The sequence below is a fragment of the Mycolicibacterium sp. XJ1819 genome, assembly GCF_053483675.1.
The window spans coordinates 1-57,671 of sequence record NZ_JBEFST010000019.1; the positions used below are offsets into that span (position 1 = coordinate 1).

51 protein-coding genes and 2 tRNA genes (1 of these 53 running past the window's edge) are annotated in these 57,671 nt (G+C 67.3%); 36 read left to right on the plus strand and 17 right to left on the minus strand.

All coding sequences use genetic code 11. The features are described from left to right. The 11 genes from ABQE89_RS20190 to ABQE89_RS20240 form a co-directional block, all read left to right on the plus strand. A partial coding sequence (locus ABQE89_RS20190) for a CaiB/BaiF CoA transferase family protein (RefSeq protein ID WP_448419881.1) occupies positions 1–1,203 on the plus strand: 1,203 nt, incomplete at its 5' end. Positions 1,204–1,219: 16 nt separating this feature from the next. Continuing rightward, positions 1,220–2,404 (plus strand): Zn-ribbon domain-containing OB-fold protein, encoded by a 1,185-nt coding sequence (locus ABQE89_RS20195; RefSeq protein ID WP_448419883.1) that lies wholly within the window; start codon positions 1,220–1,222, stop codon positions 2,402–2,404. Then, complete coding sequence (locus ABQE89_RS20200) at positions 2,401–3,570, plus strand: thiolase C-terminal domain-containing protein (RefSeq protein WP_448419885.1); 1,170 nt, start codon at positions 2,401–2,403, stop codon at positions 3,568–3,570. The genes ABQE89_RS20195 and ABQE89_RS20200 overlap by 4 nt, the downstream gene beginning before the upstream one ends. Continuing rightward, on the plus strand, positions 3,557–4,369 hold the full coding sequence (locus ABQE89_RS20205) for an MlaE family ABC transporter permease (protein WP_448419887.1): 813 nt from the start codon (positions 3,557–3,559) through the stop codon (positions 4,367–4,369). The genes ABQE89_RS20200 and ABQE89_RS20205 overlap by 14 nt, the downstream gene beginning before the upstream one ends. An 11-nt stretch (positions 4,370–4,380) precedes the next feature. After that, the gene (locus ABQE89_RS20210; RefSeq protein ID WP_448419889.1) at positions 4,381–5,238 is read left to right on the plus strand and encodes an MlaE family ABC transporter permease; all 858 of its coding nucleotides are present in this window, start codon (positions 4,381–4,383) and stop codon (positions 5,236–5,238) included. A 12-nt stretch (positions 5,239–5,250) separates the two neighbouring features. After that, positions 5,251–6,447: an MCE family protein gene (locus tag ABQE89_RS20215; RefSeq protein WP_448419891.1), complete on the plus strand. Its 1,197-nt coding sequence runs from the start codon at positions 5,251–5,253 to the stop codon at positions 6,445–6,447. Next, positions 6,444–7,469: an MCE family protein gene (locus ABQE89_RS20220; RefSeq protein WP_448419893.1), complete on the plus strand. Its 1,026-nt coding sequence runs from the start codon at positions 6,444–6,446 to the stop codon at positions 7,467–7,469. The genes ABQE89_RS20215 and ABQE89_RS20220 overlap by 4 nt, the downstream gene beginning before the upstream one ends. Beyond that, complete coding sequence (locus tag ABQE89_RS20225; RefSeq protein WP_448419895.1) at positions 7,469–8,572, plus strand: MCE family protein; 1,104 nt, start codon at positions 7,469–7,471, stop codon at positions 8,570–8,572. Before ABQE89_RS20220 ends, ABQE89_RS20225 begins: the two co-directional genes overlap by 1 nt. Continuing rightward, positions 8,556–10,046: an MCE family protein gene (locus tag ABQE89_RS20230; RefSeq protein ID WP_448419897.1), complete on the plus strand. Its 1,491-nt coding sequence runs from the start codon at positions 8,556–8,558 to the stop codon at positions 10,044–10,046. The genes ABQE89_RS20225 and ABQE89_RS20230 overlap by 17 nt, the downstream gene beginning before the upstream one ends. Before the next feature lie 56 nt (positions 10,047–10,102). Further along, positions 10,103–11,380: an MCE family protein gene (locus tag ABQE89_RS20235; protein ID WP_448420063.1), complete on the plus strand. Its 1,278-nt coding sequence runs from the start codon at positions 10,103–10,105 to the stop codon at positions 11,378–11,380. Further along, positions 11,380–12,945: an MCE family protein gene (locus tag ABQE89_RS20240; RefSeq protein ID WP_448419899.1), complete on the plus strand. Its 1,566-nt coding sequence runs from the start codon at positions 11,380–11,382 to the stop codon at positions 12,943–12,945. The genes ABQE89_RS20235 and ABQE89_RS20240 overlap by 1 nt, the downstream gene beginning before the upstream one ends. A gap of 18 nt (positions 12,946–12,963) precedes the next feature. Here the strand turns inward: ABQE89_RS20240 and ABQE89_RS20245 are convergent, their stop codons facing one another. Beyond that, positions 12,964–13,482, minus strand: coding sequence for an Rv2253/PknI dimerization domain-containing protein (locus tag ABQE89_RS20245; protein WP_448419901.1), 519 nt, complete (start codon positions 13,480–13,482; stop codon positions 12,964–12,966). 80 nt (positions 13,483–13,562) lie between these two features. Here ABQE89_RS20245 and ABQE89_RS20250 point away from each other — a divergent pair, with 80 nt between their 5' ends. Beyond that, the gene (locus ABQE89_RS20250; protein ID WP_448419903.1) at positions 13,563–13,976 is read left to right on the plus strand and encodes a hypothetical protein; all 414 of its coding nucleotides are present in this window, start codon (positions 13,563–13,565) and stop codon (positions 13,974–13,976) included. Positions 13,977–14,099: 123 nt separating this feature from the next. Here ABQE89_RS20250 and ABQE89_RS20255 read toward each other — a convergent pair whose 3' ends face one another. Next, a complete protein-coding gene (locus tag ABQE89_RS20255) occupies positions 14,100–15,380 on the minus strand; it encodes a cytochrome P450 (protein WP_448419905.1) in 1,281 nt (426 codons plus the stop codon). 158 nt (positions 15,381–15,538) lie between these two features. Between ABQE89_RS20255 and ABQE89_RS20260 the strand changes: the two genes are divergently transcribed. Beyond that, positions 15,539–16,195, plus strand: coding sequence for a TetR/AcrR family transcriptional regulator (locus tag ABQE89_RS20260; RefSeq protein WP_448419907.1), 657 nt, complete (start codon positions 15,539–15,541; stop codon positions 16,193–16,195). Here the strand turns inward: ABQE89_RS20260 and ABQE89_RS20265 are convergent. Genes ABQE89_RS20265 through ABQE89_RS20275 form a run of 3 tightly spaced genes read right to left on the minus strand, consistent with a single transcriptional unit; the run spans position 16,153 to position 18,237 of the window. Next, the gene (locus tag ABQE89_RS20265) at positions 16,153–16,608 is read right to left on the minus strand and encodes an Rv2576c family protein (protein WP_448419909.1); all 456 of its coding nucleotides are present in this window, start codon (positions 16,606–16,608) and stop codon (positions 16,153–16,155) included. The two genes, ABQE89_RS20260 and ABQE89_RS20265, sit on opposite strands and share 43 nt — an antisense overlap. A gap of 53 nt (positions 16,609–16,661) precedes the next feature. Beyond that, entirely contained in the window at positions 16,662–17,807 is a 1,146-nt protein-coding gene (locus tag ABQE89_RS20270; protein ID WP_448419911.1) for a thiolase family protein, read from the minus strand. Between the two features lie 10 nt (positions 17,808–17,817). Beyond that, positions 17,818–18,237, minus strand: coding sequence for a Zn-ribbon domain-containing OB-fold protein (locus ABQE89_RS20275; protein WP_448419913.1), 420 nt, complete (start codon positions 18,235–18,237; stop codon positions 17,818–17,820). A 94-nt stretch (positions 18,238–18,331) separates the two neighbouring features. On the opposite strand from ABQE89_RS20275, the gene ABQE89_RS20280 reads away from it, so the two are divergent. Beyond that, a complete protein-coding gene (locus ABQE89_RS20280) occupies positions 18,332–18,757 on the plus strand; it encodes a nuclear transport factor 2 family protein (RefSeq protein ID WP_448420065.1) in 426 nt (141 codons plus the stop codon). A 155-nt stretch (positions 18,758–18,912) separates the two neighbouring features. On the opposite strand, the gene ABQE89_RS20285 is transcribed toward ABQE89_RS20280, so the two are convergent. Next, on the minus strand, positions 18,913–19,629 hold the full coding sequence (locus ABQE89_RS20285; protein ID WP_448420067.1) for an enoyl-CoA hydratase/isomerase family protein: 717 nt from the start codon (positions 19,627–19,629) through the stop codon (positions 18,913–18,915). Positions 19,630–19,690: 61 nt separating this feature from the next. On the opposite strand from ABQE89_RS20285, the gene ABQE89_RS20290 reads away from it, so the two are divergent. From ABQE89_RS20290 to ABQE89_RS20315, 6 genes are all read left to right on the plus strand, one after another. Next, positions 19,691–21,259, plus strand: coding sequence for an AMP-binding protein (locus tag ABQE89_RS20290; RefSeq protein WP_448419914.1), 1,569 nt, complete (start codon positions 19,691–19,693; stop codon positions 21,257–21,259). 38 nt (positions 21,260–21,297) lie between these two features. Further along, positions 21,298–22,488, plus strand: coding sequence for an amidohydrolase family protein (locus tag ABQE89_RS20295; protein WP_448419916.1), 1,191 nt, complete (start codon positions 21,298–21,300; stop codon positions 22,486–22,488). Further along, positions 22,485–23,930, plus strand: a complete 1,446-nt coding sequence (locus tag ABQE89_RS20300) for a FadD3 family acyl-CoA ligase (protein WP_448419918.1) — start codon at positions 22,485–22,487, stop codon at positions 23,928–23,930. The genes ABQE89_RS20295 and ABQE89_RS20300 overlap by 4 nt, the downstream gene beginning before the upstream one ends. Positions 23,931–24,035: 105 nt before the next feature. Further along, complete coding sequence (locus ABQE89_RS20305; RefSeq protein WP_448419920.1) at positions 24,036–24,869, plus strand: Rv1363c family protein; 834 nt, start codon at positions 24,036–24,038, stop codon at positions 24,867–24,869. A 17-nt stretch (positions 24,870–24,886) separates the two neighbouring features. After that, on the plus strand, positions 24,887–25,546 hold the full coding sequence (locus tag ABQE89_RS20310; protein WP_448420069.1) for a hypothetical protein: 660 nt from the start codon (positions 24,887–24,889) through the stop codon (positions 25,544–25,546). A 15-nt stretch (positions 25,547–25,561) separates the two neighbouring features. Beyond that, positions 25,562–26,251: an IspD/TarI family cytidylyltransferase gene (locus tag ABQE89_RS20315; RefSeq protein WP_448419922.1), complete on the plus strand. Its 690-nt coding sequence runs from the start codon at positions 25,562–25,564 to the stop codon at positions 26,249–26,251. Here the strand turns inward: ABQE89_RS20315 and ABQE89_RS20320 are convergent. After that, positions 26,226–26,957, minus strand: a complete 732-nt coding sequence (locus ABQE89_RS20320) for an IspD/TarI family cytidylyltransferase (RefSeq protein ID WP_448419924.1) — start codon at positions 26,955–26,957, stop codon at positions 26,226–26,228. The two genes, ABQE89_RS20315 and ABQE89_RS20320, sit on opposite strands and share 26 nt — an antisense overlap. Positions 26,958–27,092: 135 nt before the next feature. Between ABQE89_RS20320 and ABQE89_RS20325 the strand changes: the two genes are divergently transcribed. Continuing rightward, positions 27,093–27,512: a ChaB family protein gene (locus tag ABQE89_RS20325; RefSeq protein WP_448419926.1), complete on the plus strand. Its 420-nt coding sequence runs from the start codon at positions 27,093–27,095 to the stop codon at positions 27,510–27,512. Here ABQE89_RS20325 and ABQE89_RS20330 read toward each other — a convergent pair. Further along, positions 27,509–28,843 (minus strand): MFS transporter, encoded by a 1,335-nt coding sequence (locus tag ABQE89_RS20330; RefSeq protein ID WP_448420071.1) that lies wholly within the window; start codon positions 28,841–28,843, stop codon positions 27,509–27,511. The two genes, ABQE89_RS20325 and ABQE89_RS20330, sit on opposite strands and share 4 nt — an antisense overlap. A 275-nt stretch (positions 28,844–29,118) precedes the next feature. Here ABQE89_RS20330 and ABQE89_RS20335 point away from each other — a divergent pair, with 275 nt between their 5' ends. The 5 genes from ABQE89_RS20335 to ABQE89_RS20355 all read left to right on the plus strand — a co-directional run bounded on the left by ABQE89_RS20335 (position 29,119) and on the right by ABQE89_RS20355 (position 42,321). After that, positions 29,119–29,886, plus strand: coding sequence for a MerR family transcriptional regulator (locus ABQE89_RS20335; RefSeq protein ID WP_448419928.1), 768 nt, complete (start codon positions 29,119–29,121; stop codon positions 29,884–29,886). A gap of 122 nt (positions 29,887–30,008) precedes the next feature. Continuing rightward, the gene (locus ABQE89_RS20340) at positions 30,009–30,743 is read left to right on the plus strand and encodes a DUF1906 domain-containing protein (RefSeq protein WP_448419930.1); all 735 of its coding nucleotides are present in this window, start codon (positions 30,009–30,011) and stop codon (positions 30,741–30,743) included. Between the two features lie 515 nt (positions 30,744–31,258). After that, positions 31,259–40,489: a fatty acid synthase subunit beta domain-containing protein gene (locus ABQE89_RS20345; RefSeq protein WP_448419932.1), complete on the plus strand. Its 9,231-nt coding sequence runs from the start codon at positions 31,259–31,261 to the stop codon at positions 40,487–40,489. Then, a complete protein-coding gene (gene acpS, locus ABQE89_RS20350; RefSeq protein WP_448419934.1) occupies positions 40,480–40,872 on the plus strand; it encodes a holo-ACP synthase AcpS in 393 nt (130 codons plus the stop codon). Before ABQE89_RS20345 ends, acpS begins: the two co-directional genes overlap by 10 nt. A gap of 93 nt (positions 40,873–40,965) precedes the next feature. After that, a complete protein-coding gene (locus tag ABQE89_RS20355; RefSeq protein ID WP_448419936.1) occupies positions 40,966–42,321 on the plus strand; it encodes a dipeptidase in 1,356 nt (451 codons plus the stop codon). Here ABQE89_RS20355 and bcp read toward each other — a convergent pair. Continuing rightward, complete coding sequence (gene bcp / locus ABQE89_RS20360; RefSeq protein ID WP_448419938.1) at positions 42,298–42,771, minus strand: thioredoxin-dependent thiol peroxidase; 474 nt, start codon at positions 42,769–42,771, stop codon at positions 42,298–42,300. The two genes, ABQE89_RS20355 and bcp, sit on opposite strands and share 24 nt — an antisense overlap. A gap of 141 nt (positions 42,772–42,912) precedes the next feature. On the opposite strand from bcp, the gene ABQE89_RS20365 reads away from it, so the two are divergent. Beyond that, entirely contained in the window at positions 42,913–43,137 is a 225-nt protein-coding gene (locus ABQE89_RS20365) for a DUF3618 domain-containing protein (RefSeq protein ID WP_448419940.1), read from the plus strand. A gap of 12 nt (positions 43,138–43,149) precedes the next feature. Here ABQE89_RS20365 and ABQE89_RS20370 read toward each other — a convergent pair whose 3' ends face one another. From ABQE89_RS20370 to ABQE89_RS20380, 3 genes are all read right to left on the minus strand, one after another. Then, positions 43,150–43,320 (minus strand): hypothetical protein, encoded by a 171-nt coding sequence (locus tag ABQE89_RS20370; RefSeq protein WP_448419942.1) that lies wholly within the window; start codon positions 43,318–43,320, stop codon positions 43,150–43,152. A gap of 339 nt (positions 43,321–43,659) precedes the next feature. Beyond that, positions 43,660–44,742: a PE-PPE domain-containing protein gene (locus ABQE89_RS20375; protein ID WP_448419944.1), complete on the minus strand. Its 1,083-nt coding sequence runs from the start codon at positions 44,740–44,742 to the stop codon at positions 43,660–43,662. A 311-nt stretch (positions 44,743–45,053) separates the two neighbouring features. Next, positions 45,054–45,129 (minus strand) — tRNA-Lys (locus ABQE89_RS20380). Between the two features lie 160 nt (positions 45,130–45,289). Here ABQE89_RS20380 and ABQE89_RS20385 point away from each other — a divergent pair. Beyond that, positions 45,290–46,510, plus strand: a complete 1,221-nt coding sequence (locus ABQE89_RS20385) for a L,D-transpeptidase (RefSeq protein WP_448419946.1) — start codon at positions 45,290–45,292, stop codon at positions 46,508–46,510. A gap of 20 nt (positions 46,511–46,530) precedes the next feature. On the opposite strand, the gene ABQE89_RS20390 is transcribed toward ABQE89_RS20385, so the two are convergent. Then, positions 46,531–46,603: transfer RNA gene (locus ABQE89_RS20390), tRNA-His, on the minus strand. A gap of 37 nt (positions 46,604–46,640) precedes the next feature. Then, complete coding sequence (orn, locus tag ABQE89_RS20395) at positions 46,641–47,300, minus strand: oligoribonuclease (RefSeq protein ID WP_448419948.1); 660 nt, start codon at positions 47,298–47,300, stop codon at positions 46,641–46,643. Positions 47,301–47,325: 25 nt separating this feature from the next. Here orn and ABQE89_RS20400 point away from each other — a divergent pair, with 25 nt between their 5' ends. After that, on the plus strand, positions 47,326–48,930 hold the full coding sequence (locus tag ABQE89_RS20400) for a helicase HerA-like domain-containing protein (protein ID WP_448419950.1): 1,605 nt from the start codon (positions 47,326–47,328) through the stop codon (positions 48,928–48,930). A 1-nt stretch (position 48,931) separates the two neighbouring features. On the opposite strand, the gene cmrA is transcribed toward ABQE89_RS20400, so the two are convergent. Next, positions 48,932–49,738, minus strand: a complete 807-nt coding sequence (gene cmrA / locus ABQE89_RS20405; protein WP_448419952.1) for a mycolate reductase — start codon at positions 49,736–49,738, stop codon at positions 48,932–48,934. 26 nt (positions 49,739–49,764) lie between these two features. Here cmrA and ABQE89_RS20410 point away from each other — a divergent pair, with 26 nt between their 5' ends. Then, on the plus strand, positions 49,765–51,087 hold the full coding sequence (locus ABQE89_RS20410; RefSeq protein WP_448419954.1) for an MFS transporter: 1,323 nt from the start codon (positions 49,765–49,767) through the stop codon (positions 51,085–51,087). Here the strand turns inward: ABQE89_RS20410 and ABQE89_RS20415 are convergent. After that, positions 51,084–51,866 (minus strand): MmpS family transport accessory protein, encoded by a 783-nt coding sequence (locus tag ABQE89_RS20415; RefSeq protein ID WP_448419956.1) that lies wholly within the window; start codon positions 51,864–51,866, stop codon positions 51,084–51,086. The two genes, ABQE89_RS20410 and ABQE89_RS20415, sit on opposite strands and share 4 nt — an antisense overlap. A 172-nt stretch (positions 51,867–52,038) precedes the next feature. Between ABQE89_RS20415 and ABQE89_RS20420 the strand changes: the two genes are divergently transcribed. The 4 genes from ABQE89_RS20420 (at position 52,039) to ABQE89_RS20435 (ending at position 54,996) form a co-directional block, all read left to right on the plus strand. Next, complete coding sequence (locus ABQE89_RS20420) at positions 52,039–53,880, plus strand: alpha/beta hydrolase family protein (protein ID WP_448420073.1); 1,842 nt, start codon at positions 52,039–52,041, stop codon at positions 53,878–53,880. Between the two features lie 96 nt (positions 53,881–53,976). After that, positions 53,977–54,204: a hypothetical protein gene (locus ABQE89_RS20425; protein WP_448419958.1), complete on the plus strand. Its 228-nt coding sequence runs from the start codon at positions 53,977–53,979 to the stop codon at positions 54,202–54,204. Positions 54,205–54,235: 31 nt separating this feature from the next. After that, the gene (locus ABQE89_RS20430) at positions 54,236–54,388 is read left to right on the plus strand and encodes a DUF6131 family protein (RefSeq protein WP_448419959.1); all 153 of its coding nucleotides are present in this window, start codon (positions 54,236–54,238) and stop codon (positions 54,386–54,388) included. A 113-nt stretch (positions 54,389–54,501) separates the two neighbouring features. Then, positions 54,502–54,996, plus strand: coding sequence for a DUF4190 domain-containing protein (locus tag ABQE89_RS20435; protein ID WP_448419961.1), 495 nt, complete (start codon positions 54,502–54,504; stop codon positions 54,994–54,996). Here ABQE89_RS20435 and ABQE89_RS20440 read toward each other — a convergent pair. Beyond that, complete coding sequence (locus tag ABQE89_RS20440) at positions 54,986–55,615, minus strand: SACE_7040 family transcriptional regulator (protein WP_448419963.1); 630 nt, start codon at positions 55,613–55,615, stop codon at positions 54,986–54,988. The genes ABQE89_RS20435 and ABQE89_RS20440 overlap by 11 nt on opposite strands. Positions 55,616–55,709: 94 nt before the next feature. Between ABQE89_RS20440 and ABQE89_RS20445 the strand changes: the two genes are divergently transcribed. Next, positions 55,710–57,260 (plus strand): carboxyl transferase domain-containing protein, encoded by a 1,551-nt coding sequence (locus ABQE89_RS20445; protein WP_448419965.1) that lies wholly within the window; start codon positions 55,710–55,712, stop codon positions 57,258–57,260. A 2-nt stretch (positions 57,261–57,262) separates the two neighbouring features. Beyond that, positions 57,263–57,671 carry the 5' portion of an acetyl/propionyl/methylcrotonyl-CoA carboxylase subunit alpha gene (locus ABQE89_RS20450; protein ID WP_448419967.1) on the plus strand. 1,577 nt of this gene lie beyond the right edge of the window, so the window shows 409 of its 1,986 coding nt (coding positions 1–409); it begins with the start codon at positions 57,263–57,265; the stop codon falls past the right edge of the window.

Genomic DNA, 57,671 nt, shown 5'->3' on the forward strand with positions numbered 1-57,671 from the left:
AGGCCACTGGACGGGTTCCGCGTCCTCGAGGTCGCGATGTACGGATTCGTGCCCTCGGCGGGCGCCGTGCTGCGCGAATGGGGCGCCGACGTGGTCAAGGTCGAGCACGCGGTGACCGGGGATCCGCAGCGCGGGTTGCGCCAGACCGGCCTGCTGCGGGTCGAGGGCGATCCCAACCCCAACATCGAGCACGCCAACCGCGGCAAGCGCAGCATCGGGCTGGACATGTCGGTGCCGGAGGGCAAAGAAGTCCTGCTCGAGTTGGCCCGGCGCTCCGATGTCTTCCTCACCAGCTTCCTGCCCGGACACCGGCAGAAGTTCGGCATCGACGTCGACGACATCCGGGCGGTCAACCCGAACATCATCTACGCCAGGGGCAGCGCGCTCGGACCCCGCGGCGCGGAATCGGTCAAGGGCGGTTACGACATGACCGCCTTCTGGTGTCGGGCGGGCACCGCGGCGACGATCACGCCACCGGGAACGCCGGGCATGGTCGGTCCGCCGGGGCCCGCCTACGGCGACACCATCTCGGGCACCAACCTCGCGGGTGGGATCACCGCGGCGCTGCTCAAACGGGAGCGCACCGGAGAGCCCTCGGTGGTCGACGTCTCGCTGCTGGGCAGCGGCCTGTGGTCACTGGGGCACACCGTCGCGCTGACCAAACACCTCGGCGAACGGATGGAGGCGTTCCCACCGGGCGTGCACGGCTCACCGATCAACCCGCTGGTCGGTCTGTACCCGACGGCCGATGACCGCTACATCTCGTTCGTCATGATGCAGCCGACCAAGTTCTGGGCCGACGTGTGCAGGCACATGGATCTCGAGGACCTCATCGACGATCCGCGCTTCGCCACCGTCGAGTCCATCGCCGAGAACACCGAAGCTGCCGCCGAGATCCTCAAGGAGGCGATGTCCAAACGGCCACTCGCCGAGTGGAGCGAAAGGTTCGCCACCCTGCTCGGGCCGTGGGCGCCGGTGCAGGACACCCTGCAGGCCGTCGAGGACGCGCAGATCCGCGCCAACGACTACCTGGTGCAAGCGGGCGAACTCGAGTTGGTCGCGAACCCGGTGCAGTTTGATGTCAGCGCCCCCGAAACCGGACCGGCACCGGCTTTTGCTGAGCAAACTGACGAAATATTGCTGGAACTCGGCTTGGATTGGGACCGCATCATCGAGCTCAAGACGGCCGGCGCGGTCACCTAGGTACGGAAGGTCATCTATGCCCTACGTCGCGTCCATCGGCACCTACCTGCCGTGTTGGGGCGCGCCCGGGGCGCGGGTGGTCGGCGACGACGAGGACGCCATCACCCTGGCCGTCGAGGCCGGCCGGGCGGCACTGCTGGCCAGTGGCGCGGTCGAACGGGTGGTGCTGGTCAGCAGGCACCTGCCGTTGCTGGAGAGCAGCAACGCGGCGGTGTTGCTGGCCGGTTTGGGGCTCGATCCCGAATTGGAGGTCGACGAGCGGCTCGGCGGGGCGCCGGCCACGCTCGACGCGCTGACGTCGGCGCGGCCCCGGACGTTGATCATCGGCAGCGACCTGGAACCCGCCGGGGCGGCGGCGGTGTTGACGTCCGAGCGTGGGCTCAAGGTCCGCACGGCCGCCCGGATCGCGCGCAGCCTTCCGGTGCGCACCCGCAATGCCGCCACCGGCGATGTGCACGACTACGGCGATCCGCGGCTGCTGCACGAACGGGGCCTGATCGCCTCGCTGGAGGCCGCCTGGCTGGATGTTCCCGCAGCCATCGCGGGGGTGGAGCACTCTCGCGCCGTGGAGTTGACCACGGGTGACCAGCCCGCGTTGCCCACGCTCGGTGCGAGTGCGAGCCTGTTCGCGCTGGCCGGAATGGCCGAGCGGGACCGGACCGGTCCGCTGGTGGCCGTCGAACAGGCCAGCCTGTCCGGTGTCACGGTGATCGGGGGGGTTGCGGAGTTGCACCGCCGCGAGCCCGCCGCGCGCCCGCTTCCCGACCGCGACTGCGTTGCCCGCGCCGACCTGCCGATTTCGCTGGCCGCCTATGAACGGGCCTTCGAAGCCAAGACCCGCTGGGAGGCCGGCAGGTTCCCCGGCAGCGCCGCACTGGACTTTCCGCCTCGCTACCGGCTGGCCGACGACTGCACGCTGTCCACCGGCTACGAGCTGATCCCGTTGCCGCGCACGGGCCGGGTGTACACCGAGACGACGGTGCAGATGCCGGTTCCCGGCCTGCGCACGCCGTACTCGCTGGTGATCGTCGAACTCGACGGCGTCGACGTGCGGGCGCTGGTGAAGGTGACCGGGGCCGAGCCGGGCACCGTCGACATCGGCGCCAGGGGACGGCTCGCGCTGCGCCGGGTGGCGGTGCGCTCGGGCGTACCCGACTACGGCTACATGTTCGAACCGGACCCGGCGGGAGTTCCCGCATGAGGAAGGTGGCGATCGTCGGCGCCGGAATGACCGCGTTCGGTGAGCATTTCGCACTCGGCATGAAGGACCTGCTGCCGATGGCGTTCGCCGAATGCGCGGCCAATGTGGACAAGGGCCTGACGAAGGCCGACATCGACGGCGCCTGGTTCGGTGCGATGGGCACCGCCGACGGGTTTCCCTCTGGGATCCTCGCCGACACCCTCGGGCTGCCGGACCTACCCGTCACGCGGGTGGAAAACTCCTGTGCCACAGGCAACGACGCGGTCCGCAACGCGTTGTTCGGTGTCGCATCGGGCGCGTTCGACGTGGCATTGGTCATGGGTGCGGACAAACTGCGCGACACCACGTCGAAAGACATGCTCTGGGCGTGGGAGTCGATGAACCGCGACATGGCCTGGGACTATCCGCTCGGGCTGGTCTCGCCGGGCGGGTTCGCGCTGCATGTCCGCCGCTATCTGCACGAGTCGCCGGCGACACGCGAGCACATGGCGATGGTCGCGGTGAAGAACCACCGCCACGGCGTGCACAACCCCAAGGCGCGGCTGCGCTTCGAGATCACCATCGCCCAAGCGCTCGAAGCGCCCACGGTCGTCACCCCGTTCGGGCTCTACGACTGCGCACCGCAGAGCGACGGCGCCGCGGCGCTGATCCTCGCCGCCGAAGACGTGGTGGACCGGTTCACCGACCGGCCGGTGTGGATCCGCGGCGTAGGTCTGGGCCTCGATTCGGTAATGCACCAACACAAGCCGGATATGACGACGCTGCCGGCCACGGTGCGCGCCGCGAAAAAGGCCTTCACCATGGCCGGAATGACACCGGCTGACATCGACGTCGCCGAAGTTCACGATTTCTTCACGGGCATCGAGCTGATCAGCTATGAAGATCTCGGCTTCGCCGAGCGGTTCGGGGCATACAAGCTCGTCGAGACCGAGGTGACCAGTGTCGGGGGCGCACTGCCGGTCAATCCCAGCGGGGGATTGAAGGCCAAGGGGCACCCTCCCGGGGCCACCGGCGTCGCGCAGTGCGTGGAGTTGTTCGCCCAACTCCGCGGGGAGGCGGCCAACCAGGTGGACGGAGCGCGAATAGCCTTGGCACACAATATTGGTGGTCCCACAGCAGTGGCAGCGGTGACAATCCTGGAAGGAGCCCCACATGGCGCGCGGTAGTGGGCCTGAGCGGTGGTCTGCGGGGTTGCCGCCGATTCGGAATTTGTCGGGTCCGATGCAGGCGGTGGGTGGGTTTTTTGCGATGTCGGCTGATGCGGTGCGGTTTGTGTTTGCGCGGCCGTTTCAGTGGCGGGAGTTGTTGGAGCAGTGTTGGTTTATCGCGCGAGTGGCGTTGGCGCCGACGTTGTTGGTGGCGATTCCGTTCACGGTGTTGATCAGTTTCACGCTCAATATCTTGTTGCGGGAGTTGGGTGCGGCGGATCTCTCGGGGGCGGGGGCGGCGTTCGGCGCGGTGACCCAGGTGGGCCCGATTGTGACGGTGTTGATCGTGGCCGGGGCCGGGGCGACGGCGATTTGTGCGGATTTGGGGTCGCGCACGATCCGGGAGGAGATCGACGCGATGGAGGTGTTGGGGATCAATCCGGTGCAGCGGTTGGTGACACCCCGGATGCTGGCCTCGGCGTTGGTGGCGTTGTTGCTCAACAGTTTGGTGGTGATCATCGGCATCTTGGGAGGTTATTCGTTCTCGGTGTTCATCCAGGACGTCAACCCGGGCGCATTCGCGGCGGGGATCACGTTGTTGACCGGGGTGCCCGAGGTGATCATCTCGTGTGTGAAGGCCACGTTGTTCGGGTTGATCGCCGGGCTGGTGGCCTGTTATCGCGGGTTGATCATCACCGGGGGCGGGGCCAAGGCGGTGGGTAACGCGGTCAACGAGACCGTGGTGTATGCGTTTATGGCGTTGTTCGTGATCAATGTGGTGGTCACGGCCATCGGTATCCGGATGACGACGGGTTAGGGCGTGCGCTGATGGGCACGATGACGATTCTGCGGTCGACCTATCCGCGGTTGACGCGTTCGGCGCGCCGGCCGGTGGAGGTGTTGGGTCGCATCGGCGATCACATGTTGTTCTATCTGCGCGCCCTGGGCGGGGTACCGCATGCGGGATTGCATTTCCGTAAGGAGATCGTTCGGTTGATCGCCGAGATCTCGATGGGTGCAGGCACGTTGGCGATGATCGGCGGCACGGTGGTCATCGTGGGATTTTTGACCCTGGCCGCCGGTGGCACGTTGGCGGTGCAGGGGTATTCGTCGTTGGGCAATATCGGCATCGAGGCGTTGACCGGGTTTTTGGCGGCATTCATCAACGTGCGCATCTCGGCGCCGGTGGTGGCCGGGATCGGATTAGCGGCCACCTTCGGGGCGGGGGTGACCGCGCAGTTGGGGGCGATGCGCATCAACGAGGAGATCGACGCGTTGGAGTCGATGGCGATCCGGCCGGTGGAGTATCTGGTGTCCACTCGCATCATCGCCGGGATGATCGCGATCACCCCGTTGTATTCGATCGCGGTGATCTTGAGTTTTGTGGCCAGCCAGTTCACCACGGTGGTGTTGTTCGGTCAGTCCGGCGGGCTCTATGACCATTATTTCGACACGTTTTTGAATCCGATCGATTTGTTGTGGTCGTTTCTGCAGGCGGTGTTGATGGCCATCACCATCTTGTTGATCCACACCTACTTCGGTTACTTCGCCTCCGGGGGCCCCTCGGGAGTCGGCGCCGCGGTGGGCAACGCGGTACGCACCAGCCTGGTCGTCGTCGTCTCGGTCACCCTGCTGGTCTCACTGTCCATCTACGGCGCCAACGGCAACTTCAACCTCTCAGGATAGGGTCACGCACCGATGAAGAGCAGTGCGGTACGACCGCTGACCGGCCTGGCCATGGTCGTGGCCATCGCCGCGATCGTCGCGCTGGCCATCAGCCTGTTCCGCGGCAGTTGGGCCGATACCGTTCCGGTGACGGTGATCTCGGAGCGCGCGGGCCTGGTGATGAACCCGGACGCGAAGGTCAAGATGCGCGGTGTCCAGGTGGGCCAGGTGTCCTCGATCGAGGAGCGGCCCGACGGCACCGCGGCACTTCATCTCGCGGTGGACAAATCCGCGCTGCCGCTTATTCCGGGCAACATCTCGGTCGACATCACCTCCTCGACGGTGTTTGGCGCGAAATTCGTCCAGCTGATCCCGCCCGCCGAGCCGTCCGCGGCGAAGCTGCGCCCCGGCCAGACCATCCAGAGCCAGCACGTGATGGTCGAGATCAACACGGTCTTCCAGCAACTCGTCACGGTGCTGGACAAGATCGACCCGGCCAAGCTCAACCAGACGCTGGGCGCGATCGCCACCGCGTTCAACGGCCGCGGTGAACAGATCGGCCAGACGTTGGTGGACTTCAACGCACTGCTGGCCGAGATCGAGCCGAGCCTGCCGAACCTCGCGCACGACATCGAGGCCTCGGTGCCCACCCTCGACGCCTATGCCGATGCGGCCCCCGACCTCCTCTCGACGATTCAGAGTGCGACGCAGGTGAGTAACTCGATTGTCGATCAACAGCACAACCTCGACGAATTCCTGGTCAGCGCAATCGGTCTGGCCGACCTCGGCAACGAGGTCATCGGTGGGAACAGCGACACGCTCGCCGAGTTGGCGCATGTTCTGGTGCCGACAACCCAGGTGCTGCACGACTACCGCGCGTCGGCGCGGTGCGGCATCGGGGGCCTGGTCCCGTTCGCCAAGTCGCCTCCTCAGTATGCGGCGGTGCTGGTGAACGCCGGCCTGACGCTCGGCGTGGAGCGGTATCGCTATCCGCGAGACCTGCCGAAGGTCGCCGCCTCCAGTGGCGGCGCCGACTTCTGCGACGAACTGGGTCTGCCCGAACTGCCCCCGGAGTTCGTACCACCGTTGATCGTCGGCGATGTCGGCGCCAACCCCGCCCAGTACGGGAACGAGGGCATCCTGCTCAACTCGGAGGGACTCAAGAACTGGTTGTTCGGACCGCTCGACGGACCGCCGCGCAACACCGCACAGATCGGAATGCCGGGATGACCCGATCCACCGGCACGCTCATCAAGTTCAGCATCTTCGGCCTGATCATGGCCATGCTGACCGCTTTCCTCTTCGTCGTGTTCAGCGAGTCCAGAACCGGGTCCACCGAGGGATATTCCGCCGTCTTCGACGATGCGTCCCGGCTGGAGACCGGCGACAGCGTGCGGATCGCCGGAATCCGCGTCGGCACCGTGCGCGGGGTGTCGCTGCAACCCGACAGAAAAGTCCTCGTCAAGTTCGACACCGACCGCACCACCAAGCTGACCACCGGGACGAAGGCCGCGATCCGCTACCTCAACCTGGTGGGCGACCGTTATCTCGAGCTCATCGACACCCCGGGGGCGGCCGAGATCCTGCCCGCCGGCGCGCAGATTCCCGAGGGCCGCACCGCCCCCGCGTTGGACCTCGACCTGCTGCTCGGCGGCCTGAAACCGGTTGTCCAAGGCCTTAATCCACAGGATGTGAACGCGTTGACCAGCTCGCTGGTCCAGATCTTGCAGGGCCAGGGCGGCACCCTGGAGTCGCTGTTCTCCAAATCGTCGTCGTTCACCAACTCGCTGGCCGACAACAACCAGGTGATCGAGCAGTTGATCGACGACTTGCGAAACGTGTTGGACACCTTGGCCAAAGACGGCGAGGAGTTCTCCGGGGCGATCGACCGGATGGACCGGCTGATCGAGGGGCTCTCGGCCGACCGCGACCCGATCGGTACGGCCATCGAGGCGTTGGACAACGGGACCACGTCGCTGGCCGACCTGCTGGGTCGGTCCCGGCAGCCGCTCGCGGGCACCATCGACTCGCTGAACCGGCTGGCGCCGCTGGTGAATCATGACCTGCCGCGCCTTGACGCCACCATCCAGCGGCTTCCCGAGATCTACCGCAAGCTCGCGCGGGTCGGCTCCTACGGCGCGTTCTTCCCTTACTACATCTGCGGCGTCACGTTCCGCGCCAGTGACTTGGAGGGCCGCACCGTCGTGTTCCCGTGGATCAAGCAGGAAACGGGAAGGTGCGTGGACGAGTAATGCAGAAATACCATGGCTCCCAACTGATGAAGGCCGGCTTCATCGGTGTCGTCCTGATCATCCTCGTCATCGCGGTGGGGTTGCAGCCCGAGCGGTTGCTGTCCTGGGCCACCTCGCTGCGCTATCAGGCACTGTTCACCGAGGCCGGCGGCCTCACCGTCGGCAACGATGTGACCGTGTCGGGCATCAACGTCGGCTCGGTCTCCTCGATCGAACTCGTCAACGGTGACGCGCTGGTGGGGTTCACCATCAACGGCAGGTATGCGCTGGGTTCGGACACCACCGCGCACATCCGCACCGGCACCCTACTCGGCGAACGGGTGTTGGCACTGGAGTCGGCGGGCACCGGTACGTTGGACCGGCGTCAGGTCATTCCGACGACGCGGACCTCCTCGCCGTACTCGCTGACCGACGCGATCGGCGATCTGACGTCGAACACCGCCGGCACCGACACCGATTCGCTCAACCAGTCTCTGGACACCCTCGCCGAGACACTCGACCAGATCGCGCCGCAACTGGGCCCGACGTTCGACGGTGTGTCCCGGCTGTCGCGGTCGCTGAACAACCGCAACGAGAGCCTGGCCGAACTGCTCAAGACGGCGGGCGATGTCACCGGGATCTTCGCCGAACGCAGCCAACAGGTGAACTCGCTGATCCTCAACGCCAACGACCTGCTCGCGGTGCTCAACGAACGCAGGCACGCCATCACCAGCCTCCTGGAGGCCACGGCAGCGGTTTCGCGCGAGTTGACCGGCGTGGTGGCCGACAACGAGCAGGAGTTGGCCCCAACGCTGCAACACCTCAACGAGGTGGCGGCGATGCTGGAGAGAAACCGCGACAACCTCGCCAAGATGCTGCCCGGAGCCGCGAAATACTATCTGACGCAAGGCGAGATCGTGGCCAACGGCGCCTACTACAACGCGCTGGTCCCGAACCTGATGTTCGGCCAGATCCTGCAGCCGTTCCTCGATTACGCGTTCGGGTTCAGGCGCGGTATCGACGCAGGCCAGCCGCCGGACAACGTCGGACCGCGAGCCGAGCTTCCCTTCCCCGTCAACGGCATTCCGCAGCCAGGAGATCTTCCCGATGATGGCAACCCGTAAGCGGCTGGTGGCCGGCACGGCCGTCCTGCTGGCCGTCGCCATGGTCGCCGGCGCCCTCTACCTTGTGCGCCAGGTGTTCTTCGGGCCGTACACCATCACCGCGTACTTCCCGACCGCGACGGCGATCTATCCGGGCGACGAGGTGCGGGTGTCGGGTGTGGAGGTCGGCACCATCGAGGCCATCACCCCCGAGGGCACCCAGACCAAGATGGTCCTGCGGGTCGACCGGGACGTGCCCGTCCCGGCCGATGCCAAGGCCGTGATCGTCGCGCAGAACCTGGTGGCGGCCCGCTACATTCAGCTCACGCCGGCCTATCGTCAGGGTGACGGGCCGACCATGCGGGACGGCGCGGTCATCCCGAGTGAGAGAACCGCAGTGCCCGTCGAGTGGGATGAGGTCAAGACCCAGTTGATGCGGCTGGCAACCGAGTTGGGGCCGAAGGACGGTTCGAGTGTGTCGGACACCTCGGTGTCCCGGTTCATCGACAGCGCGGCGAATGCGTTGGGCGGCAACGGCGCCAAGCTGCGCGAGACGATCTCCCAGCTCTCCGGCGTGGCCAGGGTGTTCGCCGAAGGCAGCGGCAATATCGTCGACATCATCAAGAACCTGCAGATCTTCGTCACCGCCCTGCGCGACAGCAAGGAACAGATCGTCCTGTTCGAGAACCGCCTGGCCAGTCTGACCAGTGTGATCAACGACTCCAGGTCGGATCTGGACTCCGCGCTCTCAGAGCTGTCGGTCGCGATCGGCGAGGTGCAGCGGTTCGTCGCAGGCAGCCGTGACCAGACCACCGAGCAGGTCCAGCGGTTGGCCAACGTGACCCAGGTTCTCGTCGACAACCAGCTGGCCCTGGAGAACGTCCTGCACATCACGCCGAACGCGATCGCGAACTTCCAGAACATCTTCTACCCGAACGGCGGTTCGGTGACCGGCGCCTTCTCGCTCGTCAACTTCTCCAACCCGGTTCAGATGTTCTGCGGAATGATCGGCGCCGTCGCGAACGTCACGGCACCGGAGACGGCGAAGCTGTGCGCCCAGTACCTCGGTCCGGCGCTGCGGTTGCTCAACGTCAACAACATCCCGTTGCCGATCAACGCCTATCTGAGGCCGTCGGTGAGCCCGGACCGGCTCATCTACACCGACCCCAAACTCGCACCCGGTGGGGCGGGGCCGGGCGATCCGCCTGTTGTGCCCCCAGCGGTGTCGGCCTACACGGGCATGGGCGATGTTCCACCGCCGCCCGGTTGGCATCAGCCGGCGGGCCCGCCGGGCCTCTATATGCCGGACAACGACGCCCCCGCGACTCCGTCGCCGGCGTTGTTCCCCGGTGCACCGCTGCCCGGTCCGCCCAACGTGATCTCGAACATCCCTGCGGCGGCACCGCCGACCGTCGAGGGGATGCTGCTTCCGCAGACTCCGGCACCGGTACCGCCGGGCGCACCACTGCTGCCGGCCGAAGGGATGGGGCCGTGACGACTCTGCGGATCCGGGCGAAGCGACTGGCCGTGGCCGGGTCGTGCCTGGCGTTGATGGTGACGGGCTGCTCGTTCCAGGGCATCAACTCGCTACCGCTGCCCGGCGCGGTCGGGCGGGGGACCGACGCGGTCACCTACCAGGTCGAGGTCGCCAATGTCGCGACGCTGGAATCGAATTCACCGGTCATGATCGACGACGTCGTCGTCGGCAGCGTGGGCAAGATGACGGTCGACCAATGGCACGCCAACGTCGAGATCTCGGTCAAGCCCGATGTGGTGATTCCCGAGAACGCCGTCGCGACCGTCGGTCAGACCAGTCTGCTGGGTTCGATGCACCTGGCGCTGAATCCGCCGCTCGGGGAGAATCCCAGCGGTCGGCTGGAACCCGGAGCCACCATCCCGTTGTCGGTGTCGTCGACCTATCCGTCCACCGAGCGCACTTTGTCGTCGCTGTCGACCGTTGTCAACGGCGGCGGGCTCGGTCAGATCAGCGACATCATCCACAATTTCAGTTCTGCGGTGTCCGGCCGCGAAACCGAGATCCGGGAGCTGCTCGTCCGACTCGACGACTTCGTCGGCGTCCTGGATTCGCAGCGCGACAACATCATCGCGTCCATCCAGCAACTCAAGAACGTCGCGGGCACGTTCGCCGGCCAGCGTGACGACATCGACCGCGCACTCAAGGAGATCCCGCCCGCGATCGACGTGTTGATCAAGGAGCGGCCGCAGCTGACAACCGCGCTGCAAAAGCTCGGCCAGTTCGGTGACACCGCCACCAACCTGGTCAACGATGCGGGCGACGACCTGGTAAAGGACCTGGAGAACCTCGGGCCCGCCCTCGGGGCGATCGCCGACATCGGACCGGATCTCAACCTCGCGCTGTTGTGGGCCACCGCGTTTCCCTACGGTCCCACCTTCGCCGACCGCATCACCAGAGGTGATTACATCAACCTGTTGGCCTCCTTCGACCTCACCTATCCGCGGTTGAAGAGGACGTTGCTGCTCGGCACACGGTGGGGCGACGAAAACGCCAAACTGATTCCGGCGCCGGGAGATCCGTACTACATGACCTACTCCTACAACCCGATGTCCATCGGCGTGGCACCGCCGCCGGAGTCCGCGCTTCCGCCTCCAGAGGCGGGGGAGTTGCCGATGCAGCCCGCCGCCGGGCCCCTGCTGCCTGTGGTCCCGCCGCCGCCGGCGGCGCCCTGGCTGCCGCAGTCGGCCTTGGCCACCTCGTCACAGATCTTCGCGGGTCCCTACGGAACCGGCGCGCCCGCACCGGCGGCGCCACCCACCGAGGTTCCGCCGACACCGGGAGGCGGTGGCTGATGCTGACACGCTTCGTCCGAAACCAGTTGATCATCTTCACCATCGCCTCGATCGTCGGCGTGGTCGTGATGATGTTCGTCTACATGCAGGTGCCGACTCTGCTCGGCATCGGCCGGCTCACCGTGACGCTCGAACTGCCCGCCGCCGGTGGGTTGTATCGCTTCAGCAACGTCACCTACCGCGGTGTGCAGATCGGGAAGGTGACCGACGTCAAGCTGACCGAGACCGGCGCGGAGGCGACGCTGTCACTGGACACCTCGCCGAAGGTCCCGGCCGATCTGCAGGCCGAAGTGCTCAGCGTGTCGGCGGTCGGCGAGCAGTACGTGGACCTGCGACCGCGTACCGACTCCGGGCCTTACCTGCAGGACGGTTCGCGAATCCCGGTCAGCGACACCACGATCCCGCAGGAAGTCGGTCCGATGCTGGAGCAGGTCAGTGCGCTGGTGGACAGCATCCCGCAGGACCGGATCGCGGATCTGCTCGACGAGTCGTTCAAGGCGTTCAACGGCGCCGGCCCCGACTTCCAGTCGCTGCTGGACTCCGCGGCCACGGTCAGCCGTGACGCCAACGCCGTGTCCGATCAGACGCGCGCGCTCATCGATGACAGTGGCCCCCTGCTGGATTCGCAGGTCGAGACCACCGACGCGATCCGCACCTGGGCGCGCAGTCTGGCCGGCGTCACGGGCCAGGTTGCGCAGAACGACCCGGAGATCCGGGCGCTGCTGCAACGCGGACCCGCGTTCGCCCAGGAGGTGTCGCAGCTGCTCGAGCAGGTCAAGCCGACGCTGCCGATCCTGCTGGCGAACCTCACCACCGTCGGCCAGATCCTGGTCACCTACAACCCGTCGATCGAACAACTCTTGGTGATCTTCCCCGGCATCATCGCCGCCCAGCAGTCGTTCGGCCTTCCCAGAAACAACCCCACCGGCCTGCCGATGGGCGACTTCGCGCTCACGATCAACGATCCGCCCCCGTGCACGGTCGGGTTCCTGCCTCCGTCGAGTTGGCGTACCCCCGAGGACACCACCACGATCGACACCCCGGACGGGTTGTACTGCAAGTTGCCGCAGGACGCGCCGATCGCGGTGCGCGGTGCGCGCAACTACCCGTGTATGGGTCACCCCGGGAAGCGGGCGCCCACGGTCGAACTGTGCAACGACCCGAAGGGCTACCAGCCGTTGGCGCTGCGTCAGCACACCCTCGGCGCGTATCCCATTGACCCGAACCTGATCTCACAGGGCATCCCGGTCGACGATCGGGTCGACTTCGAGGAGCGGATCCACGCGCCGGTGGGGGGTACCCCATTGCCGCCCGGTGCGCTGCCGTCGGGCACGCCGCCCGGCGTACCTCCGCCGGCGGCACCGGTACCGGCCGCCGATGGCGGGGCCGTGCCCGCCGCGCCGAGTGCGTTCGGCGGCAACGGGTCTGCGGGCCCGACCGTCGCCGCCGCTCCGTATGACCCGCGCACCGGCCAGTACATGACAGCGGACGGTCAGCTGCAGAAGCAGACGAACCTGGCCGCCGACGGGGCCCCGAAATCGTGGCAGGACCTGTTGCCGACCTGAGTCGGCAACAGCGGGGAGTTAAGAGAGCTTCTCCACGCGTACGGGTAGCTCGATGACCACGGGTTTGTTCACCCCGCACGCGCCGCTGGCGCTCTTGGTCAGGTTGCGGCCGGCGAGGAGCTGCATGTTCGTCGTCAGCCGCCCGTTGGTGAAGGGGTCGACGCCCCAGAGGATGAACTTCTGATGCCCGGGGGCGAAGGTGCCATCGGGACACGGCACCCAGTCGGGAATGTCGTGGTCGATGTACCAGAAGTCGTTGAGCCGCGCGGTACCCGTCCAGCCCCGGTCGCTGTGCACCACGCCGGTGCATTCGATCGGGCTCACGCAATCGCTTGTGACGGTCCAGGTCTCGATCACCGTCTCCTGGTCGTAGAAGACCTCGTTGCCCTTGGCCCACTCGCCGTCGGAGACCACCCGGTAGGTGCCCTCGAGCTCGACACCGAAGTTCGAGGCCGACGCCGGCGTCGCCACGGCCAGGCTTCCGGCAATCGTGCACACCGTCGCGGCCACACCGCCGATCAAAGCTGCTGCGCGCATGACTGTGAGCCTAGTAGGTGCCCGGAGCTATGTTCTCCAAAGGTGAGAATTTCGTTGCCGGTCATGGGAAAATAGCGAACGTGCGATCTCTCGCGACAGTGCTTGCTGCCTTCACCATGGTCGGCTCGATGGTCGGTCTGGCCGCCGCCCCGCCGTCGGCCGCGCAACCGCCACCCGCGCCGCCACCGCCAAACGGCGAGTGTCACTATCCCGAATGCACACCCGGCATCCAGCCCGGCGTCGTGCTGGGGTCCTACTGCAACAACACCACCTACTATGCGTTCGGCGTCACCTCATGGGGCCGGTTGGTGTTCTGCGGTTCTCCGCGGCGATACGAGCCGCGGTGGTTCCGCTCGCCGGAAATGCACGGAATCAAGCTCGAGGGTGACCTGTGCCCCTCCCTGGACGGCGAAGTGGCCCAGGCGCCCGATGGTCTGTTCCTCACCTGCGTCGCCAAGGACGGTCGGGCCTTCTGGGAACGCGGCAACCTCTAGCCTCGTAGAGTCGGCCCCCCAAACGCCGAGCAGACGCAAAGTCAGCGTGATTTCAAGGGTTTTCGCTGATTTTGCGTCTGCTCGCGCCAGTGGTGGGCGCCAGATGTGAGGTGGGTGTGCGGGCTACCCGACCGGGTCGAACTCGATGTTCAGTTCGGTCAGGCCGCGCAGGATGAAGGTCGGCTCGTAGACGTACTCACGGTTGTCGATGGGCCCGTGCTTCTGCTCGCTGATCCTGATGTCGCCCAACCGGTCCAGCAGTCGCTCGATCGAGACCCGGCCTTCCACCCGCGCGAGGGGGGCGCCCGGGCAGGAGTGGATGCCGCGGCTGAACGCGATGTGCTCGCGGACGTTCTTGCGCTCCAGCGAGAACTCGTGCGGGTCGGCGAAGCGCTGGGGGTCGCGGTTGGCCGCGCCCGGGCTGACCATCACCGTCGTGCCGGCGGGCACCGGGGTGTCGCCGAGTTGCGTTGTCTTGCGGGCCATCCGGAACACGCTCTTGACCGGGCTGTCCAGCCGCAGGCACTCCTCGATGAAGATCGGGATGAGGTTGCGGTCGGCGCGCAATTGCTCCTGGATGTCGGGGCGGTCGCCGAGGACGCGCAACGCCGCGCCCAGCAACTTGGCGGTCGTCTCCTGGCCCGCGGCGAACAGGAACGTCGCGGTGCGGACGACGTCGAGGACGTCGGGGGTGGAGCCGTCGGGGTACTTCGCGGTGGCGATCGACGTCAGCACGTCGTCACGGGGCGACTCGCGACGTTCCTCGATGTAGCGGACGAACTTGTCGTCCGCCCACTCCAGCGGGTTGGTGGCGATGACCTCGTGATCCAGGCCGCCGATGTTGGTACCGGGCCGCTCGGCGCCGAACGCCTCGCGGAAGTCCTCGTGGTCCGACTCCGGAACGCCGAGCAGATCGGCAACGACCAGAAGCGAGAACGGTTTCGCATATGACGCCAGGAACTCGCAGCGGCCGTCGGCGATGAACTCGTCGATGTGGCGATCGGCCAGCCGCCACATGAAGTCCTCGTTCTCCTTGAGGCGCTTGGGGGTCAGGAGCCGAGACAGGATGGACCGCGCATCGGTGTGCTGGGGAGCATCCATCGTCACCATGTGCTCGAACATGGGGATCTCGGTGCGGTGCTCCTCGATCATCCCGCTGATGTCGTCGCCCTCGGGCGTGAACGGCAGGGGCGTGAACGGTCCCATCACCGCGACGCACGACGAGTAGTTCTCGCTGTCCTTGTAGACGGCGTTGGCCGCTTCCCAACCGGTGACCGCCAGCACCCCGTTGTTGATCGGACAGCAGACCGGATCCTTGGCGCGAATGTGGTCGTAGTACGGGTGGGGGTCGGGCACCAACGAGGGATCGGTGAAGTAGTCGACCGAGTCGAAGTCTGTGGTCATTGTCTGAGCCTCCATGGCTGTGGCGGACGTGTGCCGAATCCCGGTTTAGCGAATATGCTGAGCACCTGCTTAGCATGGGGTTAAGGTCAGGGTCAAGATCATCCGGGTGCGCCGCCATTACCATCGGCGTGTCGACGCGACGACGAGCAGGGAGTGGCATGGCATCGGCCCGACGGATCGGGGCGCCGGACGCGAAGAACCGCGGCGTGTTGATCGACGCTGCCGAGCAGCTGCTTCTCGATGAGGGGTACGCGGCGGTCACCTCCCGACGGGTGGCCGACAAGGCCGGGCTCAAACCGCAACTCGTGCACTATTACTTCCGCACCATGGAGGACCTGTTCCTCGCGGTGTTCCGGAGGATGGCCGAGGCCGGGCTGGAGGTGCTGACCGCGGCGCTGGACTCGCCGCAGCCGCTGTGGGCGCTGTGGCGGTTCAGCACCCAGCCCGAGGCGACCCGCCTGACCATGGAGTTCATGGGACTGGCCAACCGCCGCACGGCGCTGCGCGACGAGATCGTCTACTACGCCGAGCGTTTCCGCGAGGAGCAGAACAAGGCGATCACGGCCGTGCTGCAGCGCTACGGCGTACCGACCTCCGAGGTGCCGCCCGTGGTGTGGACGGTGTTCGCGACCAGCGTCTCGCAGGCGCTGGTGATGGAGCGCGCGCTGGGCATCACCACCGGCCACGCCGAGACCTTCGCGTTCTGTGAGCAATGGATTCGGCGGCTGGAGGGCGAGCCACGGGAAGAGGGCGACCAGTCGTCGCCGGGGGGTCACCAGTTGCGGATGGAGCAGAGCGCGCCCTTGGGTCCCTGATGGGTGGAGACGACCACGCCGTCCACTGCGAGGACACAGTGGACGTTGGGGGTCGCCGATCCTTGGCCGCTGGTCGCCGTGACCATCGCCCACTCGTCGGGGTTGGCCAGTTGCACGTCGAGGTTCCACTGCGTGTCGGGGCCGACGTTGGCCTTGACCTTGGGACTGAAGACGTAGGGGTTGTGGCTGTAGGCCGCCCAGTTCGGTGGGTCGACATCGCGGAAGTAGATGTCGACGTGCGTCGGTTGCTCGGCGAAGATCGTGTACTTCACGTCGTGCAGCGGCGCCGGCGGCGGCTCCTGCGCGCTCGCGGGAGCCGCCGCGAGGACACCCCCGCCGAGCGTTAACACAGTTGCCGACAGCAGCCGGAGCAACGTGGTGCGCTCCGGGACGCGCTGCACTCGAGACATCATTGGCGAATGTTAGAACGATGTCGGGCGGCCTGGGCCTGAATCGCGATCCGCATCTACCGGCTCACGATCGTCGCCGACGCGGTGCCGGGTGCGCCGTACACCTGCGCCAGGCCCACCTTCGGTTCCCCCGGCACCTGACGTTCGCCCGCCTCGCCGCGCAGTTGGCGGACCAGTTCGTGCACCTGTCGCAGCCCCGACGCGCCGATCGGCTCGCCGTTGGCGATCAGCCCGCCGTCGGTGTTGACCGGAATGCTGCCGAAGATCTCGGTTTCGCCGTCGGCCAGCAATTTCTCCTGCTCGCCGTCGGCGCACAGGCCCGTCTCGGCCATGTGGATCACCTCGGCGCCCGCGTCGGTGTCCTGCAGTTGCGCGATGTCGACGTCGTCTGGTCCGATACCCGCGGCCTCGTAGGCGGCCTTGGCGGCATACACGGTCGGTGAGGGATCCTCGTCCAGTGGCGCGGAGGTGGCGTGCACCTCGTAGGCCCCGTACGTGCGGGTGCGGATCTCGCTCGCGCGCACGAACACCGGCTTGTCGGTGTACTTGTGCGCCAGGTCGCCCCGGCACATGATCACCGCGGCCGCGCCCTCGTCGGGGGCGCAGAACATGTATTGCGTCAGCGGATAGTTCAGCACTGCCGAGTTGAGAATCTGATCGACCGGGATCTCTTTGCGGCGGAACGCGTTCGGGTTCAGTGCGCCGTTGCGGAAGTTCTTGTTGGCCACCCGCGCCAGGGTTTCCTGGGAGATGCCGTGCTTGTGGATGTAGTGGTTGGCCTTCATGCCGAAGAACTTGGTGGTGACGAACTGACCGTTCTCCGCATACCACTGCGGCAGTGCGAGTTTGGCCGGATCGTCGGTGAACGCGCCGCGTGGGTGCTTGTCCAAGCCGATGGCGATCCCGATGTCGTACTTGCCGAGGCGGATGGTGTCCGCGGTCTGCTGGATGGCCGAAGCGGCGGTGGCACAGGCATTGAACACGTTGGTGAACGTGATGCCGGTCAGCCCGACCAGCCGGGTGACGGCGTCGGGGTTGGACACTTCGTAGCTGCCGCCGAAGCCGAACTGGATGTCCTTCCACTGCACCCCGGCATCGGTCAGTGCCAGCTGGATCGCTTCGGCACCCATCTGCATGGCCGTCTTGTCGAACCGGCCGAAGGGATGCAGCCCCACGCCGATGATGGCGACGTCGTTGGTCATCGGGTCCTCTCTAGACCGGTTGGAACGCGAACGTGACGAGTTCGTTGCCCTCGTCGTCGGTGGTGAACGGCACCATGGTGAGTTCGACCGGCATGCCGAACGCCAGTTTCTCGGGGTCGTTCTCGGTGAGACGACCCTCCACCCGGATCACGTCGTCGAGTTGCACCAGGCCCACGCCGAACGGCACGAAGTCCTCACCGGTCGGGCCCTTGTAGGGGGGACCGGGCGGAAAACCCTGGGTGGTCCACGCGACCAGGGTGCCGCGCCGGGGCAGCAGCACCTCGGACATGTCGTCGCCGCTGCACTTCGGGCAGCGCTGCTGAGCGGGGAAGGTGGCAGCTTGGCATGTGCCGCACCGACTACCGATCAGCTGCGGGTTCTCATCGGGCCACGTGGAGATGTCGGGAGCGAGCGCTTTCTGGGTGGACACAGGGTGACCATAATCGGAAATGACGTTCTCGTCTAGAGAGAACCCGTTGGCCACAATCGCCACGTCGGTGCAGGAGTTCTGGTTAGCTGCCCGTGTGGATACCGACAAGGCCGAGATCGCAGGGGTGTTGATCCGCTACGCCACCGGAATCGACTTCAAGGACTGGGCGCTGCTGCGCACCTGCTGGACCGATGACGTCGAGGTGGACTACGGCGAGGTCGGGCAGTTCTCCGGTGTCGACGCGATCACCGATCTGATGGAGAAACTCCACAAGGGGATGGGTCCGACCTATCACCGGCTGTCGAACTTCACCATCGCCGTCGACGGTGACGGGGCGACGGCACGGTCCTACGTGCACGCGGTGCTGCAGGCCGTTCCCGACGACCCGGCGAGTTGGGTTGACGCGCTGGGCCATTACGACGACGAGCTCGTCAGGACGGTCGATGGCTGGCGCATCGCACGGCGCACGATGCAGATCGCGCGGGTGCAATCCGGCGCCGCGCCGGGTTCGCGGCCATGACGGAGTTCGCCGCGAAATACGGGCGATGGGCGCTCGACGTGCGTGGTCGTACACCCCTGATGGTTGTGCTTGTCCGCAGGTGACCGTGCGCAAACTTGGATCGTTTGCCGGCGTGTCGCCCGCAGACGCGCACGGTCGGCAAAAAAGGGGGCGGGTTACTTGCCGCGCCTCATCACCTTGTCGGCGGCCGCCCAGTGTTCGTCGGCGACCCACAACCGGGCGAATGCGGCTACTGCCTCGGTCGTGGTGGCGCCCTTCATCACCCGCTTGATCTCGCCGGCGGGGCGGCTCGCCAGGGCGAGCGCCATTGCGCGCCAATCGGATTCGAACGACTCACGGGGCAGCACCCGGTCGACCAGTCCGATGCGTTCGGCCTCCGCGGCGTCGATCACGGTGCCGGTGCCGGCCAACAGCAGGGCCTTGCTGTAGCCGACAAGCGCCACCAGTCGCTCGGCGCCGCCCCACGCCGGCATGATCTCCAGCGCCACCTGATTGAAGCCGATCTTGATGTCGTCGGCGGCCAGCCTGATGTCGGCCGACACCGCGAACTCCGCCCCACCACCGAGCGCGTGCCCGTTGAGCGCGGCGATGGTCGGGCCGTCGAACGCGGCGATGCGATCACAGATCGCCCGCATCCGCCACGCCATCGCCGCCGCCTCGAGTTCGGTCCGCAGCGCGCTGAGCTCCTTGAGGTCGCCACCGGAGACGAACGCACGGTCACCGGCGCCGGTGACGACGAGCGCGCGTGCCTCGTGTGCACCGTCGAGCGCCTTCTCCAACTGGCCCATCGTCTCCAGGGAGATGGCGTTGCGCGCCTGTGGGCGGTCGATGGTGATGACCGCCAGCCCGTCAACTATCTCGAGGTCGACCATTTGATCCATTCTCCGAGCACGGTATTGGCATTCTCGTCTACGGAGAATAGCATCGCCGTCGATGCGCAAAATCCCGGTTGAGCTGACCAAACGGTACGTCGAAGAAGGCTGGTGGACCCCCGACACGCTGGGGCAACTGCTGTCGCGTGGGCTCGAGGCCAACTCGGACACCGGCTTCTGGGTGCACTCGGAGGTACAGCCGTACGCCGGAACATTCGCCGAGGTCGAACTGCGGGCCCGCCGACTGGCGGCGGGACTGCGACGCCGCGGCGTCGGACCGGGCGACGTGGTGGCGCTGCAACTGCCCAACTGGGTGGAAGCCGCCATCGCGTTCTGGGCGTCGGCGTTCCTGGGCGCGGTGGTGGTGCCGATCGTGCATTTCTACGGGCGCCGGGAATTGGGCCATATCCTGGCCAGCGCGCGGCCGAAGGTCTTCATCACCGCCGAGGAGTTCGGCCGGATGCGGTTTCACCCCGACCTGTGCGCGGACGTGCCGATCATCGGGCTGGTCGGCGACAACTTCGAGGACCTGCTCGACGACGAGCCGATGGCGGGCACCCTCGCTGCCGACCCGGCCGGGCCCGCGCTGATCGCGTTCACCTCCGGCACGACCAGCGCACCCAAGGGCGTCGTCCACAGTCATCAGACGCTGGGGTTCGAGACCCGTCAACTGCTCGCGAACTACCCGCCGGATCGGGGCCGGCAACTGACCGCGACCCCGGTCGGACACTTCATCGGGATGCTCGGCGCGTTCCTGATCCCCGTGCTCGAGGGCGCGCCGATCGACCTGTGCGACGTGTGGGATCCGGGCCGGGTGCTCGAGCTCATCGAGACCGAAGGTCTGTCGGTGGGCGGCGGGCCGCCGTACTTCGTCACCAGCCTGCTCGATCACCCCGACTGCACGCCGGCGCACATGGCGCACTTCAAGACCGTGGGACTGGGCGGGTCGACGGTGCCTGCGGCGGTCACCCGCAGGCTGGCCGACATGGGCATCTTCGTGTTCCGCTCGTACGGCAGCTCCGAGCATCCCTCGATCACCGGGTCGAGCCCCGACGCGCCGGAGGTCAAACGGCTCTACACCGACGGCAACCCGCGGCCGGGGGTGGAGATCCGGTTGGGCCCCGACGGCGAGATCTACAGCCGGGGACCGGATCTGTGCCTGGGTTATACCGACGACGCGCTGACCGAGCGCGCGTTCGACGCCGACGGTTGGTATCGCACCGGCGACGTCGGTGTGCTCGACGAGGACGGCTATCTCACCATCACCGACCGCAAGGCCGACGTGATCATCCGCGGTGGCGAGAACATCAGCGCACTCGAGGTGGAGGAGGTGCTGTTGGGGATGCCCGGCGTCGCCGAGGCCGTGGTGGTCGCGGCGCCCGACGACCGGTTCGGCGAACACGCGGCCGCGGTGCTGCGGGTTCGCGACGGGTTCCCCGCGCCGACCTTCGACGAGGTGCGCGCTCATTTCAAGGCGGCGGGCGTGGCGATTCAGAAGTGGCCCGAGGAACTGCACCGGGTGCCGCCCGGGCAGGACTTTCCGCGCACGGCAAGTGGGAAGGTGCAGAAGTTCCTCATCCGCCAGGACGTGACGGCCGGCGCCTACCAGGTGATTGCGGCCCGCAGATAATGAGAATACGATTCTCCCGATAAGAAAAGGAGTGTTCCATGGGGCAACTTTCCCACCGTGTCGACATCCCGTTTCCGCTGTTCGACGCGGATAACCACCTCTACGAGCCCGAAGAGGCGATGACCAAGTACCTGCCCAAGGAGTACAAGGACGTCGTTCAGTACGTCCAGGTCAACGGCCGCACCAAGATCGCGCTGCGCGGCCAGATCAGCAACTACATCCCCAACCCCACCTTCAACGTGGTGGCCAAGCCCGGGGCGTGGGAGGAGTACTTCAAGTACGGCAACCCCGACGGCAAGAGCAAGCGCGAGCTGTTCGGTGAGCCGATGCGGTCGATCCCGGCGTTCTTCGAACCCGGCCCGCGTCTGGAGTTGATGGATGAACTGGGTCTTGACCGCTCGCTGATGTTTCCGACGCTGGCCAGCCTGGTCGAGGAGCGGTTGCGTGACGATCCGGTCGCGATCCACGTCATCGTGCATGCGCTCAACGAGTGGCTCGACGAGGTGTGGGGGTTCAACTACAAGAACCGCATCTTCACCACGCCGGTGATCACCCTGCCCATCGTCGAGAAGGCGATCGAGGAACTGGAATGGGTGGTCAAGCGTGGTGCGCGCGCCATCCTGATCCGGCCCGCGCCGGTGCCCGGCTTCCGCGGCCCGCGGTCGTTCGCGCTGCCCGAGTTCGACCCGTTCTGGCAGAAGTGCGTCGAACACGACGTGCTGGTCGCGATGCACTCCAGCGACAGCGGCTACTCCCGCTACACCTCCGAGTGGGACGGCGCGGCGCAGGAGATGCTGCCGTTCCAGACCAACGCGATGGCGATCCTCAACGAGTGGCGGCCGGTCCAGGATGCGGTGGCGTCCTGGGTGATTCACGGTGCGCTGTTCCGGTTCCCGACCCTCAAGGTCGCCGTCATCGAGGCCGGCTCGAAGTGGATGTTCCCGCTGCTGGACAACATGGCCGAGGTGTACAAGAAAGCTCCGGAGGCGTTCCCGGCCAACCCCGTCGAGGAGATCAAGAACCGGATCCACGTCAGCCCGTTCTACGAAGAGGGCATCGACGATCTGATCAATCTCATCGGCGTGGAGCGGGTGCTGTACGGCTCGGACTATCCGCATCCGGAGGGCCTGGCAGAGCCGACCCACTACGTCACCGCGCTCGAGCACCTCTCGATGGAGGACCAGGCGAAGATCATGGGCGGCAACCTGTCTCGCCTCGTCACGGTGTGACGTACCGGAAACGCTGGGAGACCATCCCGCAGATGGTCTTGAGTGCGGCGGACCGTTTCGGCGACGCGGAAGCGGTCGTCGACGGTCCGCTGCGCTTGTCTTTCGTCGAGGTTGTCGAACGCATTCGTTGCGCCGCAGGCGCATTCGCCGACCTCGGTATCGACAAGGGAGATCGCGTCGCGATCTGGGCGCCGAACTGCGCCGAGTGGATCATCGCGGCCTTCGGCCTGCTGACCGCGGGCGGGGTGTTGGTGCCGGTCAACACCCGCTTCAAGACCGACGAGGCCGCTGACATCATCGAGCGCGGCGCGGTCAAGGCGGTGCTGGTCCAAAAGGGCTTCCTGGGCCAGGATTTCGTCGCACCCCCGGGTGTGCCGGTGATCGATCTCAGATCCGACTTCCTCGGCAGCGGTTCACCGTTCCAGCGCGACGTCAGCGGCCACGACATCGCCGACGTCATCTTCACCTCCGGCACCACCGGCCGCCCCAAGGGCGCCAGGATGAACCACCTTCAAACGTTACGGATGTACGAGGAATGGGTGAGGCTCGCCGATCTGCGTGAGGGCGACCGCTATCTGATGATCAACCCGTACTTCCACACCTTCGGGTTGAAGGCAGGGCTGGTCGCATCGTTTCTGCGCGGCGCGACCATGCTTCCGGTCGCGGTGTTCGACATCGATTCAGTGGTGGAACTGATTGAGCGGGAACGGATCACCATGCTGCCGGGTCCGCCGACTCTGTATCACTCGCTGCTCGAGGTCGCGGACAAGAGCAGGCTGGCCACGTTGCGCGCCGGCGTGACCGGGGCGGCCGACATCCCGGTGGAGTTGGTTCGCCGGATACACGACGAACTTCCGTTCCAGACGCTGATGACCGGCTACGGGCTCACCGAGGCCGGCAATGTGACACTGTCACGTCCCGGTGACTCCTTCGAGGACGTGGCCACCACGGCGGGCCTACCGTGCGAGGACGTCGAGGTGCGCATCGCAGACGACGGGGAGGTGCTGGCCCGCGGTTACGGGGTCATGCAGGGTTATCTCGACGACCCCGCCGCCACGGCAGACGCCATCGACGCCGACGGCTGGCTGCACACCGGCGATCTCGGCGAGTTCACCGACTCAGGCAGGCTGCGCATCATCGGACGCAAGAAGGACATGTTCATCGTGGGCGGTTTCAACGCCTATCCCGCCGAGATCGAAGGCTTTCTGCTCGAGCACCCGGCGGTCACGCAGGCTGCGGTGATCGGTGTTCCCGACGAGCGCATGGGGCAGGTCGGCAAGGCGTTCGTGGTCATCGGGAAAGACGCGGTGATCAGCGCCGACGACCTCATCGGCTGGTGCCGCCAGCGAATGGCCGGATTCAAGGTACCGCGATATGTAGAGTTTCTCGACAGGTTGCCGCTGAACGCCACCGGCAAGGTGATGAAAGACGAACTGCGCTGAGCGAGGCGCCGGCACGTACAGAGGTATCGTCGCGGCGATACGCAAAATGGAAAATGGCATTCTCACGACCGGGCAATACCGGGCAATAAGGACAAGGAGGTCGCCGTGCCGTCATTTCGGCGCCGTGGATCGGCGATCGGCACGGGCCACGTCGAGGGACCGACGAAGAAGCCTGAACCCGACGCGCTGACGCTGGCCGAGGAGGCCGAGGCGGAGGCGGCGGAGGCCGAGGCGCTCGCGGCCGCGGCCCGGGCCAGGGCACGTGCGTTGCGGTTGCGCCGGGAGGCGCAGGCGGCCGAAGTGACCCCTGAAACAGACGCCGAAACCGAAGCGAGCGAAGCCGATGATCCGGCGGTCGTGGCCGAGCAGGCCGAAGAGGCCGAAGAGGCCGAGGAGGCCGAAGCACCCGAAGCCGAGGTGCCGACCGTCGAGCGGCCGTCGGGTCGCCGCTGGGGCAGGATCTTCAAGGTGGCCGCCATCTCGCTGGCCCTGTTGTGTACCGCCGCGCTGTTGGCGGCCAGCGCCTATATGGTCTGGCATCACCGCGAGGCCGCCGCCGACCAGAAGCTGACCGCCGAATACGCTGCGGCCGCACGGCAGAGCGTCGTGACCCTGATGTCGCTGGATTTCAACAAGGTCGAAGAGGACGTGCAGCGCATCATCGACAACTCGACCGGGCAGTTCAAGGAGGACTTCGAAGCCCAGGCCGAGGATTTCGTCAAGGTGGCCCAGGATTCGAAGGTCGTCACCGATGTGACGGTCACCGCCACCGCCGTTGAGACCATGGACGAGAAGTCGGCGGTTGCGCTGGTGTCGGCGACCTCCCGGGTCAGCAACGCCGCAGGCGCCAAGCAGGAACCACGGGCCTGGCGGCTGTCGGTGGACCTGGAAAGAGACGGCGGACAGATCAAGATGTCGAAAGTCGAGTTCGTGCCGTGACATCCGAGGAGAACACCATCACCGCTGACGAACAGGCGAACAGCGATGCCACCGAACTCACCGACGCCGAGTCCGAAGCGACCGAGCTGACCGGCGCCGAGTCCGACACGGCGACAGACGAACCCGCCCAGGGCCCCACTGCTGACAACGGATCCGGCCGTGACGGCGTGGTCTCGGCGGTGATGCGCGGTGCGCGTCGCAACGTCGTCGTCATCCTCATCGTGATCGCGCTGCTGGCGTCCGCAGGGGTGGCGTCGTGGCTGTATTTCACCCAGTACCGGGTGGACACCCAGACCGACGCTCACGCCGCCGATGTCGCGCTGGAGGCCGCGACGAGCGGTTCGGTGGCGCTGCTGTCCTACTCGCCGGAGAGCCTGGAGCAGGACTTCGCGAACGCGAAATCGAAACTGACCGGTGAGTTCCTCACGTACTACACCCAGTTCACCGAACAGATCGTCACTCCGGCCGCCAAGGAGAAGGACGTCAAGACCGCCGCGTCGGTGGTGCGGGCGGCGGTTTCGGAGATCACTCCGGACTCCGCGGAGGTGCTGGTGTTCATCAACCAGACCACCACCAGCAAGGAGAACCCGGACGGCGCATTTGCCGCCAGCTCGGTGAAGGTCGGTTTGACGAAGGTCGACGGACGCTGGCTGATCGACGCCTTCGACCCGGTGTAGCGGACGCGGGACCGGGTGGAGTTCTCGGCGATCCTGCCGCTGCCGGACGTGCGCGCGGCCGACAGACCTGCGGCCTTCTTCGCATTGGCGGGGCGGCAACCGGTGGTGCGTCTGGTGCGCGACATGCTGAGTGCGGTGAGCAGTCCCGCGCAGGTGGTGGTGGCCGCGGCGCCCTCACTGATCGACGAGGTGCGCAAAGCCCTGGTCTCCCAGGGCCTTCCAGCGGTCAGTGTCGTCGACGCCGCGGGCAGCGCACGCGCTGACTGCCTGACGGCGGCCCTCAACCACCTCGAGAGCCGGGGGATCGCGACGTCGCATGTGCTGGTCTACGAAGTGGCCCAGCTGCTGACCCCGGAGGTTCTGCGGGACCGGGTGATCGCCGGTCTGCGTGGCGGCGGGGTATTCGTGGCACCCGCGCTGGCAGTCACCGACAGCATCAAGGCCGTCGACGAACGGGGGTCGGTGATCAGCACCGTCGACCGCGCCAGCGTGCGCACGGTTCAATACCCGCGCGGGTTCAGCACCCGTACCCTGGTCGAGTTGCTGGCGCGCCGACGCGACGCGCAGTTCGACGAGCTTGCCCTGGCCGTCGACGCGGCCGTACCGATCACCGTGGTCGACGGTGACGCCGACGCTTTTTTGGCCGAATTGCCAAGGGATGCGGAATTTGTCGAGGCCGTCATCGAGAGCCCGCACGCGCGCTGAGCAATCGTTCGGCCACGGCGATGTCGCGGGCGTAGGTCACCTTCAGGTTGCGCGGATCGCCGTGGAATGTACGGATCTCGACCTCGGAGTACTTCTCGACGCACGACGAGGTGTCGGTGCCCTCGAATCCGTCACGGCCCGCCGCCCGGTACGCCTCGAGCAGAGGTCGCGCGCGAAACGCCTGCGGTGTCTGGACGCGTACCAGTCTTCGGGTGCCGGACATCGGCGGTTCGATGCCGCCGTCGACTCGAGCCCGCACCGCGTCACGCACCGCGATGGCAGGCAGCGCGCCGCCGAACTCACGGGCCACCGACAACGCGGTGACGAACATCCCGGGACCGGCCAGCGGCCGGGCGGCGTCGTGGATGGCCACGACGTCGACGGCACCGGACTCGATGTCGGCGGCCAGATAACGCAGCACGTTGAGTTCCGAGTGGTGTCTGGTCTGGCCGCCCTCGACGAACTCGACTGTGGTGTGCGGCAGTTCGCGCTCGACGGTGCCCTCGGCGAGTTCACGTTCGCCGGCCCGGTAGACCAGCACGCGTCGGGAAAGTTCGGTCACCTGGGTCAGTGCGTCCAGTGACCACGTCACCATGGCGCGCTCGGCCAGTCGCAGATAGGCCTTGTTGCCGTCGGCTCCGACCCTGGTGCCCAGGCCCGCGGCGAGCACCACGCCGACAGCGTGACTGCGCGGCGGTGTCTGCATGCTCGTATCTTGTCACCGATCGTGGCGGGGTCGTTCATCAGCGGGTTTAGCGCACTGGGGTCGGTGGTAACTCCAGACCGCGGAGCCACAGTGGCAATCGGTGCAATTTCAGTGGCCCCAGTGAGGAGTACCGCAATGCCGAAGACAACGAAGAGCGGTAGCGCCCGCAAGAGCGAACTGCCGAGCACGCTGCAGAAATCCAGCGCCAAGGCGCAGCGCACGTTCGCCAAGGCGCACGACGCCGCCGTCGAGGAATACGGCGAAGGCCAGCGCGCGCACCGGGTGGCCTACAGCGCGCTCAAGCACAGTTACGAGAAGGTCGGTGACCACTGGGAAGCCAAGGCCAAGAAGGGCCCGTCCGATCAGCGCGCTCGCAGCGGCGGCCCCAACGCGAAGGGCGCCACCGCCGAAGGTGTCGACGCGAACGCGTCGAAGAAGCACCTCGTCGACGTCGCACGGCGGTTGGACATCTCGGGGCGTTCGACGATGAACAAGCAGGAGTTGGTCTCGGCCATCAAGAAGGCCAACCGCAGACAGACCGCACGCAACCGCTAGTCCGGCGGGCCGCGGTGGGGGTCGAACCCCTCGAGCAGCATCCGTTCGGCCCGCTCCGCCTCGGCGCCGCGCTCGGCCCGCAGCAGCCGACGCGCCTTGTGGCGGGTAATCAGGATCCCGGCCACCGCAAGGCCCCAGATCACGTACTGCACGGTCCACGCCAGCTGGAACGCCTGCAGCGAAAACCCGCCCGCGACATCCAGGATCAGCCCCATCGCCTGCATCACGGCCAACGAGGCGAGGAAGCCGCCCATGTTGACCAACCCGGAGGCGGTGCCCAGCGTGTCGCTCGGGTTGAAGGTGCGTGCGAAGTCGAAGCCGACCATCGAGCCTGGGCCGCCGACCGAGATCACCACGATCAGCACGATCAGCATCCACAGCGGGGCGCGTCCGGGTAACAGCAACACGATCGTCCACACCAGCGCGTTGCTCGCGATGATCGCGAGCACCAGTCGTGATCGTCGCTGCGGGTGACGACCGGTGAACACGCCGATCAGCACGCCCGAGCCGATCGCGGCGACGACCGAAATCGTCAGCAGCGCACCCGCGATCTCCGGTGACAGGCCCTGCGCCGTGGTGAGATACGGCACCCCCCACATCAGCGCGAACACGGTCACCGAGAACTGCGTGCCCATGTGGGTGAAGAAGCCCAGACGGGTGCCTGGACGCAACCACACGGTCGTGACGCTGGTCAGCGTCTCGCGTACCGACAGCGTGTGGACCTCGACGACGTTGCCGTGCGGCGCGTTCTTCACCAGCGCCAGCGTCAGCACGATCGCCACCACACCGATCGCCGCCACCGAGACGTAGGCGGTGGTCCAGCCCGCCGCGGTGAGAATGCCGAAGAACGGAATCGCGGAGAGCACCTGGCCGAGTTGGCCGCAGATCCCGGTCAGCTGGGTGACCAGCGGAACCCGTGGCGGTGCGAACCAGCGCGGCACCAGGCGCAGCACCGAGATGAACGTGAACGCGTCGCCCAGACCCACCACCGCGCGTGCGGCGATCGCGGCGGGCAGCGACTCGGTGAACGCCAGCACGAGTTGGCCCGAGGCCATCAGCGCGGCGCCCCAGGTGATCAGCGCCTTGGAGCCGAACCGGTCCAGCAGAAGGCCGGCCGGGACTTGGGCGGCGGCGTAGACGATGACCTGCAGGACCACGAACGTCGACAGCACCCCGGGACTGGCGTGGAAGCGTTCGGCTGCGGCCAGCCCGGAGACACCGAGTGTCGTGCGGTCGAGCACGGCGACGATGTAGGCGAAGAGTCCGGTCCCCCAGACGATCCAGGGGCGGACTCCGAGCGGGTAGCTGGCGCGTGTGCCTTGATGGTCAATCCCGCCATTGTCCGATATCGGGGGGACCGCGAAGCCAACCGCGCTGACGCGCCGGCGGCCTCCCGGCGAGTTGGCTGGATCTGCACAGCCGGGACCGGCGCGGTTTGTGGCTGCCGCGAGAGTGCAGGCAGCGAAATATATGACGGTTAGCTGGCAAACACCGGAGCAGTCCGCACGAGTTCGCTCGCGACGGCGCGGACGCGGCTATTCTGATCTTATGGACCGTTGCGGTGTGCTACTCGGCCGCGAACGCGTGCGCACCGGGGTGCAGGGCGTTGGCTGAGTATCGGCTCGACGAACTTGCGCAAATCTCTGGCGTCAGTGCCCGCAACATCCGTGCGTACCGGGAACGCGGACTGCTCGACCCGCCCCGCCGAGTGGGCAGAACCGCGTTGTACGACGACTATCACCTCTCCCAACTCCGCACGATCAGCCAGTTGCTTCGGCGCGGGTTCAACTCGGCGCACATCGCGGAGTTCTTCGCAAGCATGCGTGAAGGCGCCGATCTCGCCGACATCCTCGGGATCCAGCGCGCGGTGCTCGGCCCGCCCACCGGGCCGAGCACACAGCGCGGCGCCGGCGCGGGCGCACAGCGCTTCGTCGACATCGATCCCGACAGCCCCGAGGCCCGCAAGCTCGTCGAGTACGGGTTGGCCGAACTGGTCCGCGGTGGGGTCGCGATGACCGATCCGGCGATCGGCGAGATCATCGCCAGGGCACCGGATCAACTGCTCTACGTGCGGGCGGTGCTGAGCATCCACGAGGAGACGCGCGACGCGATCGACGACTTGGCCGGTGGCTTCGTCCACGCCCTCGAGGCATCCCTGACGGCCAGGTTCGGGGAGAACTATGCCGCGGCCGCCGACCAGACCGAGGAGTTGGGCCGGATCGTCGAGGATTACCGCGACCTGTGGAGCGGCGTCGTGTCGGCGCAGATGGACAAGTCGTTACAGCAGCAGATGACCAACGCCGTCTCCGGCTACACCACCGGCGTGCTGCTGAGCAAGGCGCCGCGCAGCCCGGAATCGCAGGATCGCTCGTAAGGCCGTCGACGCGGGCCGGCGCCGAGCATCGCCGCCGTGAGACGACACGACGCCGTTCTTGATGCAGCTGTGACCAGTGGCGTTGGCGTGAAAATTGAGGTGATTGTCGTACTCTGTGGCTCGTGTCGATACCCCGTCGTTCGCTGCTGAAGGGCGCCGCCGCGGCGCCGGCCGCGTTCGCGCTCGGCACCGGTCTGTCCGGCCTGGTGTCGGCGGCCGCGGCGCCGGTCGCCTCGGCGGCCCCGCTGGGAGTGCTGCTCGACTATGCGGCCGGGGTGATCAAGGCTTCCGACATCCGGGCCGCGGGCGCACTGGGTGCCATCCGATACGTTTCGGACCGGCGGCCGGGCGGCGCCTGGATGCTGGGCAAACCCATCCAATTGACCGAGGCGCGCGATCTCTACCAGAACGGTTTGAAGATCGTGTCGTGTTATCAGTACGGCAAGCAGGACACCGCCGACTGGCTCGGCGGTCACGACGCCGGTGTCGCGCACGCCAAGCGCGGCTGGCAGCTGCACGTTGCCGCCGGGGGTTCCTACGGAGCGCCGATCTACACGTCGATCGACGACAACCCGACCTACGAGCAGTACAAGAGGCAGGTGGCGCCGTATCTGCGGGGCTGGGAAGCGGTGCTGGGGCATCAACGCGTCGGTGTCTACGCCAACTCGAAGACCATCGAATGGGCTTTGCAGGACGGGCTCGGGGCCTACTTCTGGCAGCACAACTGGGGCTCGCCGGGCCGGACCGCCCATCCCGCCGCCCACCTGCATCAGGTCGAGATCGACAAGAGGTCGGTCGGGGGTGTCGGGGTGGACATCAACCACATTCTCAAGCCCCGATACGGGCAGTGGGACTAAACCTTACCGATCAGTAAGGACTCGCAGCAAACGTCTTGTAGTCGCCGGCGCCGGGTACGGGGCCCGACCGGCATGATCGGCCACTTGATGCGCGCCGCTCTGGCTGGTCGGACTCGTGGTAAATTTTTACATAACAATTCCATAACAAAACTACGTTGATCTGCGGAGTTGTCCTTACTCGACCGTAACCACCTGCCAACAGGACGTTTGTCTCGCAAGGCTTCGACGGGCTCGGGACGCCACGTTACCCAAGTCGGGGTTACCCACGCGTAGAACTCATTAGTAACCATTTGGGCGGGAAAAATCACCCCCTCTCTTATGACACTCTTAGTACGGCTCGAGCGTCCGCTGGCAGGCGTCGTGAAGACCCGCGACACCGCCGCGACCTGGGCCGGTTGAGATTCGACGCCGAATCGGATGGCCCGCATCAGGGCGGCCATCACAGCTTCCAGAGCCGACCGCCGACAGACGACGAGCGAGATCCGCGAGACAGCACGCAAGGGAGACAGCAGGACGTGACGATCAACGAGCAGCACCGTGTGTCCGCCGAACCTACGACCGGCCCCACCGAATCGCATGCCGGCGCCCAGGCCCTCGTCGACCGTCTGCACGCCGGTGAGCCCTATGCGGTGATCTTCGGCGGCCAGGGCGGCGAGTGGCTGGAGAACCTCGAAGAACTGGTCAGCTCCGCGGGCATCGAGTCGGAGATCAGCGAGCTGGTCGCCGAGGCCGAACTGCTGCTCGAACCGCTGGCCCGCGAGTTGGTCGTGGTGCGGCCGATCGGTTTCGAACCGATGAAGTGGATCCGTGCGCTGGCCGCCGACGAACCGCTGCCGCCCGCCAAGGACCTGATGACCGCCGCGATCTCGGGCCCGGGGATCCTGCTCACCCAGATGGCCGCCGTTCGCGCGCTGGCGCGCCAGGGACTCGACCTGACCGCGCACCCGCCCGTCGCCATCGCAGGCCACTCACAGGGCGTCACCGCCGTCGAGTCGCTCAAGGCCGGTGGCGCGCGCGATGTCGAACTGTTGGCGATGGGGCAGCTGATCGGCGCGGCCGGATCGCTGATGTCGCGGCGTCGCGGCATGGTGCGCCGGGGCGACGAGTCGCCGATGCTCTCGGTGATCAACGTCGACCCCGACAAGATCGCCGCGCTGCTCGACGACTTCGCCCAGGACGTACGCACCGTGCAGGCGCCGGCGCTGTCGATCCGCAACGGCAGGCGCGCCGTCGTCATCACCGGCACCCCCGAACAGCTGTCCCGCTTCGAGCTGTACTGCCAGAAGATCACCGAGAAGGAAGAAGCCGAGCGCAAGAACAAGGTGCGCGGCGGGGCTGTTTTCCGTCCGGTCTTCTACAAGCTTCCGGTGGAGGTCGGATTCCACACCCCGCGGTTGGCCGACGGGATCGCGCTCGTCGACGAATGGGCCCGCAAGGTGGGCGTCGACCCCGATGTCGCGCGGTTGATGTCGCAGAAGATCTTCATCGACCACGTCGACTGGGTGGCCGAGGTCGAGGAGCTGCACGAGGCGGGCGCCCGCTGGATCATCGACCTGGGCCCCAGCGACACCGCGACGCGTCTGACCGCACCGGTGATCCGCGGGCTGGGCGTCGGCATCGTGGCCGCCGCCACCCGCGACGGCCAGCGCCGGCTGTTCACCGCGGGTGCGGCTCCCGCGATCCAGCCGCCCTATTCGAGCTACGCACCCAAGCTGGTCGAACTGCCGGACGGTTCGGTGAAGCTGTCCACCAAGTTCACCCGGCTCACCGGGCGCTCACCGATCCTGCTCGCCGGTATGACCCCGACGACCGTGGACGCCAAGATCGTCGCGGCGGCCGCCAACGCCGGCCACTGGGCCGAACTGGCCGGCGGCGGTCAGGTCACCGAGGAGATCTTCGACAACCGCATCGCCGAGCTCACCGGTCTGCTCGAGCCCGGCCGCGCCGTGCAGTTCAACACGCTGTTCCTCGACCCGTACCTGTGGAAGCTGCAGGTCGGCGGAAAGCGCTTGGTGCAGAAGGCCCGTCAGTCCGGCGCGCCGATCGACGGGGTGATCGTCTCCGCGGGCATCCCCGACCTCGAGGAAGCCGTCGAGCTCATCGAGGAACTCAACAGCGTGGGGATCACCCACGTGGTCTTCAAGCCGGGGACGGTCGACCAGATCAAGTCGGTCATCAAGATCGCCGCCGAGGTGCCCGACAGGGACGTGATCGTGCACATCGAGGGCGGCCGCGCCGGTGGCCACCATTCGTGGGAGGACCTCGACGATCTGCTGCTGAGCACGTATGCGGACCTGCGCAAGCTCTCCAACATCACCGTCTGCGTGGGCGGCGGCATCGGAACCCCGGAGCGCGCGGCCGAATACCTGTCGGGCCGGTGGGCCAAGGACTACGGGTTCCCGGTGATGCCGGTCGACGGCATCCTGGTGGGCACGGCGGCGATGGCCACCAAGGAGGCGACCACCTCGCCGTCGGTCAAGCAGATGCTGGTGCAGACCTCGGGCACCGATCAGTGGATCAGCGCCGGAAAGGCCCAGGGCGGCATGGCGTCCAGCCGCAGCCAGCTCGGCGCCGACATCCACGAGATCGACAACGCCGCCTCGCGATGCGGACGGCTGCTCGACGAGGTCGCCGGCGACGGCGACGCGGTGGCCGCCCGCCGCGACGAGATCATCGCGGCGATGGCCGCCACCTGCAAGCCGTACTTCGGCGACGTGGGGGACATGACCTATCTGCAGTGGTTGCGCCGCTACGTCGAACTGGCGATCGGTGACGGTGACAGCACCGCCGACACCGCGGCGCCCAACAGCCCGTGGTTGGCCGACACCTGGCGCGACCGGTTCGCCGACATGCTCAAGCGAGCCGAGGCCCGGCTGCACCCACAGGACTCCGGTCCGATCGAGACGCTGTTCGACGACAGCGCCGAGGGGCAAGCGCTGCTGGAGAATCCGGAGCAGGCAATCGCCGCGCTGCTCGACCGCTACCCGGACGCCGAGACGATCCAGCTGCACCCGGCCGACGTGCCGTTCTTCGTCACGCTGTGCAAGACGCCGGGCAAGCCGGTCAACTTCGTGCCCGTCATCGACAAGGACGTCCGGCGCTGGTGGCGCAGCGACTCGCTGTGGCAGGCCCACGACGCGCGCTACACCGCCGACCAGGTGTGCATCATCCCGGGTACCCAGGCCGTCGCCGGCATCACCCGCGTCGACGAGCCGGTCGGCGAACTTCTGGACCGCTTCGAGCAGGCCACCATCGACGATGTGCGGGCATCCGGCGCGGAGCCGGTGCCGGTGGTCTCGCGCCGCCAGGCCCGCGCCGACGTCACCGGGCCGCTGGCGGTCGTGCTGGACTCGCCCGACGTGTTGTGGGCCGGGCGCACCGCGATCAACCCGGTGCACCGGATCGGAGCTCCCGACGAGTGGCAGGTCAACGAAAACCGCGCCGCCACACATCCTTCCACCGGATCGCGGCTGGAATTGGGCGCCGACGGCGTGACGCTGAGCGTGCCGCTGTCCGACATCTGGATCGACATCCGGTTCACGCTGCCGTCCTGCACGGTCAACGGAGGTATGCCGGTCGTCACCGTCGAGGACGCCTCGACCGCGATGCGTGCGGTGCTGGCCATCGCCGCGGGCGTGGACGGGCCGGAGTCGCTGCCGCCGGTGCGCGAGGACACCGCCACCGTGACCGTGCACTGGGATCCCGAACAGGTCGCCGACCACACCGGTGTGACGGCCACCTTCGGCGCCCCGCTGGCCCCCGGACTGACACTGGTGCCCGATGCGCTCGTCGGCCACTGCTGGCCGGCGGTGTTCGCCGCCATCGGCGCGGCGGTGACCGACGACGGCTTCCCGGTCGTCGAGGGCCTGCTGAGCCTGGTGCATCTGGATCACGCCGCACACCTGATGGCCCCGATGCCGCGCACTCGGGCCGAGTTGACCGTCACCGCAACCTCTTCGGCCGCCGTCGACACCGAATACGGCCGCGTCGTGCCGGTGTCGGTGCGCATCTGCGACGCCGACGGGTCGCTGCTGGCCGTCCTCGAGGAGCGGTTCGCGATCCGCGGGCGCACGGGCGCGGCCGAACTGGCCGACCCGCCGCGCGCCGGAGGGGCGATCACCGACAACGCGACCGACACGCCGCGTCGGCGTCGCCGCGACGTCACCGTCACCGCACCGACCGACATGAGCGCGTTCGCCGTGGTGTCCGGTGACCACAACCCCATCCACACCGACCGTGCCGCCGCGCTGCTGGCCGGGCTGAAATCGCCCATCGTGCACGGCATGTGGCTGTCTGCCGCCGCCCAGCACGTGGTCACCGCCACCGACGGCAAGCCGGCCCCGCCCGCCCGTGTGGTCGGGTGGACCTCCCGATTCCTGGGCATGGTGCTGCCCGGTGACGAGATCGAGTTCCGCGTCGACCGCGTCGGTATCGATCGCGGCGCGGAGATCATCGAGGTGGCCGCGCGGGTCGGTTCCGATCTGGTGATGTCGGCGACCGCGCAACTGGCCGCGCCCAAGACCGTCTACGCCTTCCCCGGGCAGGGCATTCAGCACAAGGGCATGGGCATGGAGGTGCGTGCCCGGTCCAAGGCCGCCCGCAAGGTGTGGGATTCGGCGGACAAGTTCACCCGCGAGACGCTGGGTTTCTCGGTGCTGCACGTGGTGCGTGACAACCCGACCAGTCTGATCGCCTCCGGCGTGCACTACCAGCATCCTGAGGGGGTGCTGTACCTGACCCAGTTCACCCAGGTCGCGATGGCGACAGTGGCCGCCGCGCAGGTGGCCGAGATGCGCGAGCAGGGCGCGTTCGTCGAGGATGCGATCGCCTGCGGGCACTCCGTCGGTGAATACACCGCGCTGGCCTGCGTCAGCGGGGTCTATGAACTCGAAGCGCTGCTGGAGGTGGTGTTCCACCGCGGCAGCAAGATGCACGACATCGTGCCCCGCGACCACCTGGGTCGGTCCAACTACCGGTTGGCCGCGATCCGGCCGTCGCAGATCGATCTCGACGACGCCGACGTCAAGGCGTTTGTCGCGAATATCGCGGCGAATACCGGTGAGTTCTTGGAGATCGTGAACTTCAACCTGCGCGGTTCGCAGTACGCGATCGCCGGGACGGTGCGCGGACTGGAGGCCTTGGAGGAAGAGGTCGAGCGCCGCCGCGAGCTCACCGGCGGCAAGCGCTCGTTCATCCTGGTGCCCGGTATCGACGTGCCGTTCCACTCGTCGGTGCTGCGCGTCGGCGTCGCCGACTTCCGTCGCTCGCTGGAGCGCGTGATGCCGCGCGACCAGGATCCGAACCTGATCATCGGCCGTTACATCCCCAACCTGGTGCCCAAGCCGTTCAGCCTGGAACGCGAATTCATCCAGGAGATCCGGGATCTGGTGCCGGCCGAACCGCTCGACGAGATCCTCGCCGACTACGACACGTGGCTCAACGAGAAGCCGCGCGAACTGTGCCGCAAGGTCGTCATCGAGTTGTTGGCCTGGCAGTTCGCCAGCCCGGTGCGCTGGATCGAAACCCAGGATCTGCTGTTCATCGAGGAGGCCGCGGGCGGACTGGGCATCGAGCGGTTCGTCGAGATCGGCGTCAAGTCGGCGCCGACGGTCGCCGGTCTGGCCGCCAACACGCTGAAACTGCCGGAGTATTCACACAACACCACCGAGGTGCTGAACTCCGAGCGGGATGCGGCGGTGCTGTTCGCCACCGACACCGACCCCGAACCCGACCACGACGACGACGAGCCAGAGGACACCGCGGCCCAGGCCGCACCCGTCGAGGCCGCACCCGCGCCGGCGCCCGCTGCGGCTCCCGCCGCGCCGTCGGGCGGCCCACGTCCCGCCGACCTCGCCTACACCGCCGCCGACGCCACCATGGCGTTGATCGCGGTGTCGGCGAAGATGCGAATCGACCAGATCGAGCCGTTGGACTCCATCGAGTCCATCACCGACGGCGCCTCGTCGCGGCGCAACCAGTTGCTCGTCGACCTCGGCTCCGAACTGAACCTCGGGGCCATCGACGGTGCGGCCGAAGCGGATCTGGCCGGGCTGAAGGATCAGGTCACCAAGCTGGCCCGGACCTACAAGCCCTATGGTCCTGTGCTTTCCGACGCCGTCAACGACCAACTGCGTACGGTGCTCGGACCGTCGGGCAAGCGGCCCGCCTACATCGCCGAACGGGTCAAGAAGACCTGGGAACTCGGCGACGGCTGGGTCAAGCACGTCACCGTCGAGGTGGCGCTGGGCACCCGTGAGGGATCCAGCGTGCGCGGCGGCGACCTCGGTACGCTGCACGACGGCGCGCTGGCCGACGCGGCCACCGTGGACAAGGTGATCGACGCCGCGGTGGCGTCGGTGGCGGCGCGCCAGGGTGTCGCGGTGTCGCTGCCCACGGCGGCGGCCAGCGCCGGCGGTGTGGTGGATTCGGCCGCGCTCGGTGAGTTCGCCGAAAAGGTCACCGGACCCACCGGCGTGCTCGCCTCGGCGGCCCGCCTCATCCTGGGCGAACTCGGCCTCGATACGCCCGTCAGCGTGCCCGAGGCCTCCGACGCCGAACTCATCGATCTGGTCACCGCCGAACTGGGGTCGGACTGGCCGCGTCTGGTCGCGCCGGTGTTCGACGGCCGCAAGGCGGTGCTGTTCGACGACCGATGGGCCAGTGCGCGTGAGGATCTGGCCAGGCTGTGGCTGATGGACGAGGACGAGATCGACGCCGACTGGGCGCGGATCTCGGAGCGGTTCGAAGGCGCCGGGCACATCGTCGGCACCCAGGCCACCTGGTGGCAGGGCAAGGCGCTGGCCGCCGGCCGCAACATCCACGCCTCGCTGTACGGGCGCGCGGCCGCGGGCGCGGAGAACCCGGGCGCGGGCTGCTACGCCGAGGAGGTCGCGGTCGTCACCGGCGCCTCCAAGGGCTCCATCGCCGCCTCGGTGGTGGCCAAGTTGCTCGACGGCGGCGCGACGGTGATCGCCACGACGTCGCGTCTCGACGACGACCGGTTGGCGTTCTACCGCACCCTGTACCGCGACAACGCCCGGTTCGGCGCCAAGTTGTGGGTGGTGCCCGCGAACATGGCGTCCTACAACGACATCGACGCACTGGTGGCGTGGGTGGGCACCGAGCAGACCGAAAGCCTCGGGCCGCAATCGATTCACCTCAAGGACGCGCAGACCCCGACGCTGCTGTTCCCGTTCGCGGCGCCGCGGGTGGCCGGTGATCTGTCCGACGCGGGTTCCCGCGCCGAGATGGAGATGAAGGTGTTGCTGTGGGCCGTGCAGCGGCTGATCGCCGGGCTGTCCCACATCGGTGCCGAGCGCGACATCGCGGCCCGGCTGCACGTCGTGCTGCCCGGCTCCCCGAACCGGGGGATGTTCGGCGGCGACGGCGCCTATGGTGAGGCCAAGGCTTCGCTGGACGCGCTGGTGACCCGGTGGAAGGCCGAATCGTCATGGGCGCAGCGAGTTTCGTTGGCGCACGCCCTGATCGGCTGGACCAAGGGCACCGGGCTGATGGGCCACAACGACGCGATCGTCGACGCAGTGGAGCAGGCGGGGGTGACCACCTACACCACCGACGAGATGGCGGCGATGCTGCTGGATCTGTGTGACATCGAGTCCAAGGTCGCCGCGGCGCGCGAACCGCTGGAGGCCGACCTGACCGGCGGGCTGGCCGGCGTCGACCTCGACCTCGCCGAGCTGGCCGAGCGGGCCCGCGAGGAGGCGATCGGCGAGGGCGCCGAAGAACAGGCCGACGAGCACGGCACCATCCGGGCGCTGCCGTCGCCGCCGCGCGGCTACAAGGGGGCTCCGCCGCCGGCCTGGGACGACCTCGACGTCGACCCCGCCGACCTGGTGGTGATCGTCGGCGGCGCCGAACTGGGGCCCTACGGGTCGTCGCGGACCCGCTTCGAGATGGAGGTCGACAACGAGCTGTCGGCGGCCGGGGTGCTGGAACTGGCGTGGACCACCGGCCTGGTCAAGTGGGAAGACGACCCCACGCCGGGCTGGTATGACACGCAGACCGGCGACCTGGTCGACGAGGGTGAACTCGTCGAGCGCTACCACGATGCGGTGGTGGAGCGGGTCGGCATCCGGGAGTGGGTCGACGACGGCGCGATCGATCCCGACCACGCCTCGCCGTTGCTGGTGTCGGTGTTCCTCGACAAGGACTTCACGTTCGTGGTGTCCTCGGAGGCCGATGCGCGTGCGTTCGTCCAGTTCGATCCCGAACACACCGTGATCGCGCCGGTGCCCGACAGCGCCGACTGGCAGGTGACCCGCAAGGCGGGCACCGAGATTCGGGTGCCGCGCAAGGTGAAGCTGTCCCGCACCGTCGGCGCGCAGATCCCGACCGGCTTCGACCCGACGGTCTACGGGGTGAGCCAGGACATGGCCAGCTCGATCGACCGGGTGGCGCTGTGGAACCTAGTCACCACCGTCGACGCGTTCCTGTCCGCCGGGTTCACCCCGGCCGAGCTGATGCGCTGGGTGCATCCGAGCCTGGTGGCCAGCACGCAGGGCACCGGCATGGGCGGCATGACGTCGATGCAGACGATGTACCACGGCAACCTGCTGGGCAGGAACAAGCCGAACGACATCCTGCAAGAGGTCCTGCCGAACGTGTTCGCCGGACATGTCGTGCAGTCCTACGTCGGCAGCTACGGCGCGATGATCCACCCGGTCGGCGCGTGCGCCACCGCGGCGATCTCGGTCGAGGAGGGCGTCGACAAGATCCGGCTGGGCAAGGCCGAGTTCGTCGTCGCCGGCGGCTACGACGACCTGACCCTGGAGGCGATCATCGGCTTCGGTGACATGGCGGCCACCGCCGACACCGAGATGATGCGGGCCAAGGGAATCAGCGACTCGAAGTTCTCCCGCGCCAACGACCGGCGCAGGCTCGGGTTCGTCGAAGGACAGGGCGGCGGAACGCTGTTGCTGGCCCGCGGCGACCTGGCGCTCAAGATGGGCCTGCCGGTGCAGGCGGTCATCGGCTACGTGTCATCGTTCGGTGACGGCATGCACACCTCGATCCCGGCACCGGGCATCGGCGCGCTGGCCGCCGGCCGTGGGGGCAGGCAGTCGGATCTGGCGCGGTCGCTGGCCAAGCTCGGGGTGGGCGCCGACGACATCGCGGTGGTGTCCAAGCACGACACCTCCACGCTGGCCAACGATCCCAACGAGACCGAGTTGCACGAGCGGCTCGCCGACTCGCTGGGCCGCTCCGACGGGGCGCCGCTGTTCGTGGTGTCGCAGAAGAGCCTCACCGGCCACGCCAAGGGCGGCGCCGCGGCCTTCCAGATCATGGGCCTGTGCCAGATCCTGCGCGACGGCGTGATCCCGCCCAACCGCAGCCTGGACTGTGTCGACGACGAACTGGCCGGCGCGGCGCACCTGGTGTGGGTGCGCGACACCCTGCGGCTCGGTGAGAAGTTCCCGCTCAAAGCGGGCCTGGTCACCAGCCTCGGGTTCGGCCACGTGTCCGGTCTGGTGGCGCTGGTGCATCCGCAGGCCTTCCTCGCCGCGCTCAGCCCGCAGGAGCGGGAGGACTACCGGCGACGCGCGGACGCCCGCGTGATGGCGGGCCAGCGCAGGCTGGCATCGGCGATCGCGGGTGGCCCGGCGCTCTACGAGAAGCCGACGGACCGTCGCTTCAGCGCGGACGCGCCGGAGAAGCCTCAGGAAGCCGAGATGCTGCTGGACCCGAATGCACGACTGGGCGACAACGACCTGTACACATGGCGATAGTCGGTGTGGGGATAGATCTCGTCTCCATTCCGGAGTTCGCCGAGCAGGTCGACCAGCCGGGCACGGTGTTCGCTGAAACGTTCACCCCCGGTGAGCGTCGCGACGCCGCCGACAAGAGCTCATCAGCGGCGCGGCATCTGGCCGCGCGCTGGGCGGCCAAGGAGGCGGTGATCAAGGCGTGGTCGGGTTCACGCTTCGCCAAGCGCCCGATGCTGCCGGAGGGCATCCACCGCGACATCGAGGTGATCACCGACATGTGGGGCCGGCCCAAGGTGCGGCTGAGCGGCGCGATCGCCGAGCATCTGCAGGACGTCACGATCCATTTGTCGCTGACGCATGAGGCCGACACCGCCGCCGCGGTCGCGATCCTCGAAGAGCGCTGAGTTTCTGGGCTTCCCGCCGCGAGATTGCATCCCCGCAGCAAAAGTGTGAGTGGGCACCTGCCGGAATGCAATTTCGCGGCTAGCGTCGAGGCTGTGAACGATCTGGTGCAGCGGGTGCGCGACGTGTTGCCGTCGGTGCGCCGCGATCTGGAGGACCTGATCCGCATCGAGTCGGTCTGGGCCGACCCGGCCCGCCGCGGTGAGGTCAAGCGCAGCGCCGAAGCGGTGGCGAAGCTGTTGTCCGATGCCGGGTTCGGAGGCGTGCGGATCGTCAGCGAAGGCGGCGCGCCGGCGGTCATCGCCCACCACCCGGCCCCGCCCGGTGCGCCCACTGTCCTGCTCTACGCCCACCACGACGTGCAACCGGAAGGTGATCGCGGCCTGTGGCACACCCCGCCGTTCGAGCCGACCGAGCGTGACGGGCGGCTCTACGGTCGCGGCAGCGCTGACGACAAGGCCGGAATCGCAACGCATTTGGCGGCGTTTCGGGCACATGACGGCAATCCGCCGGTCGGGGTGACGGTGTTCGTCGAGGGGGAGGAAGAGTCGGGGTCACCGTCGCTGTCGAGGTTGCTGGCCGCCCACCGCGACGAATTGTCCTCCGACGTGATCGTCATCGCCGACTCCGACAACTGGAGCACCGAGGTGCCCTCGCTGACGGTGTCGCTGCGGGGGTTGGTCGATTGCGTCGTCGAGGTCGCCACGCTCGACCACGGACTGCACTCCGGCCTGTGGGGCGGCGTCGTGCCCGACGCGCTCAGCGTGTTGGTGCGACTGCTGGCCAGCCTGCACGACGATGACGGCAACGTCGCGGTGGCCGGCCTGCATGAGGCTAAGGCGGCTGACGTCGACTTTCCGCCGGAACGGGTGCGTGCGGATGCAGATCTGCTCGACGGGGTGTCCGAGATCGGCTCCGGCTCAGTGCCGCAACGGCTCTGGGCCAAGCCGGCAATCACCGTCGTCGGGATCGACGCCACCCCGATCGACAAGGCGTCGAACACGTTGCTGCCTCGGGCGCGGGCCAAGGTCAGCATGCGGGTCGCGCCCGGCGGCGACGCGGCTCAGCATCTGGCCGCGCTGACCCGTCACCTCGAGCAGCACACGCCGTGGGGTGCCCAGCTGAGCATCACGCCCGGTGACATCGGCGCGCCCTACGCGATCGATGCCAGCGGTCCGGTCTACGACGCGGCACGCGCGGCGTTCCGCCAGGCCTGGGGCGCCGATCCGGTCCACACCGGAGTGGGTGGCTCGATACCCTTCATCGCCGAGTTCGCCGCGGCGTTTCCCTCAGCCGCGGTTCTGGTGACCGGCGTGGAAGACCCTGCGACACAAGCGCACAGCGTCAACGAGAGCCTGCACCTGGGGGTGCTGGAGCGCGCCGCGACGGCCGAGGCGCTTTTACTCGCCAATCTTGCAAAGCTGGGATCAGACGGACAGGTCGCGCCGTAGCTTGGCGACGTGGCCGGTGGCGCGGACGTTGTACTGGGCCACCTCGATTTTTCCGTTCTCGTCGACGACGAACGTCGAGCGGATGACTCCCTGCACCTTCTTGCCGTACATTGTCTTCTCCCCGTAGGCGCCCCACGCGGTAAGCACCTCGCGGTCGGGGTCCGACAGCAGCGGGAAGGTCAGCTTCTCCTTGTCGCGGAACTTGGCGAGTTTCTCGGGCTTGTCTGGGGAGATGCCGATGACGTCGAGTCCGGCGTCATTGAGTTCACCCAGGCTGTCGCGGAAGTCGCAGGCCTGCTTGGTGCAGCCCGGGGTGGAAGCGGCGGGATAGAAATACACGATGACCTTGCGTCCCTTGAAATCGGAGAGCTTGACCGTGTTGCCGTCGGCGTCGGGCAGGCTGAACGCGGGGGCTTTGTCGCCGACCTCGAGTCGAGAAGTCTTGGGCACGGTTGGGCTTCCTTTCCTAGGTTCCTGCGGACCTGTGCAGGTCTTCTGCAGACCGGCGCACGCCGATGAGCGCGGGCTGATCTAGGGTAGATCGGCAGGCTCCATCCGGGAGCAGGGAGTTACAGCGGCTTGGAGGCGCACGTGGCGGACCGCGACCCCGACACCATCAAGAAGGAGATCGATGCCGCTCGCGAACAGCTCGCGACGACGGTGGACACTCTCGCCGAGCGCGCCAACCCGCGTCGGCTCGCCGACGATCTCAAGGCAAGCCTGATCGGGTTCGTCACGAAGCCGGCCGTCGCCGCGTCGTTGGCAGGTCTGGGAGCCGTCGTGCTCGTGGTCGTGGTGCGTCGCAGGCGGCGCTGACGCGCCAGGGACTCAGCGCCGGCGGGCCGAGCGAAACCAGTCGGCGAACGAGAAGCTGGGGGGATTGGCGACCCGGCCGAGACGGGTGCAGCTGTATACCGAAATGGGTGACTGCGCAGTTATCTCATCGTCAGCGTGGCCGACGGTGGTGTCCGTCGCCAACGATGCGCCGATCTGCGACATCAGCTAATCCTTCATCTCGTCGTGCCGGTCACTGCCACGATAGCGGATATTCCGGCGTCAGCTAACTGGACTGTAGCAGTTTTAGCCGCTTTCCAGCAGCTTGTAACGCGAAAATCCGTGGGTTGTCTTCCCTCCGCAACGAACTTTTCTTGAGGCACGCGTAGCGCATAGTCTGCGACGAGGGCATTTCAGCACACATTTGCCTGGTCGAACACGGAATCGGCACAATAATTGACTGCAGCGTCAGCCGCAACCAATTCCGGCGAGGTGGTCGTTGCGCTCCAGGTCAGTTTGGAACGCAGATATTGCCCCGGCCCGGAAATCTTCGCTGGGCTGGGGTCAGGCCGCGTCCTCGGCCGTCGAATCCTCGCTGTCGGGGTCGGGGGAATCGGTGGTCGACGCGGACTGCTGGTCTACCCTCTGGGCCTCCTGGTCGTCGGCCGCGTCCGCGGCGAAGGTCCGGGCCAACGCGACGTCGCCCTTGACGTCGACGTCTTCGCCGTCTTCTTGAATGGCTTCTTCAGCGTCTTCGTCGATGGCGAGCGAGTCCAGCGCCGGGTCCGGGGTGGCCGCCGCCGACGACGGCCGAAGGCGGCCGTGCGAGAAGAACGGGCCGGCATCGGGATTGAGCCGGGAGTAGCCCGCGTCGACCATCGGCTTGAGCACCGAATTCATCCCGTCGACGATGCCTTTCGGCACGCCGAGTTGCTGAAGGGGTTTGAGGAGCGGCACCGTCGGCGCCGGGACCATGTAGGTGGTCGTGGTGCCACCGAGTTCGCTGGTCACCCGCGACACTTCGACTGCGTCGGACGGCGCGGCCAGCGCCGCCTTGTTGTGGTAGTACGCCAGCCCGAAGAGCGTGTTCGCCACGGCCAGCAGGTTCCATGGCCGGTCGGGAGGATCGGCCCAGGCGTCGTACTGGTGGAAGACGACGCTGACGTCGTACTGGCTGTCGGCCAGCGGCGTCATCGTGTAGTCGATGATCGGCACCCTCGCACCGACCGGCAGGTAGATGCTGGCCAAGCCGAGTTCCGGGCTCGAGAAGAGCACGAACGACAGCAGGTCGGCGCGCGGGGCGGTGGGATCGGTTGCGAGACGGGCTAACTCGCGGTTGATGACGAGAGTGCCCTCGGACAGCCCCGCGATCCTCACCGGCTCGCCGGTCGCGGCCACACTCTTGATCTGCTCGTCGAGCGAACGGCGCCCCGTCTCCACGCCCTCTTCGACCCTGGGCGCGGCCAGGCTTCCGCTCACCACCCCGATGCTAGCGGGGTAGGTCACCACCTCAGCGGTGCTGCCCGGATACCAGTTTTCGCCGATCATGCGGTTGAGCAGGGCGTATCCGTCGAGGACCGAGAGGGGGCCACCGCGTTCTTCGCCTGTTCCCAGCAAGTAGAAGCGCCCCACCGGCAGTTGGGTCACGAACCTCGGGTAATACAGCGGTCCCGCACCGGGCACTGTGAGCCTTGTCTCGGCTCGCGCCTCGGGCGTCGACGAAAGGGATCCACCGACGAAGGTCGCGAGGACGAGACCGGCCGCCGCTGTCGCTCTCAGTGCTCTTGTTCTCATCGGAATTCCCCCTCGCCGTGCACTGGGAATTCTGCTAGCCGGCGTCGACCGGCACTCGGAAATGCGCCATTGTGATTGGCCGCAACCGGGCCGGAATAAGGCGAAGATCGGGCCGATACCGGCCGATCCGTAACGCGGATATACCACTTGACCTGTGGTTTTCGTGGTGCGCCGTCAGGGTTTCGAACCCCGGACCCGCTGATTAAGAGTCAGCTGCTCTACCAACTGAGCTAACGGCGCCGCGGGTGAGACAATAACAGGCCGCGCGGTGCGGCGTGAAATCCAACCACCGCCCACCGTCGGCGTGGGCGTCGGCGTCGCGCCGCACTGCCAAGTTGCCCATAGACTAGTGGCCAACAGTCCTTGTTTGTGTGAGCCGGTTGCGAGGTGGAGCGAAAGTATGTGGCAGGTCAGATCCGTGGCCCGTCCGCGTCGAAAGCATGCATGGCTGCTGGCCATGGCACTCATCCCTGCTGTTGCGCTGGGGATGTCGGGGTGCAGCACGAACTCCGCGCCGTCACAGCCCGAGGTCATCAGCGACAAGGGGACGCCGTTCGGTGATCTGCTCGTTCCCAAGCTGTCGGCGTCGGTGACCGACGGGGCCGTCGGTGTGCCGGTGGACTCACCGGTGACGGTCAGCGCGGAGGACGGGGTGCTCGGCGCCGTGAGCATGGTCAACGAGCAGGGCAAGTCGGTGGAGGGTCAGCTCAGCCCCGACGGCCTGACGTGGTCCACCACCGAGCCGCTCGGCTACAACAAGAGCTACACGCTGACCGCGGAGTCGTTGGGGCTCGGCGGTGCCGCAAGCCGGCAGATGACGTTCGAGACGCACTCGCCGGCGAACCTGACCATGCCCTACGTGGTGCCCAGCGAGGGTGAGGTCGTCGGCATCGGTCAGCCCGTCGCGATCCGGTTCGACGAGAACATCCCGAACCGGCTGGCCGCGCAGCGCGCCATCACCATCAAGACCGAACCGCCCGTCGAGGGCGCGTTCTACTGGCTGAACAACCGCGAGGTGCGTTGGCGCCCAGCGAGTTACTGGAAGCCCGGCACCACCGTCGACGTCCAGGTCAACACCTACGGCGTCGACCTGGGTGACGGATTGTTCGGGCAGAACAACGTCAGCACGCACTTCACCATCGGCGACGAGGTCATCACCACGATCGACGACAACACCAAGACCATGACAGTCAAGCGCAACGGCGAGGTCGTCAAGTCGATGCCGGTCTCGATGGGCAAGAACAGCACGCCCACCAACAACGGCGTGTACCTCGTCGGTGACAAGCGTGCCCACATGGTGATGGACTCCTCGACCTACGGCGTGCCGGTGAACTCACCCAACGGCTATCGCACCGAGGTGGACTGGGCCACCCAGATCTCCTACAGCGGCATCTACGTGCACGCCGCGCCGTGGTCGGTGGGCAGCCAGGGCTACAGCAATGTCAGCCACGGCTGCATCAACGTCAGCACGAGCAACGGGCAGTGGTTCTACAACAACTCCAAGCGCGGCGACATCGTCGAGGTGATCAACACGGTGGGCTCGACGCTGCCGGGCACCGACGGCCTCGGTGACTGGAACATCCCGTGGGAGCAATGGAAAGCGGGCAACGCCAACATCTGACGTTGCCCGCTCCCAGTCGGGGTGGCTGACGGGACTCGAACCCGCGACAGCCAGGATCACAACCTGGTGCTCTACCAACTGAACTACAGCCACCATTGCCGCGCGCTGTTCGCAGGCGGCGTCGTCGATACTAGCCGCTTGGATGCTCGGCGGCCGAATCGACGGTGTCGGGTTCAGTATCCGCGGTGGCGTCAGGTACCCCCAACTCCGCCGCGATGGCCGCGATATCGCTGGTCGACGGCCCTGGTGGGGGCACGAAGGCCGTGCGTCGGTAGTACTTGAGCTCGCGGATCGACTCGTGGATGTCGGCCAGCGCGCGGTGCGCCAGGCCCTTCTCCGGCTGGCCGAAGTAGATCCGCGGGTACCACCGCCTGCATAGCTCCTTGATCGAGCTGACGTCGATCATCCGGTAATGCAGGAAGTCGTCGAGCGTGGGCATGTCCCGGGCGATGAAGCCGCGGTCGGTGGCGATCGAGTTGCCGGCCAGCGGCGCGGTCTTGGCCTGCTTGACGTGGGTGCGGATGTAGTCGAGCACCAGTTCCTCGGCCTCGGCCACGTCGACGGTCGAGGCGCGCACCTCCTCGGTCAGTCCCGACCGGTCGTGCATGTCCTTGACCACGTCGATCATCGACGACAGCGCGTGGTCGTCGGCGTGAATCACCACGTCGATACCGTCGCCCAGGACGTTGAGGTCGGCATCTGTGACAAGTACCGCGATCTCGATGAGCCGGTCGTTCTTCAGATCCAGCCCGGTCATCTCACAGTCGATCCACACCAGTTCGTCGCGCACAGCGATCACAGTACTGTTTTCGATCATGGCTACCGACTCGAGTGTCACGCCCGCACAGCAGATCGCCGCCGGTTACCACGTCGAGGGTCAGGCCCTCGAGTTGGGCGCCGTCGTCGTCGACGGGGTCTGTGACCCGTCCGCGCAGGTCCGCATCCCGCTGGCCACCATCAACCGGCACGGCCTCGTCGCCGGTGCGACCGGTACGGGCAAAACCAAGTCGTTACAGGTGATTGCCGAGCAGCTGTCCGCGGCCGGCGTGCCGTGCCTGATGGCCGACGTCAAGGGCGACCTGTCGGGACTGTCGCGTCCGGGGGAGGACAACGACAAGATCCAGCAGCGCGCCACCGACACCGACGACGCCTGGGCGCCGACCGGCTACCCGGTGGAGTTCTTGTCGCTGGGCACCACCGGCATCGGTGTGCCGGTGCGTGCCACCATCTCCAGCTTCGGCCCGATTCTGTTGTCGAAGGTGTTGGGACTCAACCAAACCCAGGAGTCCACGCTCGGCCTGATCTTTCACTGGGCCGACCAGAAGGGTCTGCCGCTGCTGGATCTGAAGGATCTGCGCGCGGTCATCCAGTTCCTCACCAGCGACGAGGGCAAGCCCGAACTCAAGGCGCTGGGGGCGGTGTCGTCGACGACCGCGGGGGTGATCCTGCGTGCGCTGGTCAACCTCGAGGCCGACGGCGGCGACACCTTCTTCGGCGAGCCCGAACTCGAACCCGAGGACCTGATGCGCCTCGACGACCAGGGCCGCGGCGTCATCACCCTGCTCGAGGTCGGCGAGCAGGCCACCCGGCCGGTGATGTTCTCGACGTTTCTGATGTGGGTGCTCGCCGATCTGTTCACCTCGCTGCCCGAGGTCGGCGATCTGGACAAGCCCAAGCTGGTGTTCTTCTTCGACGAGGCCCATCTGCTGTTCACCGACGCGTCCAAGGCCTTCCTCGAGCAGGTGGAGCAGACCGTCAAGCTGATCCGCTCCAAGGGCGTCGGGGTGTTCTTCTGCACCCAGCTGCCCACGGATGTGCCCAACGACGTGCTGTCGCAGTTGGGCGCCCGCATCCAGCACGCCCTGCGCGCGTTCACCCCCGACGACCAGAAGGCGTTGTCCAAGACCGTGCGCACCTACCCCAAGACCGACGTCTACGACCTCGAGGAGGCGCTGACGTCGCTGGGCATCGGCGAGGCGGTGGTCACCGTGCTCTCGGAGAAGGGCGCGCCCACCCCGGTCGCGTGGACGCGGATGCGTGCGCCGCGCTCGCTGATGGACACCATCGGGCCCGAGGCCATCGCGGCGGCCGCCAAGGCCAGCCCGCTGCAGGCCGAGTACGGCCAGACCGTCGACCGCGACTCGGCCTACGAGCGGCTCGCGGCCAAGCTGGCGCCGCCGCCGGTCGCCGAGCCGTCGCCGCCGGCCGCCGACCCGTCGCTGCCGCCGCCCGTCGACATGGGGGGAGTGACCGCCGAGGGGCGGGTGACCAGTCGGGGTGCCGCCGAACCCGGCATGCTCGAGAAGGTGATGGACAGCCCGGCGTTCAAGAGCGCGATGCGCTCGGCGGGCACCGTTATCGGCCGCGAGATCACCCGCAGCATCTTCGGCACCAGCCGTCGTCGTCGCCGCCGCCGCTGACTCAGTCGCCGGCGAGCTTTTTGTACACCGCGCCGACGATCGGCGTCACGATCGCGCGCGGGCTGTAGCCGCTGGCCACCGACATCGCCTTTGACGTGATACCGGGGACCACCCGCATCTTGTTGCGCTCCAACGCATCCAGAGAGGTCTTCGCGGTGTACTGGGTGGAGATCCACAGAAAGTCCGGAATCACCTTCTCGACCAGCGACTGCTCCTCGACGTCGGGCAGGGTTTCACGCACCGGGCCGGGGGCGAGCAGCGTCACGTGCACGCCGATCTTCTTGAGCTCACCGCGCAGCGACTCGCTGAACGTGTTGACGAACGCCTTGGTCGCGGCGTAGGTGGCGTTGTTGGGGATCGGCGAATTGCCCGCCGCCGAACCGGAAATCAAGATGCCGCCGGCCTTGCGTTCGACCATCCCGGGCAGCACGGCCAGCACCAGGTCGTGCACGCCGAGCACGTTGAGCTGAACTTGGGCCTTCTCGTCCGCGGGATCCAGCGAGGCCACCGGTCCGAACGTCGCAGTGCCGGCGTTGGCGCACAGGATCGAGATGTTGCGGATGGCCAACTCGTCGCACAGCGCGGTGCGCTCGGTGGGATCGGCCAGATCGACCGGGCGGACCTCTACGGTCACGCCGTACTGCTGGGTGAGCCGGTCGGCCAACTCCCGCAGCACCTCTTCGCGACGTGCGGTGATGATCAGGTGGTGCCCGCGGGCGGCGAGTTCGGCGGCCAGCGCCTCACCGATGTTCTGCGACGCGCCGGTGACCACCGCGCGGGCGTCGGCGCTGGGAGCGGGTACTGGCATGCGCCGGACTATATCGTGGGCGAACCATGAGCCAGCGACCCGATTCAGGCCAGCCGTCCGTGCCATCCGCGGGTCGGCCGCAGATCGTCTCGTGGGCGTTGTGGGACTTCGGCGCGACCGGGCTGAACGCGGTGGCGGTGACCTTCGTGTTCTCCATCTACCTGACCAATGCCGTCGGCGACGACCTGCCCGGCAACCTCAGCGCCACCAGCTGGCTGGGCTGGGCGCTGGGCGCGGCCGGTGTGGTGGTCGCCCTGCTGGCGCCGGTGACGGGGGTGTGGGTGGACGCGCCGTGGCGGCGGCGCCGAGTGCTCGCCGTGCTCAGCACGCTGGCGGTGGTGCTGACCTCGGCGATGAGCCTGGTCCGCGACGACTACCGGTATCTGGCGCTCGGGCTGTTGCTGCTCGGCGCCGCCTCGGCGTGCAACGAACTGGCCACCGTGCCGTACAACGCGATGCTGCGCCAGCTGTCGACGCCACAGACCTCCGGTCAGATCTCTGGATTCGGTTTGGGGCTGGGCTATTTCGGCAGCGTCGCGTTGTTGCTGGTGGTCTATCTGGGGTTCATCTCCGGTGACGGCGGGATGTTGGGTCTGCCGGTCGATGACGGCCAGAACGTCAGGGCCGCCATGGTTTTCACCGCGCTGTGGTTCGGGCTGTTCGCACTGCCGGTGCTGGTCGCGGTGCCCAGCACGCCGTCGGGCCCGGCCGGCGACCGTCGGGCCTTCGGGTTCATCGGCGGATATCGCAAGCTGTGGACCGATCTGCGCAGTGAATGGCGCCGCGACCACAACATCGTCTACTACCTGATGGCCAGCGCGATCTTCCGCGACGGGCTCGCCGGGATCTTCGCGTTCGGCGCGGTGCTGGGCGTGCGGGTCTACGGCGTATCCCAGGCCGACGTGCTGCTGTTCGGGGTCAGCGCCAGCACGATCGCGGCGATCGGTGCCGTCGTCGGCGGTCGGCTCGATGACCGGTTCGGCGCCAAACCCGTCATCGTCGTCTCGCTGGCCGCGATGATCGCCGTCGGCCTGACCCTGATGACCCTGGATGGGGCGCTGGCGTTCTGGGCTTGCGGGCTGGCGTTATGCCTGTTCATCGGGCCCACCTTGTCGGCCGCACGCACGCAGATGCTACGCATGTCGGCCGACGGCAAGGAGGGTGTCGCCTTCGGTCTCTACACCACCACCGGGCGCGCGGTGACGTACCTGGCGCCGGTGCTGTTCTCGGCGTTCATCGCGATCTTCGGCACCGACCGGGCGGGGATGGGCGGGCTGCTGGTGGTGCTCACCGCGGGGCTGCTGGCGATGCTGGCGGTGAGGGTGCCCCGCGTGGCGCGGGTGGGTTAACCGAGCGCGGTGCAGATGGTCAGGCCCGCGCCGGTGCGTTGTTCGACGACGACACCGTTGACGGTGATCGAACAGTTCACCTCGCGGCCGACGTTGATGATGCTGATGCTCGCGGACGCCTCGGCGGGATCGGCGAGCTCGACTTCCTTGCTCCACGGCAGCATCACGTTGAACTCGGTCTGCAGCAGGCCGCCGGTGTCGACGTAGGTGATGTTGATCGCACGGCCGTCTCCGCTGACGGTGTAGACCACCGTTTCCGTCGGCCCGGCGGGGGTGGTGCCGGTGGTCGGCGGTACCCGCGGCGTGGTGGGCGCCGGGACCACCGGCATGCTCGGCGTTCGCGTGGTGGTCGGCGGGCGCGTGGTGGTGCTGGGTTCCGGCATCGACGGCAGCGGCGCGACGAGGGTCTCCTGACGCGAACTGTTGACGATCACCAGCGCGATCACCAGCCCGATGACGGTGACCACCGCGATGCCCGCGACCACCCACAGCCAGCGCGGCGACTTCGGTTCCTCCGGCGGCGGCCCGGCCGGCCCCTCCGGCGGGTACTGCGTCCTGTAATGCCCGTAGGTGCCCGTCGCGTATGGGTCGTAGCCGTACGGCGAGTTCGGCGGTACCTGCTCGGTCGGCGCCGGCGCCGACGGGGCCTGGTAGGTGGGCCCGTACCCGGTCTGACTGGCGTACGCAGGATCGGGGTATCCGGGGTAGCCACCGCCGGCCGGGCCCTGTCCGGGGTAACCCGATTGCTCCTCACCCCTGCGGGATGGTGAATCGGTCATGCCCACCTCATGGCTGCGAGGGTACCTGTGCATCCGCTCAAGCCGCCCCCAGCCGGGCGGATCGGCGACGCGACGTGCCTCACTCGGTGTCGTCGGAACTACCCGCCCCCCGGCCCGGGCATGGACAATTGGCTCCGTGGGAGATCAAATCCGCCGGGTTTACGGCGCGTCGATGTCGCCGGATGCCACCGCCTTCGCGCATCTGGTGGACGACGGCGGTTTCCCGCGGGCCGTGCAGCGCTTCCTGCGTGGATGGCGGGCCACGTCGTCGCGGGACGTCGAACTGCCCGTAGAAGGTCCCGTCACCCGCGTTCTGCACTCCGCCGACGGGCGCTGGCTGGCCTGTCAGGTCGCTCCCGACGGCAGCACGCGTAGCCAGATCTGGGTCGTCACAACCGATCCCGACGACCGAGACGCCCGACGCATCGATTCGTGGCCGGAGGCGCCCCAGGACGGAACCGCCGAGCTGATCAATTGGGACGGCACCCGGGTGGCGGCCATCCTGACCGGCGACGACGGCGTCGGCAGCTCGTGTCTGATCGACCCCGCCGACGGTACGACGGTGGTGCTGGATCGACGCTCGGCCGGCCGGCTGGTCGACGCGTGGGCCGGGGCGGCCCTGGTCCGGGTCGGACCACGCGGTTACCGCGAACTGATCCTGTTGCGCGGCGGGACCGAGATCGCGTTGCTGCCATACGATCCGGGATCCACCACGGACGAGGGCATCATCCTCGACGACCACGGGCCGCGACGGCTGCGAACCGGGCTGGAAGGCGAGCACACCGAGCTGTACCAACCGGCGACCACCTTCCCGGACGACAGCGCCGACGGCTACGTGCGCGCACTGATCCGCAGCGAGAACGGTGCCGAGTACGCCCGGCTCCTCGAGGTCATCGCCACCCCCGAGGGCGTCTCCTACCACGTGCTCGCCGAACGGGAAGATTTCGAACTCGACGAGTTCACCGTCAGCGACGATATGTCCACCGTCGCCATGCTGTGGAATATCTACGGCGCCAGCCAATTACAGATCCTGGAGCTGGCCGACAACTTCATGCACCCGCCGATTCCGTTGCCCGACATGGTGGCCAGCCAGCTGAGCATCAGCGCGGGAGGGTCGATGTTGGCGCTGACCGTGGAGGGTCCGTCGACTCCACCGACGGTGGAACTGGTCGATCCACGCACCGGCGAGTGGCAGCCGGTAGACCGCGAACCCAGCCTCGGGCCGAAGAGCGCCGATCCGACCCTGGAAAAGATCACCGCCCGCGACGGCATGGAATTCACCGGTTGGCTGTTTCGCCCCGCCGACACCGTCGACACGATCGGCGCGATGCTCTTCCTGCACGGTGGGCCCGAGGGGCAGGGCAGGCCCGGCTACAACGAGTTCTTCCCGCAGTTGCTCGCGGCGGGCATCGCGGTGTTCTTGCCCAACGTGCGCGGCTCGGGCGGGTTCGGTCGTTCGTTCATGCATGCCGACGACAAGGAGCGACGCTTCGCCGCGATCGACGACGTCGCAGACGCCGCAGGCTTTCTCGTCGATGCCGGGGTGGTGCCCGCTGATCGCATCGCGTGCTGCGGCTGGTCCTACGGCGGCTATCTGACGCAGGCGGCGTTGACCTTTCATCCCGATCAGTTCGCCGCGGGTATCAGCATCTGCGGGATGAGCGATCTGAACTCCTGGTATCGCACCACCGAACCGTGGATCGCCGCGGCGGCCTATCCGAAGTACGGCCACCCGGTCGGCGACCGGGAACTGCTGGAGCAACTCTCGCCGCTGGAGCGGGTGGACGTGCTGCGCGCCCCGCTGTTGCTTGTGCACGGCGCCAACGACACCAACGTCCCGCCCACCGAGTCCCTGCAGATGTTCGAGGCGTTACGCGCCCGCGACCGCAGAACCGAACTGCTGATGTTCGACGACGACGGGCACGAGATCGACCGGCGCGAGAACCGGGCGGTTCTGCTCAAAGCCATGCTCGAATGGCTTCTCGCGGTATTCCCGCAGGCTGTTGCTTCCTGACGCAATCGTGCCGCGCGTTCGGGGTTTATCGAAATTGTCTTGAGGGTAAAGCAGAGCTACGTCGATGGCGGTGTGCCACACGGATGGAGGCGGAGCATGCGAGGAATTATCGGTGTCGTCGTGCTTATCTGGTTGCTGATCGGAGTGCTGGCAGCCTATCAGCGCGACTACTTCTCGACGGGCGACGCCAACTGCGGCACCGCGGCGCGAGTGGCCCTGACCGTCCTGGTCGGTCCGCTCAACTACGCGGGTGTGAATCCCAAAGTCGACTGCAACATCCCGGAGCCCAGTGCGTCCGGGTCGTATCCGAAAGCCGTTGCGTGACAGCAACTGCTACTCATGAAGGAGTGACGCAATGATTGTGCTCGGGATCATCCTGGCCATACTGGGATATTTCATCTGGACCCCGCTGATGTATGTCGGCGTCGCGCTGATCGTCATCGGCGCGGTGTTCTGGCTGATGGGAAGCATGGGACGTCCGGTCGCCGGCCGACGAGCGTGGTACTGACCGCTGACGCGATGAAACGTTGACCCGTCGCCGCGAGGCGACGTGAAACGATCCGGCTGCCCTGGGGCTGCGGTTATCATCTGATAGCCGCAGCCCCAGGAGGTTTTCACCCAGTGACAGTGTCGATCGTCGCCATGGTGCTGGGGGTGGTGCTGGCTGTTGCGGGATTCGTCCTCGGTATTGCCGTTGCGCTGCCCGTGGGTCTGCTGCTTTTCGTCGGCGGAACCATCGGACTGATCGTCACGGGCCAGGCACGCAGCAAGGCGTCGCTGAATCAAGCCGCCGCGCCCATCGGCCATACCCGCGAGGGTCAGCCCATCTACCCGGTGGTCGGGTACACCCCCGACGGCGCCCCGGTGACCGCCGACCGGGCTGTGGGCGTGCGGCCGTACAACCCGAACACCAACACCTTCGCCATCGTCGCGCTCATCCTCGCGTTCGTGTTTCCCCTGCTAGCCATCCCGTTCGGGCATGTGGCCCGCGGCCAGATACGCCGCACCGGTGAACAGGGTGGCGCACTTGCGTTGGCGGGGCTGATCATCGCCTATGTCAGCGTGGTTGCCGGGATCATCGTGGCGATCGTCTTCGCCGCCTCGCTCAACATATAGTTTTCGGCGACAGCGCAGCCGTCGTCATCTCCCTCAACACCACACGTGAGTGTGATGAGCCGATCCCGTTGGCGCCGTGGGTTTTGAGGGCGTGCGGGGTGGAGTTCATCAAGCCGAACGCGGCGTGCGCCATCAGGCGCGCCTCCAGTTCTCGCACGCCGTCGCGGCGCCGCAACTGGTCCACCCAGATCTCGACGTATTGCCGCTGCGCCTTGCGCACTTGACGTTTGGCACGGTCGGGAAGATGCGCCAGATCGCGGTCCTGGATGCGGATCAGGTCTGGCTCACCGAGCGCGAAGTCGAGGTGAAAGTCGATCAACCGGTCCAACGCGGTCGCGGGATCGTCGGTCGTCGACACGACCTCGGTGGCGCCGGCCAGAAGACGGGCGCTGATGCCGACGAGCAATTCGACCAGCAGGGCTTCCTTGTTGGGGAAGTGCCGGTAGATCGCCGGCCCGCTGACGCCTGCGGCGGCGCCGATGTCCTCCAGTCGCACCGCGAGATAGCCGCGGTCGGCGATCAGGCGTTCGGCGGCCGCGAGTAGCTTCGAGCGGCGGTCCGATTTCGCCCGGCCGCGCCGGGTGGTGTCGGGGGCCAGTGGTTGGCGCTCGGCCGACATCGCTCCTCCAACCCGGGTGTGGACATTTCGGTTAATCGTGACTAACATACCACGAGTTATTCGTCATTAACTCAACCGAAACGGGTTTGCCTCGATGACAACGCGGGTCTCACACCGCGAGCAGCACGTCGCACTGGTCGGCGAGCTACGCGCGAAGTTGGCAGCCGCCGCGCTGGGCGGCTCGCAGCGCTCCCGGGAACGCCACGTCAGCCGCGGCAAGCTGCTGCCCCGCGACCGGGTGGACGGTCTGCTGGATCCGGGCAGCCCGTTTCTGGAACTGGCGCCGTTGGCCGCCGACGGCATGTACGACGACGAATGCCCCGGCGCAGGGATGATCGCGGGCATCGGCCGGGTCTCGGGCCGCGAGTGCATGATCGTGGCCAACGACGCGACGGTGAAGGGTGGGACCTACTACCCGATCACGGTCAAGAAGCACTTGCGCGCCCAGGAGATCGCCGGCCAGAACCGACTGCCCTGCATCTATCTCGTCGACTCCGGCGGTGCGTTTCTGCCCCGGCAGGACGAGGTGTTCCCCGACCGCGACCATTTCGGGCGCATCTTCTACAACCAGGCCACGCTGTCGGCCCAGGGCATCCCGCAGATCGCCGCGGTACTGGGTTCATGCACGGCCGGCGGGGCCTATGTGCCCGCGATGAGCGACGAGGCCGTCATCGTGCGCAACCAGGGCACCATCTTCCTCGGCGGTCCGCCGTTGGTGAAGGCCGCGACCGGCGAGGTGGTGACCGCTGAGGAACTCGGCGGCGGAGACCTGCACTCCAAGACCTCCGGTGTCACCGACCACCTGGCCCATGACGACCGCGACGCGCTGCGCATCGTTCGGCGCATCGTGTCCACCCTGGGCCCGCGCACCGAAGTGCCGTGGGAGGTCAGGCCGACCGTCGACGCCGTCGCCGACCAGAGCGAACTGTATGACGTCGTCCCCGTCGACTCCCGGGTGCCCTACGACGTGCACGAGGTCATCACCCGCATCGTCGACGGCGGCGAGTTCGCCGAGTTCAAGGCCGAGTACGGCGCCACGTTGGTCACCGGGTTCGCCCGCATCCACGGGCACCCGGTCGGCATCGTGGCCAACAACGGCGTGCTGTTCAGTGAATCGGCGCTCAAGGGTGCGCATTTCATCGAACTGTGCGACAAGCGGGTCGTCCCGTTGCTGTTCTTGCAGAACATCTCCGGGTTCATGGTCGGCCGTGACTACGAGGCGGGCGGGATCGCCAAGCACGGCGCGAAGATGGTCACCGCGGTGGCCTGTGCGCGGGTGCCGAAGCTGACCGTGGTCATCGGCGGGTCCTATGGCGCGGGCAACTACTCGATGTGTGGGCGGGCGTATTCCCCGCGCTTCCTGTGGATGTGGCCCAACGCCAGGATCTCGGTGATGGGCGGGGAGCAGGCCGCCTCCGTGCTGGCGACCGTGCGCGGGGAGATGACCCCCGAACAGGAAGAGCAGTTCAAGGCTCCGATCCGCGCGCAGTACGAGCATCAGGGCAATCCCTACTACTCTACGGCGCGGCTGTGGGACGACGGCGTGATTGACCCCGCCGACACCAGAACGGTTTTGGGCCTTGCGCTCTCGGTGGTCGGCCAGGCGCCGCTCGATCCCGTTTCCTACGGCGTGTTCCGGATGTGATGATGACCTTCGACACTGTCCTGATCGCCAACCGCGGCGAGATCGCCGTCCGCGTGATCCGCACGCTGCGCACCATGGGAATCCGCTCGGTCGCCGTGTTCAGCGACGCCGACGCCGGCGCCCGGCACGTCGCCGAGGCCGACACCGCGGTGCACATCGGCCCCGCCCCCGCCCGTGAGAGCTATCTGGACATCGAGGCGGTGGTGGCCGCCGCGCAGCGCACCGGCGCGCAGGCCGTGCACCCCGGCTACGGATTCCTCTCGGAGAACGCGCAATTCGCGGCCGTGCTGCAGTCGGCTGGCCTGGTCTTCATCGGCCCGCCCGCGGCGGCCATCCAGACGATGGGCGACAAGATCGCCGCGAAGGCCGCGGTGTCGGCGTTCGGGGTGCCGGTGGTGCCCGGCATCTCGC

Bases quoted from the DNA above. Each gene is read 5' to 3' on its own strand.
- ABQE89_RS20235 (WP_448420063.1), top strand. From the start codon at position 10,103: ATGGTGACGGGCTGCTCGTTCCAGGGCATCAACTCGCTACCGCTGCCC.
- ABQE89_RS20385 (WP_448419946.1), top strand. From the start codon at position 45,290: ATGTGGCAGGTCAGATCCGTGGCCCGTCCGCGTCGAAAGCATGCATGG.
- ABQE89_RS20425 (WP_448419958.1), top strand. From the start codon at position 53,977: ATGCGAGGAATTATCGGTGTCGTCGTGCTTATCTGGTTGCTGATCGGA.
- ABQE89_RS20295 (WP_448419916.1), top strand. From the start codon at position 21,298: ATGGGGCAACTTTCCCACCGTGTCGACATCCCGTTTCCGCTGTTCGAC.
- ABQE89_RS20195 (WP_448419883.1), top strand. From the start codon at position 1,220: ATGCCCTACGTCGCGTCCATCGGCACCTACCTGCCGTGTTGGGGCGCG.
- ABQE89_RS20225 (WP_448419895.1), top strand. From the start codon at position 7,469: ATGCAGAAATACCATGGCTCCCAACTGATGAAGGCCGGCTTCATCGGT.
- ABQE89_RS20325 (WP_448419926.1), top strand. From the start codon at position 27,093: ATGCCGAAGACAACGAAGAGCGGTAGCGCCCGCAAGAGCGAACTGCCG.
- ABQE89_RS20370 (WP_448419942.1), bottom strand. From the start codon at position 43,320: ATGTCGCAGATCGGCGCATCGTTGGCGACGGACACCACCGTCGGCCAC.
- ABQE89_RS20200 (WP_448419885.1), top strand. From the start codon at position 2,401: ATGAGGAAGGTGGCGATCGTCGGCGCCGGAATGACCGCGTTCGGTGAG.
- ABQE89_RS20430 (WP_448419959.1), top strand. From the start codon at position 54,236: ATGATTGTGCTCGGGATCATCCTGGCCATACTGGGATATTTCATCTGG.
- ABQE89_RS20445 (WP_448419965.1), top strand. From the start codon at position 55,710: ATGACAACGCGGGTCTCACACCGCGAGCAGCACGTCGCACTGGTCGGC.
- ABQE89_RS20245 (WP_448419901.1), bottom strand. From the start codon at position 13,482: ATGCGCGCAGCAGCTTTGATCGGCGGTGTGGCCGCGACGGTGTGCACG.
- cmrA (WP_448419952.1), bottom strand. From the start codon at position 49,738: ATGCCAGTACCCGCTCCCAGCGCCGACGCCCGCGCGGTGGTCACCGGC.
- ABQE89_RS20400 (WP_448419950.1), top strand. From the start codon at position 47,326: ATGGCTACCGACTCGAGTGTCACGCCCGCACAGCAGATCGCCGCCGGT.
- ABQE89_RS20215 (WP_448419891.1), top strand. From the start codon at position 5,251: ATGAAGAGCAGTGCGGTACGACCGCTGACCGGCCTGGCCATGGTCGTG.
- ABQE89_RS20285 (WP_448420067.1), bottom strand. From the start codon at position 19,629: ATGGTCGACCTCGAGATAGTTGACGGGCTGGCGGTCATCACCATCGAC.
- ABQE89_RS20255 (WP_448419905.1), bottom strand. From the start codon at position 15,380: ATGACCACAGACTTCGACTCGGTCGACTACTTCACCGATCCCTCGTTG.
- ABQE89_RS20270 (WP_448419911.1), bottom strand. From the start codon at position 17,807: ATGACCAACGACGTCGCCATCATCGGCGTGGGGCTGCATCCCTTCGGC.
- ABQE89_RS20410 (WP_448419954.1), top strand. From the start codon at position 49,765: ATGAGCCAGCGACCCGATTCAGGCCAGCCGTCCGTGCCATCCGCGGGT.
- ABQE89_RS20220 (WP_448419893.1), top strand. From the start codon at position 6,444: ATGACCCGATCCACCGGCACGCTCATCAAGTTCAGCATCTTCGGCCTG.
- ABQE89_RS20230 (WP_448419897.1), top strand. From the start codon at position 8,556: ATGATGGCAACCCGTAAGCGGCTGGTGGCCGGCACGGCCGTCCTGCTG.
- ABQE89_RS20440 (WP_448419963.1), bottom strand. From the start codon at position 55,615: ATGTCGGCCGAGCGCCAACCACTGGCCCCCGACACCACCCGGCGCGGC.
- ABQE89_RS20420 (WP_448420073.1), top strand. From the start codon at position 52,039: ATGTCGCCGGATGCCACCGCCTTCGCGCATCTGGTGGACGACGGCGGT.
- ABQE89_RS20290 (WP_448419914.1), top strand. From the start codon at position 19,691: ATGCGCAAAATCCCGGTTGAGCTGACCAAACGGTACGTCGAAGAAGGC.
- ABQE89_RS20415 (WP_448419956.1), bottom strand. From the start codon at position 51,866: ATGACCGATTCACCATCCCGCAGGGGTGAGGAGCAATCGGGTTACCCC.
- ABQE89_RS20260 (WP_448419907.1), top strand. From the start codon at position 15,539: ATGGCATCGGCCCGACGGATCGGGGCGCCGGACGCGAAGAACCGCGGC.
- ABQE89_RS20320 (WP_448419924.1), bottom strand. From the start codon at position 26,957: ATGCAGACACCGCCGCGCAGTCACGCTGTCGGCGTGGTGCTCGCCGCG.
- acpS (WP_448419934.1), top strand. From the start codon at position 40,480: ATGGCGATAGTCGGTGTGGGGATAGATCTCGTCTCCATTCCGGAGTTC.
- ABQE89_RS20265 (WP_448419909.1), bottom strand. From the start codon at position 16,608: ATGATGTCTCGAGTGCAGCGCGTCCCGGAGCGCACCACGTTGCTCCGG.
- ABQE89_RS20210 (WP_448419889.1), top strand. From the start codon at position 4,381: ATGGGCACGATGACGATTCTGCGGTCGACCTATCCGCGGTTGACGCGT.
- ABQE89_RS20205 (WP_448419887.1), top strand. From the start codon at position 3,557: ATGGCGCGCGGTAGTGGGCCTGAGCGGTGGTCTGCGGGGTTGCCGCCG.
- ABQE89_RS20240 (WP_448419899.1), top strand. From the start codon at position 11,380: ATGCTGACACGCTTCGTCCGAAACCAGTTGATCATCTTCACCATCGCC.